This is a genomic window from Streptomyces sp. Mut1 (genome assembly GCF_030719295.1).
Lineage (GTDB): Bacteria > Actinomycetota > Actinomycetes > Streptomycetales > Streptomycetaceae > Streptomyces > Streptomyces castrisilvae.
The window spans coordinates 3694846-3752516 of record NZ_CP120997.1 but is presented as its reverse complement, the minus strand read 5'-3'; the positions used below and the strand labels follow the sequence as shown (position 1 = coordinate 3752516).

The following is a 57671-nucleotide window of genomic DNA, read 5'->3' as shown; positions in this document are numbered from 1 at the left end:
GAATGGCCTGAATCCGGGTCAGTACCAGCTCGCGCAGCGTCCGGTTGTCCGGTGTGTGCACCAGGAGCAGGACGTCGAAATCGCCGCTGACGAGCGCGATGTGGGTGGCTCCCGGCAGTGCCTGGAGCTGTTCGCGGACGGTGCGCCAGGAGTTCTGGACGATCTTGAGCGTGATGTACGCGGAGGCGCCTTGCCCCGCCCGCTCGTGGTTCACACGCGCGCTGAACCCCTGGATCACGCCATCCTCGATGAGCCGGTTGATCCGCGCGTAGGCGTTGGCGCGCGATACGTGGACGCGGTCGGCCACCGACCGTATCGAGGCGCGGCCGTCCGTCTGGAGCAGCCGCAGGATGTCGCGGTCGATGGCGTCGAGCGGGCGCGCCGGGGGAAGGCGGCCGGGTTCCTCGCTCCCGTCGGCCATTTGTTCAGCTGCCATGTTCCCGTGCCTCCCGGTCCTGGACGACCTGTTCCCATCCCAGGCTGTGGAGAACCGTTTGTCCACAGGCTGGCGGTGCCTGTAGCCAAAATGCCCTCGCGACCGAACAATCGGTAGGTGAGACGCGCCACACTCGCGCCTTGCGCCCTTTTCGATATATCGCCATATTTCGATACAGCCCGATGCTCGGAGGTGCCTGTCATGACGGTCCAAGAGCTGCCCGGCGCGGCCGCCTACCGGCCCACGCCGCCCCCGGCCTGGAAGCCGCTCACCGATCCCGCGCCGCTGCTCCCGGACCCCGAGCCGTACCGGGTGCTGGGTACGGACGCCGTGGCCGAAGCCGACCCCGAGCTGCTGCGGCGTCTCTACGCCGAGCTGGTGCGCGGCCGGCGGTACAACACCCAGGCGACGGCCCTCACCAAGCAGGGCAGGCTGGCGGTCTATCCGTCGAGCACGGGCCAGGAGGCGTGCGAGATCGCGGCGGCCCTGGTGCTGGAGGAGCGGGACTGGCTCTTCCCCAGCTACCGCGACACGCTCGCGGCCGTGGCGCGGGGGCTGGATCCGGTCGAGGCGCTGACGCTGCTGCGGGGCGACCGGCACACCGGCTACGACCCGCGCGAGCACCGCATCGCCCCGCTCTGCACCCCGCTCGCCACCCAGTTGCCGCACGCGGTGGGTCTGGCCCACGCGGCGCGGCTCAAGGGTGACGACGTGGTCGCGCTCGCCATGGTCGGTGACGGCGGCACCAGCGAGGGCGATTTCCACGAGGCGCTGAATTTCGCGGCCGTCTGGCGGGCCCCGGTCGTCTTCCTCGTACAGAACAACGGCTTCGCCATCTCCGTACCCCTGGCCAAGCAGACCGCGGCCCCGTCTTTGGCGCACAAGGCCGTGGGGTACGGAATGCCCGGACGGCTCGTCGACGGGAACGACGCGGCCGCCATGCACCAGGTGCTCTCCGAGGCGGTCGAGCGGGCCAGGGCCGGTGGCGGACCGACGCTGGTCGAGGCCGTGACGTACCGCATGGACGCCCATACGAACGCCGACGACGCGACCCGCTACCGCGGTGACAGCGAGGTCGAGACCTGGCGGGCCCACGATCCGGTGCGGCTGTTGGAGCGTGAGCTGACCGGGCGCGGGCTGCTCGACGACGACGGCATCGAGGAGGAGCGGGTGGCCGCTGAGCGGATGGCCGCGGGGCTGCGCGAGCGGATGAACGCGGATCCTGTGCTCGACCCGATGGACCTCTTCACCCATGTGTACGCGGAGCAGACGGCTCAGTTGCGCGAGCAGGCCGACCGCCTGCGCGGTGAGCTGGACGCGGAGCACGACCAGCACGGTACGGACGACGGGGGAGCGGCCCGATGACCACGGCAGCGGCGACGGCCGGGGAGCGGACGGCGAAGGCCAAGCCCGCCACGATGGCGCAGGCCCTGGGACGCGCGCTGCGCGACTCGATGGCCGATGACCCCTCGGTGCACGTCCTGGGTGAGGACGTCGGGACGCTCGGCGGGGTCTTCCGGATCACCGACGGTCTGGCGAAGGAGTTCGGCGACGAGCGCTGCACGGACACTCCGCTGGCCGAGGCGGGCATCCTCGGGGCGGCGGTCGGCATGGCGATGTACGGGCTGCGGCCCGTGGTCGAGATGCAGTTCGACGCGTTCGCCTATCCGGCGTTCGAGCAGCTCATCAGCCATGTCGCCAAGATGCGGAACCGGACCGGGGGCGCGATGCCGCTGCCGATCACCGTCCGGGTGCCCTACGGCGGCGGCATCGGGGGCGTCGAGCACCACAGCGATTCCTCGGAGGCGTACTACATGGCGACCCCCGGTCTCCATGTCGTGACGCCGGCCACGGTCGGGGACGCGTACGGGCTGCTGCGGGCCTCGATCGCCTCGGACGACCCGGTGGTCTTCCTGGAGCCGAAGCGTCTGTACTGGTCGAAGGCCGACTGGTCGCCGCAGGAGCCCGCCGCCGTGGAGCCCATCGGCCGGGCCGTCGTGCGCCGCCCCGGCCGCAGCGCCACGCTGATCACGTACGGGCCGTCCCTGCCGGTCTGCATGGAGGCGGCCGAGGGCGCCGTCGAGGAAGGCTGGGACCTCGAAGTCGTGGATCTGCGGTCGCTGGTGCCGTTCGACGACGAGACCGTCGCGGCTTCGGTGCGCCGTACGGGGCGCGCGGTCGTCGTCCACGAGTCCACCGGCTTCGGGGGCCCCGGCGGCGAGATCGCGGCCCGGATCACCGAACGGTGTTTCCACCACCTGGAGGCGCCGGTGCTGCGCGTCGCCGGATTCGACATCCCGTATCCGCCGCCGATGCAGGAGCGCCACCACCTCCCCGGTGTGGACCGGGTTCTCGACGCCGTCGCACGGCTCCAGTGGGAGGCGAGCAACTGATGGCTCAGGTCCTTGAGTTCAAATTGCCGGACCTCGGTGAGGGGCTGACCGAGGCCGAGATCGTGCGCTGGCTGGTGGAGGTCGGGGACGTCGTCGACATCGACCAGCCGGTGGTCGAGGTCGAGACGGCCAAGGCGATGGTGGAGGTGCCGTGCCCGTACGGGGGCGTGGTGACCGCCCGGTTCGGCGACGAGGGCACGGAGCTTCCGGTCGGGGCGCCGCTGCTCACCGTGGCGGTCGGGTCGTCCGCGGAGGCTTCCGGCAAGAGCGATTCCGGGGCCGGGACGGCTGAGGCGGAGCCCGCTGCGGCGGATTCCGGATCCGGGAATGTGCTGGTGGGATACGGGACCGGGGCGCCGCCCGTACGTCGTCGGCGGGTGCGGCCGGATGGGCTGAAGGCAACCGGGGCGGCGCCTGCCGCGCGGGTGGTCGCGGTCCCCGCCTCCCCTGTCTCCCCCGCCGCCTCGGCCGCTGCCTCCGGACGGGGGACGGGGCCGGTCGCGGTCGTGTCGCCGCTGGTGCGCAGGCTCGCGCGCCAGCACGACCTGGATCTGCGCCGGCTTGCCGGCTCGGGCCCAGACGGACTGATCCTGCGGGCCGACGTCGAGTCCGCCATCCGGTCCGCCGCCGAGGCACCGGCCGCGGCACCCGCGGTGCCGGACGAGGCGCCCGTACGTGCCGCCGGCGAGCGGATTCCACTGCGCGGGGTGCGTGGCGCGGTCGCCGACAAGCTGAGCCGCAGCCGGCGGGAGATCCCCGACGCCACATGCTGGGTCGATGCCGACGCGACCGAGCTGATGGCCGCACGGGCCGCGATGAACAGCGCCGACGGGCCCAAGGTGTCGGTGCTCGCGCTGCTCGCCCGGATCTGCACGGCGGCTTTGGCCCGGTACCCCGAGCTCAACTCCACGGTGGACCAGGAGGCGCGCGAGATCGTCCGGCTGCCGCAGGTGCACCTCGGGTTCGCGGCCCAGACCGAGCGGGGCCTGGTCGTCCCGGTCGTCCGCGACGCCCACGCGCGCAGCACGGAATCGATCGGTGCGGAGATCGCCCGGCTGACCGAAGCGGCCAGGACGGGGACGCTGAAGCCGGCGGAGCTGACCGGTGGCACGTTCACGCTGAACAACTACGGGGTGTTCGGGGTCGACGGATCGACGCCGATCATCAACCACCCGGAGGCGGCGATGCTGGGCGTCGGCCGCATCGTCCCCAAGCCGTGGGTGTACGAGGGGCAGCTCGCGGTGCGTCAGGTCGTGCAGCTGTCACTGACCTTCGACCACCGGGTCTGCGACGGCGGCACCGCCGGGGGCTTCCTGCGTCATGTGGCCGACTGCGTGGAACAGCCCGCGTTGCTCCTGCGCAGTCTGTAGACGCGGGGCCGACGGGGCCGACGGGAGTGGTGGTGCGGTGAGGCCGCGGTCCCGGCACCTGCCGGGGCCCCGGTGCGGCAGGGCCCGCATACTCGGGGCATGACCGCCTACGACGCCATCGTTCTCGCCGGAGGAGCCGCCAAGCGGCTGGGCGGCGCCGACAAACCGGGGTTGCGGGTCGGTGGCCGGGCGCTGCTCGACCGTGTGCTCGCCGCCTGTGCCGACGCCGGGTCCACCGTGGTGGTGGGGGGCCGGCGGCCCACGGTGCGCGCGGTGACCTGGGCGCGCGAAGAACCGCACGGCGGAGGGCCGTTGGCGGCGCTCGGTGCCGGGGCGCGGCATACGTCGGCACAGCACGTTGTCGTGCTCTCCGCCGATCTGCCGTTCCTGGGCGCCGATACGGTCCGTGCGCTGCTGGCGGCGGCCTCCGCTCCGGGGATCGGTGTGGACGGCGCCCTCTGCACCGACGAGGACGGGCGCGACCAGCCGCTGGTCGCCGTCTACCGGGCGGAGCCGTTGCGCCGCGAACTGGCGCTGCTCGCCGCCGAGCACGGTGGTCTGGCGGGGCTGCCGCTGCGCCTGCTCACGCATGAGCTGACGCTCTGCCGGGTGCCCGCGGGGCCGCTCGCCTCGTTCGACTGCGACACCTGGGAGGACATCGCTTCGGCACGGGCCCGGATCAGAGAACATGGGACCGTGCTGGATGAATGGATCACCGCAGTCAAGGATGAACTCGGCATCGACCTCGACGTCGACACCGGCCTTCTGCTCGACCTCGCCCGTGACGCCGCGCATGGCGTCGCCCGGCCTGCCGCGCCCCTGACGACCTTCCTCGTCGGCTACGCGGCAGGGAAGGCGAGCGGCGACGGCGGCGGGCCCGAGGCGGTGGCGGAGGCCGCGCGCAAGGCGGCGGCGCTGGCACTTCGGTGGGCGGACGAGACCGGGTCGCCGTGACGGGCCGCAGCGGCGGTTCGGGGGGCGCGGGGGGCGCCGGAGGCGCCGGTGCTTCCGGGGGGCCGGGTCCGGTGGGGAGCCCCGCAGCCGCGGGCCCCGGTGCTTCCGGTGCTTCCGGTGCTTCCGGTGCTTCCGGTGCTTCCGGTGCTTCCGGGGCCTCCGGGGCCGCTGGGGCCGCTGGGGGTGAACCCGTCTCCGGTGGGCGTGCCGCCGCTGCTGGGCGCCGTACCGCCGGCGACGAGCGGCGTGCCGCTGCGGAGAGGCGTGCCGCGGCCGAGGCCGAGGCGAGGGCCGACGAGGAGTGGGCCGTCGCCCAGGCCCTGGCCCTCGTGGGCCGGCAGACGCCGCCTCGGGAAACCGAGCCCGTCGAGCGGCCGGAGCGGGCCGTTGGGCAGCGGGAATGGCCTGTCGGCCGGCCGGATCGGGGCGTGGGGGAGCCGGGTCTGCCTGTTGGGCGGACGGGTGGTCCGGGTGCTGGGGAGTCGGATCGGCTCGTTGGACGGCCGGGTGGGCGGGGTGTCGGGGAGCCGGGCCTGCCTGTTGGGCGGACGGGTGACGGGGGCTTGGAGGAGCCGGACGATTGGCTCTCCGGGTTGCAAAGTGACTGGCCGAGCGGACCGCCCGCCGGGCAGCCGAGCGGACCGCCCGCCGGGCAGCTGAACGATTCGGCCTCCGTGCTGTCGGACGGCCGGTCCGCTCTCGGTGAGGCAGGTGGTCGGGCGGACGGGCAGTCCAGCGACCGGCCCGACACCGACGCATGGGACGGGTCTGCCGGAGAGCCTGGGGGCTTGCCTGGCGTGGGGGCGGCTGACGCGGCGAGGGAGCGGCCGGAGCGGCCGAGCGATCTGCCCATTGGGTTGTCCAGCGGTCGAGCCGTTGACCGAGCCGTTGACCGAGCCGTTGACCAGTCCATTGACCGAGCCGTTGGCCGGTCGTCCGTCGGCCGGTCGTCCGTCGGTCGGGGCGTCGCGCAGTCGTGGGACGGGGCTGCCGGGGAGCCTGGGGGCTCGTCTGATGTGGGCGTCGCCAACGAGGCGAGTGGCCTGCCCGTTGACCGGTCCGCCGCGCAGGCTGGGGGCTTGCCCGGCATGAGTGGCGCCGCCTTGGCGGGTGACCGGTCGAGTGACCTGTCCGGCGGGCTGCCCGGCGATCGGTCCGCCGGCCGCCCTGCCGATCGGCCCGCCGCACAGCCCGGGGCCTCGTCCGGCGTCGGCGGCGTTGCCAGGCCGAGCGAGCCGTCGGGTGCTCGTCCGGGTGACCCGTCCGCCGGGCAGTCCGGCAGCCGGGACGCTGGGACGTCCGCAGGGTCGTCCGCCGGGCGGGTGAGTCACCGGCCCGTCGCCGCTCCCGCTCCCCATAGCAACCAGCGCCCCGACCCCGCCCCCGATCACCGTTCCGCCCCCCGAGACCCCGACCCGGCGGGGGCCGGGTCGCGTGCTGGTTCGCAGAGTGCCCCATCAGGCAGGGGGCTCTCCTGGGGGGAGGCGCGGGTTGTCGCCGGGCGGGTGGGGAGGGTGGGGCGGGGGCGCACCGAGTGGGTGGGGCTTGATCGCGCCCTCGGGTACGTGCTGGCCGAGCCGCTCGTGGCGCTCACCGATCTGCCGTCGTTCGACACCTCGGCCATGGACGGCTGGGCCGTCGCCGGGCCGGGGCCGTGGAGCATCCGGGCGGACGACGGCATCCTCGCCGGGCACACCGCCCGCGACCCGCTGCCCGACGGGGACGCCGTGCGCATCGCCACGGGTGCCCGTATCCCGGCGGAGGCGACCGCCGTCGTCCGCAGCGAGCACGCCCACGCCGACGAGGCCAAGGGGCTGCTGTACGCGCAGCGCCCCGTGAGCCAGGGGCAGGACATCCGGCCGCGCGGTCAGGAGTGCCGGTCGGGCGAGCATCTGCTCCCCGTCGCGACGGTGGTGACCCCCGCCGTCCTCGGGCTGGCCGCGGCCGCCGGGTACGACGAGCTGCCCGTCCGCCCCCGGCCGCGCGTCGACGTTCTGGTCCTCGGCGATGAGCTGCTGACCGAGGGGCTTCCCCACGACGGGCTGATCCGCGACGCGCTCGGACCCATGATCGGCCCCTGGGTGCGCGCGCTGGGGGCCCAGGTCTCCGCACCGCGCCGCCTCGGCGACGACGCGGAGGCCCTGCGGCAGGCGCTCACCGACTCCGGGGCGGACCTGATCATCACGACGGGCGGCACCGCTGCCGGCCCCGTCGACCACGTCCACCGCGTCCTCGCCCGGATCGGCGCCGAACTGCTGGTCGACGGGGTCGCCGTGCGCCCCGGCCACCCCATGCTGCTGGCCAGGCTCTCCCCCGGCGGGCCCTGTCTCGTCGGGCTGCCCGGCAACCCCCTGGCCGCCGTCTCCGGGCTGCTCACCCTGGCCGGGCCGCTTCTTGCCGGACTGGCCGGGCGTACCCCCGACGAGCCCTACCGGGTGGCCGTACGAGACGATGTGCACGGGCATCCACACGACACCCGGCTGGTGCCCGTGGTCCATCGGGCGGCCGGAGAACCCGGAACCGCAGGCGGGCAGGAGCACGTCGTACCACTGCATTACAACGGTCCCGCCATGCTGCGCGGGATTGCCGCCGCGGACGGGTTGGCCGTCGTGGAGCCGGGCGGGGTACGGTCCGGCACCGAGGTGGAGATCCTCGACCTACCGTGGGCCTCGGCGGTGCCGTGGACTGAAGGGTGTTTCACGTGAAACTTCCCGGCCATGACGCGATGGCCAGGCGGGCCGACGAACAGGTCGTCCCCACTCGGGTGATGCTTCCGCGCCGGGTCGTGGACGGACCGGCGCGCCAGGTGGCCAAGCGGCTGATGATGGCTCTGGTCGTGCTGGCCGTCACCGTGTTCATCGTCTGGGTCGACCGCAGCGGCTACCACGACGCGGCCGACGGCAAGGTCGATCTGCTGGACGCGGTGTACTACGCGACCGTCACCCTCTCCACCACCGGGTACGGCGACATCACTCCGTACAGCGACGGCGCACGGCTCACCAATGTGGTGCTCGTGACACCGCTGCGCGTGCTCTTCCTCATCATCCTGGTCGGCACCACTCTTGAGGTCCTCACGGAGCGGACCCGGGAGGACTTCCGGCTGAAGCGTTGGAGAACCAACTTGCGTGACCACACTGTCGTTGTCGGCTTCGGCACGAAGGGTCGCTCGGCCATCCAGACCCTGTGCGCCACCGGGCTGAGCAAGGAACAGATCGTCGTAGTCGACCCGGCGTCCAAGGTGATCGAGATCGCCAACGCCGAGGGGTTCACCGGCGTTCTCGGGGACGCGACGCGCAGCGATGTGCTGCGCCGTGCCGAGCTCCAGAAGGCGCGTCAGATCATCATCGCCACCCAGCGCGACGACACCGCCGTCCTGGTCGCGCTGACCGCCCGCCAGCTCAACCGCGGAGCGAAGATCGTGGCCGCGGTGCGCGAGGAGGAGAACGCGCCGCTGCTGCGGCAGTCCGGTGCGGACGCCGTCATCACCAGTGCCAGTGCGGCGGGCCGGCTACTCGGGCTCTCGGTGCTCAGCCCCAGTGCGGGCACGGTGATGGAGGACCTCATCCAGCAGGGCAGCGGGCTCGACCTCGTGGAACGCCCGGTCATAAAGGCCGAGGTGGGCAAGAACGTGCGGGAGACCGACGACCTCGTGGTCAACGTCCTGCGCGGGCACCGGCTGCTCGGTTACGACGATCCGGCGGCCAGCCCCTTGCAGCTGACGGACCGGCTGATCACCATCGTCCGTGCGTCGAACGAGCCGCCGCCCAACCCGCTGCACCAGCCCCTCCCGCGCCCCTGAGCCCCCCGGGGGCCGGGCCGCCGCTGAGCCCGAGCCCCGGCTCGACCCTGGCCCCGCCCGGCCCCGCGGGCGTCTCACCCATTCCCCGCACCCCGGCTCGCCCCTGACCCCGGGCAACGCCCCAGGCCCGCCGCACCTCACCCGGTCCCCGCCGCGCCGCGCTCAGCCCCCGCGCCCCCCGCTCCCGCGCCGCGCCACCACCCCGCGCCGCGCCCCGTGCGTCGGCGTGGGCGGGGTGTCACGGAGTAGCCTCGCGGCCATGCATGCGATCACGATCCCCGAACCCGGTGGCCCCGAGGCGCTCGTGTGGGCCGAGGTGCCCGATCCCGTTCCCGGCGACGGCGAGGTCCTCGTCGATGTCGTGTCCAGCGCGGTCAACCGGGCCGACGTGCTCCAGCGGCAGGGCTTCTACAACCCGCCGCCCGGCGCCTCCCCCTACCCGGGCCTGGAGTGCGCCGGCCGGGTGTCGGCCCTCGGGCCGGGCGTCACCGGCTGGGCCGTCGGCGACGAGGTGTGCGCGCTCCTGGCGGGCGGCGGTTACGCGGAGAAGGTCGCCGTTCCGGCGGGGCAGCTGCTCCCCGTACCCGAAGGGCTGGACCTCGCATCGGCGGCGGCGCTGCCCGAGGTGACGGCGACGGTCTGGTCCAACGTGTTCATGGTGGCCCATCTGCGGCCTGCCGAGACCCTGTTGGTGCACGGCGGCTCCAGCGGCATCGGCACGATGGCGATCCAGCTCGCCAAGGCGGTCGGCGCACGGGTCGCGGTGACGGCCGGCGGGCCCGAGAAGCTGGCACGCTGCGCGGAGCTGGGCGCGGACATCCTGATCGACTACCGCGAACAGGACTTCGTCGAGGAGATCCGCAAGGCCACGGACGGGGCCGGCGCGGACGTCATCCTCGACATCATCGGCGCGAAGTACCTCGACCGGAACGTGCAGGCGCTCGCCGTCAACGGCCGGCTGGCGATCATCGGGCTCCAGGGCGGCGCCAAGGGCGAGCTGAACCTCGGCGCGCTGCTGACCAAGCGGGCGGCCGTCACCGCGACCTCGCTGCGCGGGCGCCCGCTCGCCGAGAAGGCGGCGATCGTCGCGGCGGTGCGCGAGCACGTCTGGCCGCTCATCGCCGAGGGCGTCGTGAAGCCGGTGATCGACCGCACGGTGCCGATGCGGGACGCGGCGGAAGGGCACCGGGTCATGGAGTCCAGCGCGCACATCGGCAAGGTCCTGCTCAAGCCGCCCACCGCCGCCTGATCCGAGAAGGCCAGAGGCCCGGCACACGGTGTGTGCCGGGCCTCTCGCATGGTCGATCGGACAGTGCGCGGCTACAGGTACGGCCCCGAGCGGAGCGGGCCGTGGGGGTCGGCGCCGCCGTCCTCCTCCTCGTGCCCGCTGCCCGGCGGCAGGGCACGGCGCATCTGCTCCAGCTGGGCGCGGGCCGCCATCTGCTGGGCGAACAAGGCGGTCTGGATGCCGTGGAACAGGCCCTCCAGCCAGCCCACCAGCTGGGCCTGGGCGATCCGCAGCTCCGCCTCGGAGGGGACCGAGTCCTCGGTGAACGGAAGCGAAAGCCGCTCCAGTTCCTCCACCAGCTCCGGCGCGAGGCCGTCCTCCAGCTCCTTGACCGAACCGGCGTGGATCTCCTTGAGACGGACTCGGCTCGCCTCGTCGAGAGGAGCCGCCCTGACCTCCTCCAGGAGCTGCTTGATCATGCTGCCGATGCGCATGACCTTCGCGGGCTGTTCGACCATCTCCGTCACCGGGACCTCCCGCGACTCGTCGTCAGTGCCACCGCCGCCGATCGCCATTCCGTCCTGGCCCACCACGAGGACCTGGGGGTGCTCCTGCGACCGTTCATTCCTCGGCATCTCCATGTCGCCCATTGTCGCGCACACACGGCGTTCACCACTGTGGTGCCCCCGGGAACGGAAGATCCACCCTTCCCAGGGGCACCGGAACAGTCCAGCGGTTCAGCCGGCCCGCCGTGCCAGGGTCAGCCGCGAGCGGGTGAGCGCCGCCGCGAGTACGCCCGCGAGCAGCGGGACCGCCACGGCCAGCAGGCCGATGGTCGCCCAGGGCAGCACGATCGGCGTGTACGCGGACTCCATGGGCTGGAGCCGCATCTGCTCCATCGCCTGGCGCAGGTCGACCAGGCGCAGCGCCACCGCGGGCACCAGACCCGCGGCCGTCCCGAGCAGCACCCCGGTGAGCGCCACCACCAGGCACTGGAAGCCGGAGAGGGCCCGTCGCACCCGCGGGGGCGCGCCCACCGCGCTGAGCGTGGTCAGGTCGGCTTCGGCGTCGGCCTTGGCGAGACCCGTGGTGATCGCGGCCGCGCCCACCGTCACCACTCCGGCGAACAGGGTGAGGATCAGCAGGATGATGCTGTCCCGGTCTCGGGACTCCTGGTCGGACTGCACCCAGACCCCGCCGCCGGCCTGGTCGATGGCGGCCGAGACGCGCTGGTCCTCGGCGTCCGTGGGCGTGTGGCTGACGGCGTACACCGTGCCCGCCTGCTGGGTGTGCAGGCCGAGGCGCTCCGCGGTCCGCTGCGGGAGGATCATGCGGATGCCGGGCGTGGCGGCGTACTCGGCCTCTGCCACGTACACCTTCAGCCGGTCCGTGGACTTGCGGGCCGGGCCGGGGTGCAGCTTGCGGTTCTTCTTGTCCTTGTCGTGGTACGTGTGGACGGACTTGAGGGTGACCTCGCCGTTCTCCGCGTACGCCTCGTTGAGCAGGACGGGCGTGCCGGCCTTCAGGGCAGCGGCGGCGGCCGGGTCGTCGAGCTTCACGTACGTGGCGAGCAGGGACGCGTCGCCCACGACGATGTTGTTGGAGTCCGCGCTGAAGGACCCCGTGGAGATGTACTCGTCCATACAGGCGGGGGACCGCATCATCGAGCGGTGCTCCTCGGCGGACAGCCGGGCGGCGAGCTCCTTGGCGCCCTTGGTGTTGAGCGGGCAGGTGTGGCCCTTGCCGGAGGGCTTGACCAGCTCGATGGTGCCGCAGCCGCCCCCGTCGTCGTCGTAGTAGACGTTGCAGTCGCTGCCCGCCCAGACGCGGGAGATGTCGGCACGGCCGCCGGTCACCGCCATGTTCTGCTCGACGGCGGCACGGGCGACGGGCAGCTGCTCCGCGGACTCGTCGTCCCACGCCGAGAGGACGACCGTGCCCTCGGTCAGCATCGGAATGTGGTCGTAGTCGGACTCGGCCACGCTGCTGGACATGTAGGTGGCGATGGCCACCGAGCCTGCGACGGCCGCCATCACGGCGGCGACCGCCGGAGCGGTGCGGCCGCGGTTGCGGGCCGCGTCGCGCAGCGCCATCCGGGGCGAGAGCGGGAGCCTGCGGCCGAGCCGGCCCAGCAGCCCGACGATCACCGGAATGCAGGCCAGCAGGCCCAGCTCCGCGACGACCGAGCCGCCGGAGACCAGCGTGGAACTGCCGCTGGTGCCTCCGTAGACGGCGACGGCGACGCCGACAGCGAGCACGCAGGCGCCCGTGATCGGCAGCACGCGGGAGCTGCGGCGCACCCCGCGCCGGCCGGTGAGCGATTCCAGTACGGACTGCCGGCCGGCCACGATCGCCGGGGCGAGCGCCGCCAGCAGGCCGGTGACCAGGCCCAGCACGGCGATGATCAGCAGTTCGGTGGGCCGCATCGACAGGGAGCCGAAGCGGTGCCCGGCCCAGTTCTCGATCGTCGGCCGGAACGCCACCGTCAGCAGCAGCCCGGCCGCGACACCGGCGACCGCTCCGACACCACCGAGGACGAGACCGCCACCGAGGACGACGGCACGGACCTGACCCCGGTCGCCGCCGCACGTGCCGAGCAGGCCCAGCTGGCGCCGGGAGCGGCGCGCACCGACAGCGAACGCCGGTCCGGCCAGGAGCACGATCTCAAGGATCGCCATCGCGACGACGGTGATGAGGGCGGCGCTGGTCTCGGCGGACTCGGAGTAGCCGGAGCCGTACTGCGGGTTCGTCCGGAGGAGTGGGATCTCGGAGTCCTGCGGCGGATTCTCGAAGACCTGCCGGGAGACGACGACAGCGCCGGCCTTGTTGGCCGCCATCACGTCGTTCCAGACGATTCCGGCCTCCCCCGCACCTTCGACGAGCCACTGCGACGGGCCCGGATGGGGCGCCGGCACCTTCTTGTCGCGGTCGGACATGGCCTTCCAGGGGGCGATCACCGCGCCCGGGTCGGCGTACAGCTGCTTCGCCTTCAGGTCGGCGGGCAGTTCGATCGCACCGGTGATCGTGTACTTCTTGCCGGAGGCCGTCACCGTGATGTCGGAGCCGACGTGCAGGCCCGCCGACTTCAGGAACGGCTTCGTGGCCACCATCTCGCCCGTGCCGCGCGGGAACGCGCCCTCGACGAGCTCGATCCTGCCCCGGGCCATCCGGTCCGAGGTCTTGAGCTCCACGATCTCGGTGCCGGCCAGCCCGTACGCGGTCCTGACGCTCGCGGGCACGGACTGCTCGCTGATCGCCCGCGCGCCCTTGGGGAACACCGCCCGCATGTCGATCGGCGGTACTTCCTCGCCGATCATCTCGCTGTCGCCGGCGGCCTCGTTGCTGTACATGTCGCCGTCGGGCATCTGCTGGATCGGCCCCATGCCCGCGTCGCTGAACATCGCGTCGGCCGCGCCGATCCGGGCCGTCAGCTGCTCCGCCGCGCTCAGATCCGAACTGCGGTACGTGATGTCGGCGGCCGTCACCCCGAGGACCGGCAGCGCGATCATCGCGACCACCAGGGCGCTGCGGCCCTTGGCCCGCAGGGCGTCGCGGCGGGCTATCCGGAGGGCGGCACGCCACCCCGTGAAGACGCTCACTCGGCTCCTCCGGCGGCCAGCAGCGAGTCGGCCCCTGCGGTCAGTGTCTGGTCGACGATCGAACCGTCCCGGAGGAAGACGACCCGGTCGGCCCAGGCCGCGTAGCGCGGTTCGTGCGTGACCATCACCCCGGCCGCGCCCTGGTCGCAGCGGTTGCGCAGCAGGGCGAGGACGGCCTCGCCGGTCTCGGAGTCCAGGGCCCCGGTCGGCTCGTCGGCGAGCACCAGGCGCCGGTCCCCCACCAGCGCGCGGGCGATGGCGACGCGCTGCTGCTGGCCGCCGGACATCTCGTCGGGGAAGCGGTCCGCGATCTCCAGGAGGTTCATCTCCTCCAGGGCGGCCCGTGCCTCCTTACGGGCCTTGCGCACGGAGACCCCGTCGAGTTCGCGCGGCAGGGCGATGTTCTCGGCGGCGGTCAGGGCGGGGATCAGGTTGTAGTCCTGGAAGACGTAGCCGACGCTGCGGCGGCGCAGGGCGGCGATGCCCTTGCGGCCGAGCGTGGAGATGTCCTGGCCCTCGATGATCACCTGGCCGCCGCTCGCGGTGTCGAGCCCGCCGGCGAGGGTCAGCAGAGTCGACTTGCCCGAGCCGGACGGGCCCATCACGGCGACGAGTTCACCGGCGTGCACCGAGAGGCTGATGCCGCGCAGCGCGTGCACCTCGGCGATGCCGGTGCCGTGCGTGCGGATGAGGGAGCGGAGTTCGAGGACCGGTGTGTCCACCGTCAAAGGCGGTGCGGATGGCGACGGAACGTGCAGGGACATGCGGGTGGTTCCCCCCTTGGAACGGATCTGTGGGCGGTGCCGGACGCGTGCGGCACCGCGTGGAGCCTCGGTGTGGTGTGACGGGCCCGCGGCCGCCGTGCGGGCGGACCCGGGCGCGCGGGCTCAGCGGCGCGCGCGGGTCCGGCCGGCGGGACGGGAAGCGGTGGCCGGGGCCGTGCGCTGCTCCGGCTCCCTGGCGGCGGCCTCGGCGAGGCGGATCAGCCGGGCCTCGCAGTGGTCCAGCCACCGGGCCTCGGCCTCGGCCTGGAATATCAGCTGCTCCACGACGAGCAGCCAGGCGACCTCGTCCCGGTTGGCGGGGGCCTGGGCCAGGGACTGCGCCTTGAGGCGGGTGTAGTCCTGCATGGCCTTGACGGTGTGGTGGCGCTGGGCCTGGATGACGGCCCTGATGTCCACGCCGGGCGCGCCGACCGCCATGGCGAGCTTGATGGCCAGCTCGTCCCGGGGCGGGCTGCTGCGGTCGACCGGCGTCTCGAACCAGGAGCGCAGCTCGGTGCGCCCGGCGTCGCTGATCGAGTAGAGGGCGTGACCCTGGTCGTCCTCCGCGTCCTGGACGACCAGGCCGTCGCGCTCCAGTCTGCTCAGCGTCGTGTACACCTGCCCGACGTTGAGCGGCCAGGTGGAGCCGGTGCGCGATTCGAATTCGGTGCGGAGCTGGGAGCCGTAGCGCGGCCCTCGCTCCAGGAGGGCGAGAAGCCCGTGGCGGATCGACATACTGAGTATGTATACCGAGTATGTTGGCGAGCGCAAGTTTCCCCCGGGCCGTGCACAGGGGTTCGGCCCGGGTCTCAGCCGGCGCGGCGCATACGGAGGGCGAGGAAGCCGATACCCAGTCCCACCAGGGCGATTCCCGCGCCGAGCGACACCTGCTGCACCCGGTGGACGGTCGCCTCGTCGAGAGCCTGCCGCCCCGCCGGAGCGTCCTCGGGGAAGTCGCGCGGGTCGGGCGTGAAGGCAGGGACGGAGGCGGGCTCCGTCGTCGCCGGCTGCTCCTCGCGCTCGGCCCGCTCGTCCAGCGCGTCCTGCCGGGCCAGCTCGGCGGGCGACCGGCCGGGCCGCTGCCGCCCGGCCCCGGCGGACCAACCGGCGAGCGGCGGCGACTGCATGCTCTCGGGGGGCGCCGTTCCAGCGGTGGGTGACGGCGAGGGGGAGGAGGAGGGGAAGGCCGGCGTCACGCCTCCCAGGGCCGCGGCCGCCGTCAACGCCAGGCAGGCCACGCCCCGCGAGGAGCGTGCGGAGAGTCGTCCCGAAGCCATGCGGCCACCGTCACATGTGACCGTACGACCGGCACCTCAGGTGGTACGTACGGATGACGCCGCGGACCGCCGCACGGAGATCCGCCGGACAGACCCTACGCGGGGTCCCCCGTGGCGATGCGCAGTTCGAAGTGGGCGCCGGTCTCCGGCACCGCCGTCCCGGGCGTGGGGAACTGGTCGATGATCTGGTCCTCCGCGTACGCGTTCCCGGGGACCTTGATCTGCTTGATCGTCCAGCCCGCCGCGTCCGCGCAGGCGCGTGCCGAGAGGATGTCCTTGTAGAGGAAGCTCGGGGCGCTGACCTTGTTCGGGTCGTCCGAGTCCTCTATGGCGTCCGTGCACTTCTCGGTCTTCATCGTGCGGTTGCGTTCCGGATCGCGGTGCTCGCCGGCGGGGGACTCGCTCGCCGAAGCCTCGGTTCCGCCCTTGTCGTCGTTGCCGGTTACCGCGATGACCGTGATCAGGCCGCCGATGGCGACCAGCGCGACGACGATCGAGCCGATGATCACCGGCATGTTCCGCTTGGAGCCGCCCCCCGCAGGGGTGGCCGTCGTCTGCGGGGAGATCGTGTACGGCGGGGGCGTCTGGTGCTGCATCGGCACCATGGGCGCGCCGGTCCGGTAGGCGGGCGCCGGCGTCTGCGGGTAGCCGTACGACGGTCCCGGGGCGGGGGCCGGCGTCGTGGGCCCGTACGGTCCTGGCTGCTGCTGGGACTGGTAGGGGCCCGGCTGGTAGGGCGTCTGGACGCTCTGCGGGGCGGGCGCGGACTGGTCGACCGGCGGGAAGACCGCCGAGCCGACGCCCGAGCCGCTGTTCGCCGGGACGCTGCCGTCCCCGACGATCACCGGAGCGGTGGTCTGCACACCCGCGCTCAGCACGCGCGCGATCTCGTCCTGCATCGCCGCCGCGCTCGGGAAGCGCTCGTTCGGGTTCTTCTTGAGCGCGCGGGCGACGAGGGCGTCCATCGCCGGGGTCAGCGCGCGGTTGACCGTGGACGGGGGGACGGGCTCCTCCTGCACATGCGCGTACGCGATGGCGAGCGGGGAGTCCGCGTCGAAGGGGAGGCGGCCGGTCAGCAGCTGGAAGAGCATGATGCCGACCGAGTAGAGGTCGGAGCGCGCGTCCACCCCGCGGCCGAGGGCCTGTTCGGGGGAGAGGTACTGCGGGGTGCCGACGACCATGCCGGTCTGCGTCATCGACGTGACGCCCGACTGCATGGCGCGGGCGATACCGAAGTCCATGACCTTCACGACGCCGCGCTTGGTCACCATCACGTTGCCCGGCTTGATGTCGCGGTGGACCAGGCCCATTTCGTGGCTGGTGTCCAGAGCGGCCAGCACATCGGCCGTGACCTTGAGCGCCTTGTCGGCCGGCATCGCGCCCTGGGAGCGGATGTCCGCCGCCAGGACGGAGCCGAGCGGCTGTCCCTCGACGTACTCCATCACGATGTACGGCATCAGCGCGCCGCCGAGCTCGTCCTCGCCGGTGTCGAACACCGAGACGATGTTGGTGTGCTGGAGCTTGGCGACGGCCTGGGCCTCGCGGCGGAAGCGCTCCCGGAAGGACTGCTCGCGGCCCAGCTCGGTGTGGAGGGTCTTGATCGCGACCTGGCGGTCGAGCGCGGAGTCGTACGCCAGGTATACGGACGCCATCCCGCCTTCGCCGAGCAGGTCACGCAGCTGGTAGCGGCCGCCGGCAACCGAACCGCCCGCGTAGCGGCCCTGCGAACCGTGTGCGCCGTCGTGGCTCATGACTTGCTTCCCCCTCGGCGCGCGATCCACGCGAAACTCGGCGCGCGACTCACGCGATGATCCGTATTACTGGCCAAGTCTGCCCGAGGGGTACGACACGTCAAGCCAGGTGCCCGTTCCGTGACCCTACGCACAAGAAGCGTCTCGGAAGCGTTACAGGAACCGCATGGAATTTGCGCGGGCGGCGCGCCAGCCGATTGGATGGCCGGTCCGGCTCGGAATCGGCGGGTCCGACGGAGGCTGTAGCGTGACGGGGCAATGCGGCCGGCAGCGCAGCCGGGAACGCAGCAAGACACCGTGAGACCCCGCGGACGCGCGGACGGACGCGGACAGATACGACGGCGAGGACTGATGGCACCCGAACCCGAAGCAAACGGCGGCGGAGTTCCGGATGGCACCGAATCCTGGGGCATCGGAGGGGTCGTCGGCGACGGGCGCTACCGGCTGACCCACCGGCTCGGCCGGGGCGGCATGGCCGAGGTGTTCGCGGCGGAGGACGTCCGGCTCGGACGTACGGTCGCGGTGAAACTGCTGCGCTCCGATCTCGCCGAGGACCCGGTCTCCAAGGCGCGGTTCACGCGCGAGGCGCAGTCGGTCGCCGGGCTCAACCACCATGCGGTCGTGGCGGTGTACGACTCCGGTGAGGACACGGTCAACGGGCAGACCGTCCCGTACATCGTGATGGAGCTGGTCGAGGGCCGCACGATCCGGGACCTGCTGCTCAACGCCGAGGCCCCGCCCCCGGAGCAGGCGCTGATCATCGTGTCCGGGGTGCTGGAGGCGCTCGCCTACTCGCACCAGCACGGCATCGTGCACCGCGACATCAAGCCGGCCAACGTGATCATCACGCACTCCGGCGCGGTCAAGGTGATGGACTTCGGCATCGCCCGCGCGCTGCACGGCGCGCAGTCCACGATGACGCAGACCGGCATGGTCATGGGCACGCCGCAGTACCTCTCCCCCGAGCAGGCCCTCGGCAAGGCCGTCGACCACCGCTCCGACCTGTACGCCACCGGCTGCCTGCTGTACGAACTGCTCGCGCTGCGGCCCCCTTTCACGGGTGAGACCCCGCTCTCCGTGGTGTACCAGCACGTCCAGGACACCCCGGTCCCGCCGTCGCGGATCTCCGACGTGGTGCCGCCCGAGCTCGACGGGCTCGTCATGCGTTCGCTGGCGAAGGACCCGGACGACCGGTTCCAGAGCGCCGAGGAGATGCGCGGGCTCGTCCAGTACGGCTTGCAGATGCTCCAGGTGCAGGGGGGCCACACCGGTACGTGGAACACCGGCCCGGTCGTCCTCAACGACGGCTCCGGCACCCCGCCCCGGGGCATGACCGGCGCGACCCGCGCCATGGGCTACCCGCAGCACGGCGACACCTCGCAGGCCCCGATCCTGCCGCCGATGAACCCGGACGACGGCGGTTACGACGGCGGCAGCACCCGGCAGGGCGGCGGCGGACGCGGCAAGGTGCTGCTGTTCGTCGTGCTCGCCCTGATCGCGATCGGCGCGGGCGTGGCCATCGCGCTGAACGCGGCGAACAGCGGCGGCGACAACCACGAGAAGCAGCCGACCGAGACCTCCAGTTCGCCGAGCCCGACGGAGGAATCCCCCACGCCGACGCCCGAACAGACCGAGGACACCGAGCTGCCCGGCACCAGCACCGGCAACACCTGGGACAACACGCGGCAGCCCTCGTACACGCCGAGCCAGACGTCCGAGGCGCCTGAGACCCCCTCGACCGAGCCGGACACGGGCGGCACGGAGGACGGCGGCACGGGCACCACCAACGGCGGTTCGGCGACGAGCGGCAACAGCAGTAACGGTTCCAGCAACGGCAGTAACGGGACCAGTAACGGCAACAGCAACGGTTCCGGCAACGGCGGTACGGGGACCGACGGCGGCGACACCGGTTCCAGCGACGGCGGTACGGGTACGAGCGAGGGCGCGTCCGAGGGCGCCGACGGTGCCGCGGGCGGCGCCGCCGAAGGCGCCACCGCCGGGACGCCGACCGGGGGCGCCGGCTCGGCCACCGGCTGAGCGCGCCGCGCGGCCCTCACTCCGTGAAGGCCGCGCGCACCGCCTCGTACTCCCGGGTCCACCAGACCGCCAGGGCCGACACCGCGGGAAACTGCGGGTCGGCCCTCCGGTCGTTGAGGCAGTAGCGCCAGCGGAGTATCCAGAAGTCGTTGAGCCGCTCCCACCACACCCGGTGCACGGCCGCGGCCAGTTCCGACGCGTCGGCCCCGGCCGCCCGCCGGTAGGCCCGCGCGTAGACCCGCACCTTCGCCAGGTCCAGCGCGCCGGCGGGCTGGACGAAGAAGATCGCCGCCGCCCGGACCGCCTCCTCCGCGCGCGGCTGGACGGCCAGCCGGTCCCAGTCGAGGATCGCCACCGGGTCGGCGCCCCGGTAGAGCACGTTCAGCGGGTGGAAGTCGCCGTGCACCCAGCCGGTCGCCGGGATGCCGGGGGCGGGCGGGCGGCGGTCCGCGTGCCGTTCCAGCAGGACGCGCCGCTCCCGCAGCCGGTGCTCGGCCAACTCGTCGAAGGAGTCCCGGGTGCCGCTCCCGCGGGCGGCGGCCAGCAGATCGCCGATCAGCGCGAAGGTGTCGGCGGCCTCGGGACTCGCGTACCCGGCCGGACTCCCGCCGGCACCACCCGCAGCCGCGTCCGCGCCCCGCTCGCCCCCCATGACCTGCTCAAGACCCGTGTGTACGGCTCCGAGGAGCGTCCCGAGACGCATCGACTGGGCGAGGGTGAGCTGTGCGCCGCCGCGGTGCAGGCCGTCGACCCAGGGGTGCAGGGCGTAGCAGCGGCCGGCGATCTCGGTGACGGTCTCGCCGTCACCGGCCTCGATGGGCGGGGCGACGGGCACGCCGAGTGACTGGAGGCGCCGGGTGGCGCGGTGCTGGCGGACGATGGTGGCCCGGTCCCGGGTGGCGTCGTCCAGGTGGTGCTTGAGGAAGTACGAGCCCCGGGTGGTGGACACCCGGTAACCGTGGTTGAGCAGCCCCTGGGACAGCGGGGTACAGGTGAGCGGCTCACCGGCGTGCGGGTAACGGCGAAGCACCTCACCGACCGGGGGAACAGGCGGCAGGGCGACAGATGAGCGCGACACGCGTCAGATGTTAGATCACGCTGCGTTGCGGATCTGCTGACTTGCGTCGAAGCCCAGAGTGTGCACGGTGACGAAGTGCGGTTCGAGCCGGAGATACGACGGTACGAACGGCTCGCCGTTGACCTCGACGGGGAGGGGCCCGAAGCGCTCGCGCTGGGCGCGGGTGGGCTCGACGATCCGTGCGGGACCGGTGAACTGCACGGACCACAGGTCGTCGCTGCCGGCGGTGGTGGCCGCGTTGAAGTTGTCCGCCCCGTAGGCCACGACCGTGCCGTCGCAGGCGTCGTGGTAGCCGAGACCGCTGTGCATGCGCAGCACGACGCGGCCGTCGATGACGATGTGCCGGGCCACCGTCAGGAACGGGAGGGCCCGCATGCTGGTCGCCAGCCGGCCGTAGGGGACCCGGCCGAGCAGGTCGATCGCGTGGAGTTCCTCAAGGGACATGCCCTCCACTGTCGGCCACTTGTGTGGTCGGAATAAGAGGCCGGGGCCCCGGGGTGGCAGGGACCAAAGTCCTTCCCCTCCCGCCTCAGCGCTTCTCGGCCTGGAGCCGGGCGACGTACGCGGCGGCCTGCGAGCGGCGCTCCATGCCCAGCTTGGACAGCAGGCTGGAGACGTAGTTCTTGATCGTCTTCTCGGCGAGGTGCAGCCGCTCGCCGATGACCCGGTTGGTCAGCCCCTCGCCGATCAGGTCGAGGATCTTGCGCTCCTGGTCCGTGAGGCTCGCGAGCTTCTCGTCGCCCTGCCCCTTCTTGCCGTCCCGCAGCCGCTCCAGGACGCGGGCGGTGGCGACGGGGTCCAGCAGCGACTTCCCGGCCGCCACGTCCCGTACGGCCGTCAGCAGCTCGTTGCCGCGGATCGCCTTGAGGACGTATCCGGCGGCGCCCGCCATGATCGCGTCGAACAGCGCCTCGTCATCGGCGTACGAGGTCAGCATCAGGCAGTTGATCGAGTCGTCCTGGGAGCGGATCTCGCGGCAGACCTCCACCCCGCTGCCGTCCGGAAGCCGTACGTCCAGCACGGCCACATCCGGGCGGACCGCCGGAATCCGCACCAGCGCGTCGGCCGCCGTACCGGCCTCGCCGACCACCTCGATGTCGTCCTCCATCGAGAGCAGTTCGTGGACTCCGCGGCGGACCACTTCGTGGTCATCGAGCAGAAAAACGGTGATTTTTCCTTCTACGCTCACAATCGCAGTCTCACACACTCCCCCCTTCCCTGCCGGTGTCGGGCGGGATAACGTGCCGTTGTTCCGGCGGCCTGCGAGGCTGTGATCAGTGCTGTGACCAGCGAGCCTTCCCGAATTCCTCGATTTACTTGGATATCCAAGCAAAAACGCAGGTCAGGAAGGGTTTCGCAGTTACGGGACCCACTGGGTAACGTGCCTTGGACAGGGCGCTCGCCGGGGCACCTGTCACGCCTGTTCCCGGACCGAGCGGCACCCACCCCGTGCACGGGTACGGACACAGGCGAGCCGCACTGGTCTCCCGGCAGACCCCGGGGGCCGGACCGACGGAGGAGCACGCACGTGACCGTGGAGAGCACTGCCGCGCGTAAACCGCGACGCAGCAGCAAGCGGACCAGCGCCGCGAAAACGCCCGCGAAGGATTCCGCACCCGAGCTCGTACAGCTGCTGACGCCCGAGGGCGAGCGCGTCGAGCACCCGGACTACTCGATCGACCTGACCGCGGAAGAGCTGCGCGGTCTGTACCGGGACATGGTCCTGACCCGCCGCTTCGACGCCGAGGCCACCGCCCTCCAGCGCCAGGGCGAGCTGGGCCTGTGGGCCTCCCTGCTGGGCCAGGAGGCCGCCCAGATCGGCTCCGGCCGGGCCCTGCACGACGACGACTACGTCTTCCCGACCTACCGTGAGCACGGTGTGGCCTGGTGCCGGGGCGTCGACCCGACCAATCTGCTCGGGATGTTCCGCGGTGTGAACCACGGCGGCTGGGACCCGAACACCAACAACTTCCACCTGTACACGATCGTCATCGGCTCGCAGACCCTGCACGCCACGGGTTACGCCATGGGCGTGGCCAAGGACGGCGCGGACTCGGCCGTGATCGCGTACTTCGGTGACGGCGCCTCCAGCCAGGGCGATGTCGCGGAGGCGTTCACCTTCTCGGCGGTGTACAACGCCCCGGTCGTCTTCTTCTGCCAGAACAACCAGTGGGCGATCTCCGAGCCCACCGAGAAGCAGACCCGCGTCCCGCTCTACCAGCGCGCCCAGGGCTTCGGCTTCCCGGGCGTCCGGGTCGACGGCAACGACGTCCTGGCCTGCCTGGCCGTCACCCGCTCCGCCCTGGAGCGGGCCCGGCGCGGCGAGGGCCCGACCCTGGTCGAGGCGTTCACGTACCGCATGGGCGCGCACACCACCTCCGACGACCCGACGAAGTACCGGGCCGACGAGGAGCGCGCGTCCTGGGAGGCGAAGGACCCGATCCTGCGCCTGCGCACGTACCTGGAGAAGGAGGGCGCGGCCGACGAGGCGTTCTTCACCGCCCTCGAAGAGGAGAGCGAGACCCTCGGCAAGCGGGTCCGCGAGGCGGTACGGGCCATGCCCGACCCGGACCGGATGGCGCTGTTCGACCACGCCTACGCCGACGGCAGCCCCCTCGTGGACGAGGAGCGCGCCGAGTTCGCCGCCTACCAGGCATCGTTCGCCGAGGAGGGCAAGTAGCCATGGCCGTGGAAAAGATGTCCATCGCGAAGGCGCTCAACGAGTCGCTGCGCAAGGCCCTCGACACCGACCCCAAGGTCCTCATCATGGGCGAGGACGTCGGCAAGCTGGGCGGGGTCTTCCGGATCACCGACGGCCTCCAGAAGGACTTCGGCGAGGACCGGGTCATCGACACCCCGCTCGCCGAGTCCGGCATCGTCGGCACGGCGATCGGCCTGGCCCTGCGCGGCTACCGGCCCGTCGTGGAGATCCAGTTCGACGGCTTCGTCTTCCCCGCCTACGACCAGATCGTCACGCAGCTCGCGAAGATGCACGCCCGCGCGCTCGGCAAGATCAAGCTCCCGGTCGTCGTGCGCATCCCCTACGGCGGCGGCATCGGCGCGGTCGAGCACCACAGCGAGTCGCCCGAGGCGCTGTTCGCGCACGTCGCGGGCCTCAAGGTGGTCTCCCCGTCCAACGCATCGGACGCGTACTGGATGATGCAGCAGGCCGTCCAGAGCGACGACCCGGTCATCTTCTTCGAGCCGAAGCGCCGCTACTGGGACAAGGGCGAGGTCGACACCGACTCCATCCCCGGCCGGCTGCACGCCGCGTCCGTCGCCCGCACCGGCACGGACCTCACGCTCGCCGCGTACGGCCCGATGGTGAAGGTCTGCCTGGAGGCCGCCGCGGCCGCCCAGGAGGAGGGCAAGTCGATCGAGGTCGTGGACCTGCGCTCGATGTCCCCCATCGACTTCGACACCATCCAGACCTCCGTCGAGAAGACCCGCCGCCTGGTCGTGGTCCACGAGGCGCCGGTCTTCTACGGCTCCGGTGCCGAGATCGCCGCCCGCATCACGGAGCGGTGCTTCTACCACCTGGAGGCGCCCGTGCTGAGGGTCGGCGGCTACCACGTCCCGTACCCGCCGGCGCGGCTGGAGGACGAGTACCTGCCGGGCCTCGACCGCGTGCTCGACGCCGTCGACCGCTCGCTGGCGTACTGAGGACAGGGGCGTGACTACGATGACCGACACTTCCAACGCTGCTCGCTTCCGTGAGTTCAAGATGCCCGACGTGGGCGAGGGACTGACCGAGGCCGAGATCCTCAAGTGGTTCGTCCAGCCCGGCGACACCGTCACCGACGGCCAGGTCGTCTGCGAGGTCGAGACGGCGAAGGCGGCCGTGGAGCTGCCGATCCCGTTCGACGGGGTCGTCCACGAGCTGCGCTTCCCCGAGGGCACCACGGTCGATGTGGGCCAGGTGATCATCGCGGTGGACGTGGCCCCGGGCTCCGCGCCCGAGGCCCCCGCCGCGACGCCCGAGCCGGCTCCGGAACCCGAGGCCGAGGAGGCGCCGAAGGGCCGCCAGCCGGTCCTGGTGGGTTACGGCGTGGCCGAGTCCTCCACGAAGCGGCGGGCCCGCAAGGGCGCCGAGACCGCACCCCCGGCCGCCGCGCCCGCCGCGGTCCAGGGCGAGCTGAACGGCCGGGGCCCCGCCGCCCCGGTCCCGGAGGCCCGCCCGCTGGCCAAGCCGCCGGTCCGCAAGCTCGCGAAGGACCTGGGCATCGACCTGGCGACGGTCACCCCGACCGGCGAGGGCGGTGTCATCACCCGCGACGACGTGCACGCGGCGGCGAAGCCGGTGGCGCCGGTGGCGCCTTCGGTTCCGGAGCCGTCCGCCGAGCCCGCGGTGCCCGTGGAGGCTCCGGTCCCGGCCGGCGCCCGCGAGACCCGTATCCCGGTCAAGGGCGTGCGCAAGGCCATCGCCCAGGCGATGGTCGGCAGCGCGTTCACCGCTCCGCACGTCACCGAGTTCGTGACCGTCGATGTGACGCGCACGATGAAGCTGGTGGCGGAGCTGAAGGAGGACAAGGACATGGCGGGGGTGCGGGTCAACCCGCTCCTCGTCATCGCCAAGGCCCTCCTGGTCGCGATCAAGCGGAACCCCGGGGTCAACGCGGTCTGGGACGAGGCGAACCAGGAGATCGTCCAGAAGCACTACGTCAACCTGGGCATCGCCGCCGCGACTCCGCGCGGTCTGATCGTCCCGAACATCAAGGACGCCCACGACCGGACGCTCCCGGAACTGGCCGCGTCCCTGGGTGAGCTGGTCGCCACGGCCCGGGACGGCAAGACGTCCCCGGCCGCGATGGCGGACGGCACGGTGACCATCACCAACGTGGGCGTCTTCGGCGTCGACACCGGTACGCCGATCCTCAACCCGGGCGAGTCCGCGATCCTCGCGGTCGGCGCGATCAAGCTCCAGCCCTGGGTCCACAAGGGCAAGGTGAAGCCGCGTCAGGTGACGACGCTGGCCCTGTCGTTCGACCACCGTCTGATCGACGGCGAGCTGGGCTCCAGGTTCCTGGCGGACATCGCCGCGATCCTGGAACAGCCGAAGCGGCTGATCACCTGGGCGTAGGCGCCTTGGCGGTACGTGTGTGAGGTGGGCCCGCGCTGTGCTTGCGCGGGCCCATCGGCATGTCCGGAGGCGGGGGCGCGTGCGGTACGTGAGTGAAGCGGTTCCTGCGAATTCTGCGCGGGCGCACACCCCCGCCCCGTAGACTGACTACCGTACGGACGCGCCGAATCACTCACCGCAGTCGACCGAGGGGAACCGCCGTGCCTTCGAATTGCGACCCCCGGAACGCTCCCGCCGGCGACGTGGACGCGGCGCTCATGATGATCGACTCCCGGCTCAAGAGCGTCTACGAGGACAGATCCGAGAGCCATTCCGAACAACAGGAGCTGCTCAAGCAGTACGTCGCCTCCCTGGGCCCCGGCGGAATCGATGACCTGCTGGACGGCACGTGCACGATCATCTACATGCTCATGACCTGGCTGCGGAAGGCTCACGAAGAGCACGACAAGGACGTCATCGAGTACGTGGTGCCCGTCTTCGTCGCCTCGATGCTCAGGATGCCGCGGAGCGTTCCGCCCGAGGTCATTCCCACCATGGCCGGCATGGTCGTCGCCGCGGGCACCGGACTGAGCCCCAACCTGTGGCGCATGCAGTACGGGGACTGGACGGAGGCGGAGATGACGCCTCTGGAAGCGACCGCGTTCCTCCTCGCGGAGCAGATCAACCGCATCGCGGACGACCGTGAGTTCGCCGTCCGCATGATCGCCCAGGCTCTCAACCGCGCGGACGCCGACAAGGACTGACGCGGATCTCACCCCGCGTGCGGTGCGGAGCGCACGATCAGCATGTCCGGGTGCCGAAGGGCGAGTTCGGCGAACACGGTCTTCCCGATGGTGCGCGGCTCAACCCCCCAACGGTCGGCGATCGCGTCCACGATGAGCAGCCCGCGCCCGTAGCACTCATCGCTGTCGGCCGAGCGGATCCCGGGCAGACGCTCGCCCCGGGGATCGGTGACCTCGATACGGAGCGCGTCGGCGGTGAGGGTGAGACGCACCCGGAAGAGCCGCCCGCGCAGGCTGCCGTGCAGCAGGGCGTTGGTGGCCAACTCGCTGACCAGGAGGGCGACTTCTCCGGCCCGCCGCGGGTGCCCCCACGCGGTGACGAGTCGCGCGGCGCGCCGGCGGGCGAGGGAGACGCTGCGGGCGGTGGGCGTGTAGTCGAGCCGGTCCTCCTGGAGCGGGGTCTCGGGAACGGGCGCCTCTTCGGGGGCTGCGGTCATGGTCGCGCGCCTTTCTGGGGTCGGGTGCGGTGGGTGGTGGGGTGCGGTGGGCGGTGGGCGGCGGTGGCAGTGCCGGGCCTGCGCGCGGGTGGGGGTGCGGGTGGGCAGGGCGGTGCACTTCCGCCGGATGCTAGCGCTGCGCCAGCGGATCTGTACTGAACGTAGCGACCCTCTAGCGTTGGGGGCAAGTGAAACGGAGACAATTGTCCCCAACGGGTGAGGGGAGGTCGACGGTCGAGCCCCTGGCGCGAGAGACTGAGCCGGTGAATCGAGCGACTCAGCAAGGCAATCGGTCGTCAACTGTCCTGGGCCGCAGGCTCGGTAGCGAGCTGCTGCGTTTGCGGGACGCCTCGGGCAAGACCCAGCAGCAGGCTGCTCAGGTGATCAGTGCGACCAACTCGAAGATCGTCAAGATGGAGCGAGGTTGGGTGCCGATGCGGGACCCGGACATCCGTACGCTCTGCGAGTTCTACGGCCTTGCTGACGCGAAGCTCGTCAACCGCTTGCTGGAGGTGGCCCGGTTGGACCGGGAGCGCCGCAAGGCGAAGGGCTGGTGGAATCAGTACCCGGAGCTGCGATCGCTCGTTGAGTACGTCGCGCTCGAAGACATCGCGACGCAGATCAGAACCTGGCAAGGCGCCTTCGTACCGGGGCTGCTCCAGACACCCGACTACGCCAGGGCGCTCGCCGTCGGCAACGCGGACTGGGATGACCCGGAGGAGATCGAGCGCTTTGTCGAGGCCAAGATCGCCCGTCAGGAACGGCTGGCGGACAGCAACCCGCTTGCCTTGTGGGCGATCGTCTCGGAAGGAGCCCTTCGTCAGCTGGTCGGTGGCCGCGATGTGATGCGCGCACAGTTGGAGCGCCTGTCAGAGGCAGCGAACGAGCCAAATGTCACGGTGCAAGTTGTTCCGTTTCTCGCCGGCTCGCACCCAGGTATGACGGGCGCTTTCAGCGTCGTATCCTTCGCTGAACCAGGGGCGATGGACGTGGTTTACATGGACACCACGTCGTCTACGCTGTGGTTGGAGAGCGAGACGGACGCCGAGCGCCACAACGTCACGTTCGGTCGTATCGCCAGAAACGGACTCGCTCCTCGCGACTCCATCGCTCTGATGGGGCGTATCCGCAAGGAGTTGTAGCCGTGCCGCACTTCGAGTTCGTCAAGTCCAGCTACAGCAGTGGAAACGGCGAGTGCGTCGAAGTTGCGCGCAACGTCCCCGGCATGGTCGCCGTGCGGGACTCCAAGCGGACAGCCGGTGGTGTACTGGTGGTCGCCCCCACCGCGTGGGACGCGTTCCAGGGGATCCTGCTCCAGCCGTAGGGGCGGTCACCGCCCCGCCCGCAAAGGGTCACCGCGTAAAGGTCAGCGCACGCAGGTCCGTGTCCAGTGCGCGGATCAGTTCGCCGACGCGCCCGCCGCCCGCCGGCGCCGCCGGGAAGCGTTTGAGTACGTCGACGGCGGTCGGCGTCGCGCGTCGCACCACGTGCTCAAGGTGCCGGGCGCCCACGCTCCGGTCGTCCTCGGCGACGAGTTCCGCTGCTCGGGCCGCATGCGCACCGGCTCCGAGGATGTGCTTGACCTGGGTGGCTTTGGCCAAGGGGTGCAGATACGCGGCGGCTGCCGCAGACATCGCCGCCCAAGCCGCCTCATGGGCAGCCGCGGTGTTCGTGCCCTTCGCCGCCTTGAGGGCCGCCGACGCCGTATCGCGCAGGGCCTTTCCTCGTTCACCGCCCCGGGCGAACGCCCACGCGGTTTCGACGGCGTCGCGAGGCCGTGAATCGTCCGGCTGATCCGCCTCGAACGTCCCCAGCGCCGCTTCGGCGCACATCGCGGCGAACGCGGTGACCTCACGTAGGTCCTGCCTGCTCAGAACGATTGCGCTCGCTTCACCCGTCATCGCTTCATTTTCCATGGCGCTGCGTCCCGGGGCGTCGCCGTGACGGCTCCGTCCGTGTTTCGTCAGGGCCCTGCCGCGGAGGGCGCTTGTGTCAGACCCGGCTGAAATGCTCCACGCATGGAGATGACCGTGCAGCTGACGATCGACTGCGCCGACCCGCAGCGGATGGTGGCCTTCTGGGCCGAGGCACTGGGCTATGTGCCCGAGCCCGCGCCGGACGGGTATGCCACGTGGCGGGCCTACTGGGCGGCGATGGGGGTGCCCGACGAGGAGTTGCCGGCCGGGGCCGGGGACGTACCGGAGTCGATCATCGATCCGGCGGGGCGTGGGCCGAGGGTGTGGTTCCAGCAGGTTCCGGAGCAGAAGGCCGCCAAGAACCGGTGGCACTTCGACCTGAAGGTCGGCGGGGGCCGTGACGTTCCGCTGGATGTCCGCACGCAGCGGGTCGACGGTGCGGTGGAACGGCTGGTGACGGCGGGCGCGACCGTGCTGCGGATCAAGGACGAGCCGGCCATGGGGCTCTACGCCGCCGCCATGCAGGACCCCGAGGGCAACGAGTTCGACGTCGTGTGAGGGGGTGGGGCGGTGCCGTACCGGCGGTCGCGCCCGCCGCGTCGGGGGCGTTGCCCCTCACGCCGTGGCGGGCAGCCGTTTCTCGAACCAGTGGTGGGCGTACGGCTCGTCGTTGAAGGCCGGGATCTCGGTGTAGCCGTTGGTGCGGTAGAGGTGGATGGCGGCTGCCAGGGCCTTGTTGGTGTCGAGCCGGACCAGGTCCCGGCCGTGGCTGACGGCCTGCTGTTCGAGGGTGGTCAGGATCCGCTTGGCCAGGCCCAGACCCCGGGCGCGGGGCGAGACCCACAGGCGCTTGACCTCCGCCGGGGCGTCGGCCGGGAGCTTGAGCCCGGCGGCGCCGACCGGTTCGCCGTGCAGGCGGGCCACGAGGAAGAGGCCGCGTGGCGTGCGGAGTTCGCCCGGGTCGGGGAGCAGGCTGTTCGCGGGGTCGAAGCCGAAGAGGGCACCCAGTTCGTCGGTGAAGCCGCGCAGGCAGTGGACCGCGTCCGGGTGGTCCGGGTCGAGGACGTCCAGGGAGACCGTGGAGGCGGTCAGCAGCCGCTCGACCTCCTCCATCGCCGCGAGGAGCCGGTCCCGCTGCTTGGCGTCGAGCGGGTCGAGCAGGGACGCGGCGAGCGCGTCGCTACGGGCGTCGAGCTGGGTCCGCTCCCGCCATCCGGCCTCGGTCAGCCGCACCGTACGCACGCGCCGGTCCTCGGCGTGGGTCTCCACGGTGACGAGGCCGTCGCGCTCCAGGGCGCGCAGGAGGCGGCTCGCGTATCCGGAGTCGAGCCCGAGCCGGGCCCGTACGCTCCGGACGTCATGCGTCTCGCCGTCCCCGATCTGCCAGAGCAGCCGCGCCTGCCCGTAGGGGCGCGTGCCGTCCAGGTAGTGATCCTGTAGTACGCCTACGCGCTCCGCGACCGTCCGGTTGAAGCGTCGCACTTGCTTGATCTGGTCCGCTGCCACTCTCTGACCTTAGTCAGGTAATTACGGCGGGGGCAACGCTTCGCGACGGGATGAGCCGCCTGCCCCCGCCCTGTAGCTGGCCGCACTCCTCGCGGCGGCCGGGCACGAGGCGGTGCAGGCGCTCAGTGGGCCGGGCGGGGGCTACCGGCGGCGCAGCGCCTCCGCCCCCGCGTACCGGGCGCCGGCGCCCAACTCCTCCTCGATGCGGATCAGCTGGTTGTACTTGGCGGTGCGGTCGGAGCGGGACAGTGAGCCCGTCTTGATCTGGCCGCAGCCCGTGGCCACCGCCAGGTCCGCGATCGTGGTGTCCTCCGTCTCGCCGGAGCGGTGGGACATGACCACCGTGTAGCCCGCGCGGTGGGCCGTGGCGACCGTGGTCATCGCCTCCGTCAGGGTGCCGATCTGGTTGACCTTCACGAGGACGGAGTTGGCGACCCCGGTGGCGATGCCCTCGCGCAGGAGCGTGTCGTTCGTGCAGAACACGTCGTCCCCGGTGAGCTGGCAGCGGTCTTTGACGCGGGCGGTCAGCTCGCGCCAGCCGTTCAGGTCGTCCTCGGCCATCGCGTCCTCGATCGACACGATGGGGTAGGCGTCGATCAGCCCGACCAGGTAGTCCGCGTGCTCGGCCGGGGTGCGGCGTACGCCCTCGCCCGCGTAGTCGTAGACGCCGTCGTGGAAGAACTCCGACGTCGCGGGGTCCATGACCAGGCCGATGTCCGTGCCCGGCCGGTATCCCGTGCGTTCGACGGCGGCCACGACGAAGTCCAGCGCCTCCTCGGCGGTACGCAGGGCCGGCGCGAAGCCGCCCTCGTCGCCGACGCCCGTGGAGTGGCCGGCGGCGAGCAGGTCACGGCGCAGGGTGTGGAAGATCTCCGAGCCCATCCGGACGGCCTCGGCGAACGTCTCGGCGCCGATCGGGGCGATCATGAACTCCTGGAAGTCCAGCGGATTGTCCGCGTGCGCGCCCCCGTTGACGATGTTCATCATCGGTACGGGCAGCAGCCGGGCGTCCGACCCGCCCAGGTACCGGTACAGCGGCAGGCGATGCGCGGCCGCCGCGGCCTTGGCGGCCGCCAGGGAGACGCCCAGGATCGCGTTGGCGCCGAGCCTGGCCTTGGTGGCGGTGCCGTCCGCGGCGACGAGGGCGGCGTCGAGCCCGGCCTGATCCTCCGCTTCCCGGCCGATGACGGCTTCGGTCAGCTCCGTGTTGACGTGGTGAACGGCCTGGTCGACGCCCTTGCCGTGCCAGCGGGCCGGGTCGCCGTCGCGGAGTTCGACGGCCTCGCGGGCGCCGGTGGAGGCGCCGGAGGGGACCGCGGCCCGGCCGAGCGAGCCGTCCGCCAGCTCCACGTCCACCTCGACGGTGGGGTTGCCCCTGCTGTCGAGGACGCGGCGGCCGGTGACTGAGGTGATGGCGGTCATGGGAGTCCTTCCCGTTGTCGCGTGCCGCGGTCCGGCTGCGACGACGGTGGCGCGGGACCCGGCGGGACAACTCTACAGCAATGCTGTTCAGTAAGGCTGTTTAGTTGTGCTGAACAGCTCTGCTGCGCAGTCTGCTGTTCCGTTTCCGCCCCGGGATAAAGTGCGGTATGCCCCTCCCGGAATCCGCCTCCATCGCCGCCGAACTGCGCACAGCGATGGGCAAGCTCACCCGCCGCGTGAAGCTTGAGGACCAGATGCCGCTCGGCCAGGTGGCCGTCCTCGGCGAGCTGGACCGCAACGGCGCCATGACGACCAGCGAACTCGCCGCAGGTCAGCGGGTCCGTCCGCAGTCCATGGCGCGTGCCGTCGGGCTGCTCATGGAGCAGGGGCTCATCACGCGCCGCGCTCACCCGACCGACGGGCGCAAGAGCCTGGTCGAGCTGTCGGACGCCGGGCGCGCGCTCCTGGAGGAGGAGCGGGAGCGGCGGGCCGACTGGCTCGCCCGCGCCATCGACGCGGAATTGAGCGACGAGGAACGGGAGTTGCTGGCGGCCGCGATCGGGCTCGTCGTGCGGGTCGCCGCGCACTGAGCGCTGAGCCGGCCGGGGACGGGCGCGCCGTTCACCCCCCGCCTCCGGCCGCCCCTCACCGCTTCAGCAGGAAGCCGAAGTCGCCCGTGAGTTTGCCGGTCAGGCGGGCGGGGGAGACGAGTTTGCCCTCCGACAGCAGGCGTTCCGTCTCCGCCCGGGAGAGGCCGCAGCCGTCCGCGATCAGGCGCAGCGGCCGTACCGGTATCCGCGCCCCGAAGGTGACCGATACGTCGATCACCTCGCGGTCCGAGTGGTCCTGGCCCCGGGTGTCCAGGCGCCAGGCGCCGGTCCAGTCGAGGGCCACGCGGTTGCGCCGCCGCACGACCGGGTCCTGAAGCAGCTCGGCCGCCAGGGCCGGATCGTTGGCGTGCATACGGTCCAGCAGCTCAGGCCGTACGGAGCGGACGTGCGCCCGCTCCAGGACCGTGAGCCTCGTGGTGTCCCCGCACCCCGTGCAGAGCGCGAGGAGCCAGGCGTCGAGCAGCTTGTGGTGGGCGTTGACGCGGAATTTGCCGTTCGCGCGGAAGCTTCCGGACGCGCACGTGTGGCAGCGGCGCAGGACGACGGGCAGGCGTGTGGGCATGACGGCCCAATGGATGAGCACAGGAGTACACCGGTTTCAGTGTGAGAAATCCGCAGCGGGAAGCAGCGCGGCGCACAACAGGCGCGACGCGCGACAGATCAGCAGTGGGGAGGTCTCACGCGATGTACAACGGACGCCCTTTCATGGACGGCGGGGGCGGCGGGCCCGCATGCCACGGATGGCCGGCCCGGCAGCAAGGTAGCCGGGGGCCGCGGGGCTGTTCCACCGGTTTTTCCCCTGCCTCCGACGCGCCCGGCCGAGGAGGTCGTGGTGATCGCCAGGACTGCGAAGAGGACTGGGGTGTGGGGGAACGACGGACGGGAAGGGCGGGGCGGCTTCGGGACCGAACGGGCCCCGCACGCCGTCGCGTGCGGGGCCCGTTCTTCGTACGGCCTGGCTTGTCGGCCTACTTCTTGAAGCCGTAGTCCATCAGCTTCTTCGCGTCCGCCGTGCGGTTCGCCTCGGACGACGAGGTCAGGACCGTACCGATCACCGTCTTGCCCTTGCGGGTCGCGGCGAAGACCAGGCAGTACTTGGCCGCCGGGCCCGAACCCGTCTTCACGCCGATCGTGCCGCTGTACGAGCCGAGCAGCTTGTTCGTGTTCGCCCACGACATGTAGCGGTAGCCGCCGCTCTTCGTCGTGACCTTCTGCTTCGTCGACTTGGTCTTCACGACCGTGCGGAACGTGGAGTACTTCATCGCACTGCTCGCGAGCTTCGTCAGGTCGCGCGGGGTCGAGTAGTTGGACCCGTTCCCTATGCCGTCGAACGAGTCGAAGTGCGTGTTCTTCAGGCCGAGCGTCTTCGCGGTGCTGTTCATCTTGCCGATGAACGACTTCACCCGCGCCGCGCGCGTCTTGCCGGAGCCGAACTTGTCGGCCAGGGCGTACGCCGCGTCGCAGCCCGAGGGCAGCATCAGGCCGTACAGCAGCTGACGGACGGTGACCTTGTCGCCGACGATCAGACGGGCCGAGGACGCGCCCTTGGAGACGATGTAGTCGCTGTACGCCTTCTGGATCGTGACCTTGGAGTCCAGGTTCAGGCCCTTCTGGGCCAGCACCACACGGGCGGTCATGATCTTCGTGGTGGAACCGGTGGAGCGACGGGTGTCCGCGGCCTTGGTGAACAGGGTCTTTCCGGTGCCGTTGTTCATCACGAAGCCGCCCTTGGCGACGATCGAGGGCGCCTTCGGCGTGGCGGCCTGTGCGGTGGAGGCGAACGCGCCGCCCGCGAGGAGGGCGCCCGCCGTGAGGGCGACCGTGGCGGTCGCGGAAGCGCGCCTTATGCCCTTAATGCCGAGTTTCAACTTAAACGCTCCAAATGCCCCTGGAATGCGGCCACATGAGGGTGCCGCTGCGCTGGTAAGACGGATGACCGCACTCCTTGGTTGTGGCCCACGACGGGGTGATTTTTTACGACATCCGGACGCCGCGAGCAGGGCCGTGGCGGCCGAGCGGCGATCGGGCTCGGTGGCCAGGGGCTACCATCGGCCTCACATCCGAGGCCCTGTGCGGGAGGTCCGGCACGGGGATCGGCGAGCCGGCCCGACGCACCGCAGCGACAGGTGCGCCGAGCGCCCCAGAGGCCGGAGGTAACCGTGGACGATGTCGTGCGTGCGCAGGAGTCCGTCAGGGCGTACGGCGAGCTTCTCGCCGTCGCCGAGCGCCTGGAGGCGCTGCGGCAGCTGGGGGATGACGGGGTCGAGGCGCATACGACGGCCGCCCTGCACGCGGTGCGGTTCGCCGCGACGATCCTGTGGCGGACCGTGCCGGATGTGCCGCTGCCCGCCTACCAGCAGGACGACGAGCGCCTGCTCGAACTGGCCGCGCACTGGCGCGAGGCGGCGCTCGGACTGGGCGAGTTCGCGCCCCAGCGCCCCGTGCTCCGACTGGTGGGGGACGACACGCCGCCCGCGTAGCGGCGGGCGCCCGGGGGTCGCCCGGCCGGGGCGGCTCGGTCCGCGCCGGCTCCCGGGGTCGTACCTGCTCCCGGCTCCGCGCGGGCCCCTGAGCGGTCCCGGACCCCTGCTCGCGCGGGCCCCTGGGCGGTCCCCTGGCGGTCCCGATCCCCACCCCCGCGCCGGCTCACATCGTGGACGGGCGGACGGTTGCGTGCATGTTGTATCTATGCTGTGTGCATGCCTGCCCCCGCACCCTCCACGTCCCCCGCCCCCGCACGCCCGCCCGTGAAGCGGCCCCCGGCCGCCGAGCGCGTCTACACGCACGTCAAGGACGCGGTCCTGGACCGCCGTTACGAAGGCGGCACGCTGCTGACCGAAGGCAGTCTCGCGGAGGCCGTGGGGGTCTCGCGCACCCCGGTGCGCGAGGCGCTGCTGCGGCTGGAGGTCGAGGGGCTGATCAAGCTCTACCCCAAGAAGGGCGCCCTGGTCCTCGCCGTCTCGGCCCAGGAGATCGCGGACGTGGTGGAGACCCGGCTGCTCGTCGAGGAATTCGCCGCGCGCAAGGCCGTGCCCGCCTCCGCCCAGCTCATCAGCCGTCTGGAAGGGCTCCTGGAGGAGCAGCGGCAGCTCTCCGAGGCCGGTGATCTGGCCGCCGTCTCCGTGAAGGACCGCTGCTTCCACGCCGAGATCGTCCGCCACGCGGGCAACGAGATCCTGTCCCGCCTCTACGACCAGCTGCGCGACCGCCAGTTGCGGATGGGCGTCGCCGTCATGGAGGCCCACCCCGGCAGGATCGCCGCCAACATCGCGGAGCACAGCGAGCTGCTGGAGGCGATCAGGGCCGGTGACGCGGAAGGCGCCGCACAGGTCGTGCGCCGCCACGTCAGCCGGGTCAAGGTGCTGGTCAGGGGTGAGGACCGGTGAGTTCCGCCGCCGCGCCCACCCTGCCCGTGCCCGGCGACCCGCCCGGCGGCCGGCGTGCCGCCCGGGTCTGGGGCATCGGCGTCGCCGTCTACTTCGTCGCCATCATCTTCCGCACCAGCCTCGGCGTCGCCGGGCTCGACGCCGCCGACCGGTTCGACGTCAACGCCTCGGCGCTCTCCACCTTCTCCATCCTCCAGCTCCTGGTCTACGCGGGCATGCAGATACCCGTCGGCCTGATGGTCGACCGGCTCGGCACCAAGAAGGTCCTCGCGCTCGGGGCCGTCCTGTTCACGCTCGGCCAGCTCGGCTTCGCGCTCTCCCCCTCGTACGGCACCGCGCTCGCCTCGCGCGCGCTGCTGGGCTGCGGCGACGCGATGACGTTCATCAGCGTGCTGCGGTTGGGCACGCGCTGGTTCCCCGCCCGGCGCGGCCCCATGATCGGGCAGGTCGCCGCCCTCTTCGGCATGGCGGGCAACCTCGTCTCGACGCTGGTCATCGCCCGCGCCCTGCACGGCTTCGGCTGGACCACCACCTTCGTCGGCAGCTCGCTGGCCGGGGTCGTGGTGCTGGTGCTGCTCCTGCTCTTCCTGAAGGACCACCCCGAGGGCCACGAGCCGCCGCCGGTCCAGCACGCGGGCGGGGCGTACGTACGCAAGCAGATCGCCGCCGCCTGGCGGGAGCCCGGCACCCGGCTCGGGATGTGGGTGCACTTCACGACGCAGTTCCCGGCCATGGTGTTCCTGCTGCTGTGGGGCATGCCGTTCCTGGTCGAGGACCAGGGGCTGAGCCGGGGGACCGCCGGAGAGCTGCTGACCCTGGTGGTGCTCTCCAACATGGCGGTCGGGCTCGTCTACGGGCAGGTCATCGCCCGTCACCACGCGGCCCGCGTCCCCCTCGCGCTGGGCACGGTCGGCACGACGGCCACGCTGTGGGCGTCGGTCATCTTCCACCCGGGGCACCACGCGCCGATGTGGCTGCTGGTCGTGTTGTGCGTGGTGCTCGGCGCCTGCGGGCCCGCCTCGATGATCGGCTTCGACTTCTCCCGCCCGGCCAACCCGCCCGAGCGCCAGGGCACCGCGTCCGGCATCGTCAACATGGGCGGCTTCGTCGCCTCGATGACCACGCTGCTGGCCGTCGGCGTACTACTGGACGCGACCGGCGACAACTACCGCGTCGCGTTCGCCTCGGTCTTCGTCCTGGAGGCGCTGGGGGTCGCCCAGATCCTGCGGCTGCGCCTCAAGGCCGCGCACCGGGAGCGGGAGCACCACGTGATCAGCCGCGTGGAGGCCGTGCACGTCCCTGCCTGACCCGCCCGGATCACCCCGGACACGGCGGCGCGCCCGTCCCCCTCCGCGGGGGCGGGCGCCGCTGTTGCCGGGTACGGCTTCGTGCTACGGGGTGACCGCGAAGTGCTGGAGGATGGCGTCGGCCAGGTCCTGGTCGCCCTCGGTCTTGATCCGGTCCGCGACCGCGTTCGGCCGTACCCGCCCGCAGGCCAGCCGGACGTACGTCTCCCAGTCCATCGACAGCGTCGCGGCCGGGCCGAGCGACGGGGAGCCGTCCACCGAACCGCGGCCCTCGGCGTCGACCCGTACCGTGCGCAGGAACTCCACCGGACCGTGCACGTCCAGCACCACCGCCGAGTTGGGCGGAGCGCCGGCGCTCGCGGCCACCACCTTCGGCAGCCCCATCAGCAGGGAGTCCCGGGTGATGGCGGCACCGGGGGAGTCCAGGTTGCCGGGCTTGCCCAGCGTCGTGCGCAGGTCCTGCTCGTGCACCCAGACGTCGAACGCACGCATGCGCAGCGCCGTTTCCAGGGTCTGCTCGGCCCCCAGCGGGGCCCGCGTCATGGTCTCCGGGTCACGGGACTCGTTGCGCAGCTGCCGGGACCGGCGAATGATCGTGTACTCCAGCTCGGAGGTCATCTCCGGCGCGGTGTGGTGGCGCCTGACGTCGACCTGCATCTCCATGTAGCGGGCGAAGTCGCTCTGCACGTGGAAGAGGTCGCGCGGCAGGGTGTGGATCGGACGCGGGTCGCCGAGCTGCTCGCACTCCATACCGATGATGTGCGAGACGATGTCGCGCACCGACCAGTTGGGGCAGGGAGTACGGCCGTTCCACTCCGCCTCGGTGAGCGGGCTCACCAGCTCGGCTATCGACTCGATGGAATGGGTCCAGGCGTCGGCGTAGGTCTGGAGGCTGGGATGGACGGTCACGGGACCCCTCGTGCGGTTCTGCGGTGCATGGGCTGGAGAACTGGGCGCGGACGGTCGGGCTGCGGGCTGTGAGCGGCGATGAGCCTTGGTGGCTAAGTTACGCTGCGAGCAGGCACCCCGGCAGTGCTTTCGTGTGACGATCGTAGGCCCGTGTTGACAACTCGAATGCCAGGACGGTGGTAGTGTGCGCGCCTCCCTCATCCAGATCGCAGTAGACCCGGACGAACCCGTCGATTCCCGCCGGGAACGCGCCGCCTCCCTGGTCGCGGCGCAGCGGGGCGCGGATCTGGTGGTGCTTCCCGAGCTGTGGCCGGTGGGGGCGTTCGCCTACACGTCGTTCGAGGACCAGGCAGAACCCCTGACGGGCCCGACGCACACGGTCATGGCCGAGGCGGCCGCCGGCGCCGGGGTCTGGCTGCACGCCGGTTCCTTCGTGGAGCGGGCCGATGACGGCGTCCTCTACAACACCACGCTCGTCTTCACGCCCGAGGGCGAACGGGCCGCCGCCTACCGCAAGATCCACCGCTTCGGATTTGATCAGGGCGAGGCGGTCATGATGGGCGCCGGCGAGGACCTGGTGACCGTCGCCCTTCCACGGACCACCCTCGGCCTCGCCACCTGCTACGACCTCCGCTTCCCCGAGATGTTCCGGGGTCTGGTCGACGCGGGCGCCGAGACCCTGGTCGTCGCGGCCGGCTGGCCGGAGCGCCGCCGCGCCCACTGGAGCCTGCTCGCCCGCGCCCGCGCCGTCGAGAACCAGGCGTACGTCCTGGCCGTCGGCTCCGCCGGCACCCACGCCGGCGTCCAGCAGGCCGGGCACAGCGTCGTCGTCGACCCCTGGGGCGAGGTGCTCGCCGAGGCGGGCGCGGACGAGGAGGTGCTGACCGTGGAGTTCGACCCGGCCAAGGTCGCCGCGACCCGGGAGCAGTTCCCGGCCCTCAAGGACCGGCGCCTGGGACTGGCCGCGCCGAGGATCCAGCAGACCTGAAGGGCCGCTGTTTCACGTGAAACAGCGGCCCTTCAGGCGTGACTGCCCCGCGCGCTCAGTCGTCGTGCTCCTTCTCCGCGAGCACGATCACGCACACCGCCACCGCGATCAGCAGCGCCGGGTCGGCGTCCTCCCGCACGATGTCGATCCCGTAGGTGTCGCGGACGGTCAGCCAGCGACGGGAGATCTGGGCCAGCAGCTCCCCCTCGTAGTCCACCGCGAACTCGCGGTCCAGGATCTTGCCGCTGACGTCGAGCTCGGTGCCGTCCTTCAGGGTCACGCGGTAGTGGTTGCGCAGCAGCGACAGCCGCTTCCGCTTGATCTTGGCGAGGTGCTCGCCGTCCCGCTCGATCAGCATCGTGTCGCGCAGGCTGATCAGCTTCTGGCGGATCTCCACGACGACGCGGCCCTGCGCGTCCTTCAGCTCGAAGGTGTCGCGCAGCCGCATGGCCTTGCCGTCGACCAGGAAGACCTTGTGGCCGTCCGCGTCCTCGATCCAGTAGTCGTCGCCGATGCCGAAAATCCGCTCACGTACGAGAAGTCTCATGTCCCACAGGTTCCCCGAGGGGCCTGTGGAATGCGGGCACGCCACGGTGATGTTGACTGTTCACATGGCAACACGTGCGCGCGTCAGGGCCCCCGAACTCATCGGCAAGGGCGGCTGGCTCAATACAGGCGACCGGCAGTACACCCTCGCTGACCTGCGAGGACGCATTGTGATTTTGGATTTCGCATTGTGATTTTGGATTTCTGGATGTCCTGACCCATTGAGGGAACTCCAGATAGGGTGAACACGTGCATCACCACACCATCGCTGATCTGTATCTTCGCTTGTCGCTGGACCGGGAAGGCAAGACAGCGATCGACCGGCAAGAGGCCGACTGCCGTGCCTGGTGCGAACGGAACGGCATCACCGTTCGCAAGGTCCACATCGACCGGGGACGCTCCGGATACAAGACCGTCGCCCGCAAGGGGTTCGACGCCGCACTGACCGCTGTCACGTCTGGCATTGTCGGCGTGCTCGTGGTCTGGAAGCTCGACCGGCTCAGCAGGAAGGGCATCGGCGAAGTCGGTAAGGCGCTGGACGACATCGGCCGCGTCGGCGGGCGGCTCGTCAGCGTCATGGACGGGCTCGACACGAACAACGACAGCGCACGGGTGACTATCGCCCTGCTCGCTGAGCTTGCGCGAAACGAGTCACGGAACCTTGGTGTTCGGGTCAGCAGTGCGAAGCGGTATCTGCGGCAACGCGGACAGTGGATCGGGGGGCAGCCTCCTTACGGGCTCAAGGTGGACCCCAGCACGAAGAAGCTGACCCACGACCCTGAGACGGCTACGTACGCCCGTTTGATCGCGGATGAAGCGCTCAGCGGGAAGGCGCTTGTCCACGTCGCCCGGTTCCTGAACGAGCATGGCATCGAGTCGCCACGCGGTGGTGTCTGGAACTCATCCAGTGTTATGCAGTTGCTGCGCGCCCCTGCGTTTGCCGGCCTTATGCCGCAGACCGAATACAAGGAATCGGCGGACGGGACGCGGAAGTACAGCAGTAGGGTTGTGCCGTACCGCGACCCTGAAACGCTGGACACTGTGAGCATCGGCGAAGGGATCATCACAGTCGGGGAGCGGGAGCTGATTACCCGTCAGCTCGAATCGCGCACCTTCGCCGACGCCGGCAAGCGGCGCGGGCAAAAACAAGGCAACAACCTGCTCGTCGGTATTGCGCACTGTGGTCTGTGCGGGGCCCGCATGAGTCGGGCCGGTACCTCTTACGTTTGCAGTAACAATCGCATGGGGCGGGGCTGCGTAGGAGTTTCAGCGCGGGTGGAAGCCCTCGATGCATGGGTCGCTGGAGCGTTCCTGAGCCGGTTGCCCGCGCTTGAGCCGGAAGATCCGTTGCTGGCGGCCATTGCCGACCGATGGGTCAAGCGAGAGGACCCGGAAGTCTTCGCCAAGCGGGACGCCATGGAAGCGGAGATCAGTGACGAGGAAACCAGGCTCGCGGATCTAGAGGAAGCCCGCTACGTGCGCGGCGAGTTCAGTGGGCCGGGTGCTGTCGATCGGTACAACCGGCTGGCAGGGCGGCTTCAAGGGCGTATCGACGGCTTGCGCGGTGATCTGCGAAAGCTCCCCATGCCGGCCGTGGACATCAGCCCCCTGCTCGACGGGGGGCTACTGCGCGAAGCGTGGAGCAGCGGTGACGTGCCCGGTAGGCGCGAACGGCTCAAGCTTGCCATCGACAGCGTGACCGTCAGCAAAGGGAGGCGAGGGGTGCGCTTCGTCGGGCACGAACGATGCGTGATCAGGTGGGCGGACGCCGACAGGTCCTAGAGGCGGCAGCGCGTGAAGGCCACCGAGAGCAACCCGCACCGCCTTCTGGCCGCTGAGGTGCTCTACCTGACAGCCAGGCTCGAAGAGGCGTACGAAGCGCAGTACATGGGCGATGAGACCTTCCTGACGCGACAGCGCATCGCACGCCTGGAGGGTCTCCTTGCGGCGCTCCAGGGCTTCCCCGAGGTCATGAACAGTTAGCGGCGCCACACGGGCCCCCGGTCCAACTCGCGAACCAGTGGGAAGGGTCGGGGGACCCGACTCGACGCGGCACCGGCCGATGTGCGCCTTCTGTTACTACATGTTCGATCGGCTTGACCGCCGAGGTGTGACGGCGGCCGAGCACGAAGCAGCGATCCGGAAGGCGCAGAGACGCCGACCTTGACGCACTGATCGCCAAGGCGCTGGACGTGACCGACGACACGTAGCGGCCGCATGAAGTGGGCCGTGTGTGACGCCGCATCAGGACTTGCCGACCGGATCACCCGCAGCGGAGGGAACCCGGCCGCCCACCCGCTCTACCCGCTGTGGTGTGCCGCCTTCCGCCGCGACATCGGCTGTGCGCCGGGGGTGGACGAGACACCGTGGGGGGACATCCCTGACCTGCATCGCTGTACTCGCGCCCCGGACGCCTTCTGAGCGCCCCGCGGCACCCTCGAAGCCCTGTAGCTTCCCCGTGCTGGGGGCCAGTACGGGGCTTTTGCGCGCTGCCGGTTTCCCGTTCCCGAAAGTCAGGCCCCTTGCCTTGCCGGCACTCTCCCGGAACGATCGGGTGAACTGCCCGCTGACGAATGAGGGGAACACCTCGTGAAGGTAACCACACTCGCAACGACGTGCGACAAGAAGGATTGTCCCACGATCTACCAAACGGACCGTGGAACGATTCTCGTCCAGGGCGAGACGCCGGTCGATCACGGGCTCACGATCCCAGCGCACGAAACCCTTGTTGAAATCCCTGTCGAGCTGATCCGCGAAGCGTTCGGGGACAAGCTCAGTGGCTAAGACCCTGGGGGACATGTTCGACAACTTCCGGCGTGAGGCGTTCAGGCTGGAAACGCTCAGTGATTACAGCCGGTCGGGCAGTGTGGACGCGTACCGGATGTTCCTGGACGGGCGGCGGAAACCAGCGGACTACAACGCTGATTGGCTGGACGAGGTGCGAGGGCATGTCGCGGCCGGGCGCAGGGTTTACCGAGTGCATGTGCTTACGCGCCCGCTGACCCCGTATCTGCGGTTCGAGCTGGGGTGGGGGTACCAGACGAACGCGACAGCCGGCGAAGAGTTCTTCATTCTCGACACGACCGAACTGTGCAGCCCGGTAGCAGACGTTGGCGACTTCTGGTTGTTCGACTCAGTCGCGGCGGCGCCCATGTACTACAGCGATGATGGCAAGTTCCTCGGGGCTGATGTGCTACCGGATGAGCGGAGTGGGCAATACGTGACGCACAGAGACGTGGCGCTGTCCCGCGCTGTGCCGTTCGCGGACTGGTGGGCAAAGTACGCAGAGTGAACAGATCAGAGCTTGGGGCCGCGCTGCGGGTACTGCGGAACGCTTCCGGGAGGGAAGCCAAAGTGGTAGCCCGCAGCTCTGTTATGTCAGCAAGCAAGCTGAGCAAGATCGAGACGGGAAAGCTGCCCCCCAGCGCGGACGACGTCGACCGTATCCTGACCGCTATCGGCGTCTCGGACGACGTGAAAGCCGAATATCTGGATGCGGCCCGCGCGGTTGCGACGGAGACCACCGCATGGCGGCTGATTCAGCGTGCGGGACTCCACAAGGCTCAACAGCGTTTGCGAGGCGTAGAGGCACGCATGAGCCTCCTACGGCTGTTTCAGCCCGCGCTGGTTCCGGGTCTGCTTCAGACTCCGGAGTACACGCGTGCAATCCTGTCCCGTCACGATGATCTGTCGGAAGAAACCGTTCGCAGGACTGTGAGCGCGAGGCTCGAACGGCAGGAAGCCCTGTACGACGAGAACAAGCGCTTCTGCTTCGTGATCACAGAACCTGTCCTTCGGTGGCTCATCGTCCCGCCTATGGTCATGGTCGGTCAGCTTGACCGGATTGTCTCTGTATCCCGGCTGCCGAACATAGACGTTCGAGTGGTACCCCTGGCCGGGAGGAAGCACGACATTGCCAACCATGCGTTTGTGATCAGGGACGACCGAGCCGTCAGTGTTGAGACCGTGCATGCGGAAGTCGTGGTGACTGACCCCCGGGACGTCGCGCAGTACGTCACCAAGTTCGACGGATTTGCTCAAGCTGCCTTGGAGGGAGCTGCGTTGCGAAAGCTTCTGGTGTCCATCCGCGACGACCTGTTGCAGCAACGGGAAAGTGGCTAGGAAGCCCCCGGTTCGAGTCCCACGATGGCTCAAAAGACCACGAGTGGCGGGGAGTACCCATGGCGACCAACGCAACACAGGCACCCACAACGCACCCGAGTGCTCCCGCTGAGTTGCCGCTCGGCCCGCTGCCCGACCCCGCCCCAGTGGAAGGCTGTGCCCTGTGCGCCAACCAGGCGCACCAGCGGGAAGGGGCGCGAGCCAATGGGGATGCGAGCAAGGCGACGGACCTGAATGTCCGGATGTGGCGCCACCTGAAGGCGGACCACTCGTGAGGGCCGTGTTGCGTGATGTGCCCCACGCGATCCGCCATGCACCCGAGGGCGGAATGACGTTCGAGGTGTTCTGTACGGCCTACGGGTGTGGCGCTGAGTCCGGCCGCCAGGATCAGCAGGAAGCCGCGCAGGATTGGGCGCTGCGGCACACCGGGCGGACGGGGCACGATCTGTTCCGGCGCGTCGTCACCGACCATGCCCGGGTGACTTCGGCCGGCTGAGCGACAGCAGACAATGCGGCTCAGCCGACCGGGACCGGCCCCGCTTGTGTGTCGCGACGTGGCGCATGGACGGGGCCTTCTGCGTGCCTGGCACCATTGAAAGCATGACGAAGCGACCTCGCGTACGTGCCCCTGAGCTGCAAGGACGGGCGTGGCTCAACACGGGCGGCAAGCACCTGACCCTGGCGGACCTACGAGGTCGCGCATTGGTGCTGGATTTCTGGACCTTCTGCTGTGTGAACTGTCTGCATGTCCTGGACGAGCTGCGCGAGCTGGAGGAGAAGCACCGCGACACCGTCGTGATCATCGGCGTGCACTCCCCGAAGTTCGTCCACGAGGCGGAGCACCAGGCCGTCGTGGACGCCGTCGAGCGGTACGGGGTCCACCACCCGGTGCTCGACGACCCGGAGCTGGCCACCTGGAAGCAGTACGCCGTACGCGCCTGGCCCACGCTCGTCGTCATCGACCCCGAGGGCTATGTCGTCGCCCAGCACGCCGGTGAGGGCCACGCCCACGCCATCGAGAAGCTGGTCGAGGAGCTGGAGGCGGAGCACGCGGCCAAGGGGACCCTGCGGCGCGGCGACGGGCCGTACGTGGCGCCGGAGCCGGTGGCCACGCATCTGCGATTCCCCGGCAAGGCGCTGCTGCTGCCGGACGGCGGCTTCCTGGTCTCCGACACCACCCGGCACCGGCTGGTCGAGCTGGACGCGGACGGCGAGAGCGTGCGCCGGCACTTCGGGACCGGTGAGCGCGGATTCACCGACGGCGGGCCCGACGAGGTCGCCTTCAGCGAGCCGCAGGGGCTCGCCACGCTGCCCGACGGGCGGATCGCCGTCGCCGACACGGTCAACCACGCCATCCGCGCGCTCGACCTGACGACCGGGACGACCACCACCCTCGCCGGCACCGGCCGCCAGTGGTGGCAGGGGGCGGCCACCAGTGGCGCGGCCCGCGAGGTCGACCTGTCCTCGCCGTGGGACGTCGCCTGGTTCGACGGCCGGCTCTGGATCGCCATGGCCGGTGTCCACCAGCTGTGGACGTACGACCCCGAGGACGGCACCGTACGGGTCGCGGCCGGGACCACCAACGAGGGCCTGGTCGACGGGCCGGGCGCGGAGGCGTGGTTCGCCCAGCCGTCCGGGCTCGCGGCCACCGACGAGCGGCTGTGGGTCGCCGACTCGGAGACCTCCGCGCTGCGCTACGTCGACCGGGAGGGCGCCGTTCACACCGCCGTCGGCACCGGACTCTTCGACTTCGGCCACCGCGACGGCGCCGCCGCGCAGGCCCTGCTCCAGCACCCGCTGGGCGTCACCGCGCTGCCCGACGGGTCCGTCGCCGTCTGCGACACCTACAACCACGCCCTGCGCCGCTACGACCCGGCGAGCGGTGAGGTCAGCACGCTGGCCACGGATCTGCGGGAACCCAGCGACGCCGTGCTGGTCGACGGAGACCTGGTGGTCGTGGAATCGGCACGGCACCGGCTGACCCGGCTGCGGCTGCCCGAAGAGGCGGTACGCGTCGCCGAGCAGGCCCACCGCACCCAGCGTGCGGCCACCGAGATCGCCCCCGGCGCCCTCCGGCTCGACATCGTCTTCCAGGCGCCCGCAGGTCAGAAGCTCGACACCCGCTACGGGCCCTCGACCCGGCTGCTGGTCTCCTCGACCCCGCCCGAACTGCTGGCCGGCGGCGAGGGCGCGGGCACCGACCTCTTCCGCGACCTGGTCCTCGCCGACGGCGTCACCGAGGGCGTCCTGCACGTCTCCGCGATGGCCGCGTCCTGCGACGACGACCCGGCGAACGAATACCCGGCCTGCCATGTCCACCAGCAGGACTGGGGCGTCCCCGTCCGCGTCGCGCCCGGCGGGGCCGCCCGGCTGCCGCTGGTGCTCGCCGGTATGGACGACGAGGCCGCGCAGGGCTGAGGCACCGGGCGTGGGCGGGGCAGCGGCGCTTCCCTCCCGCAGGGCTGAGGCACCGGGCGCGGGCGGGGCAGCGGGGCTTCCCGCGCGCAGGGCTGAGACACCGGACGCGGGCGGGGCAGCGGCGCTCCCCTCCCGCGTCAGTCGTCGTCGGCGAGGCGGCGGACCGCCTCCTCGCGGCGCCGCACGTAGTCCGGGGCCGCCGTCACCCGCAGCAGTGCCTCCAGGGCCCGCACCGCGCCCTCGTCGTAACCCGCCTGCTCCGCCTCGGCGGCCGCCCGGTCCAGGAGCCGTATCCCCTCGTCCTCCGCGCCGAGGGCGAGGCGGGCCTCGCCGCTGACCGTCAGCAGCAGCACCCGGCGCGCCGCCTCCTCGTGCTCGGGCCCCAGATCGAAGGCGGTGCGGGCGGAGTCCAGGGCGTCCTGCGGGCGCCCGGCCGCGAGCTGCATCCGGGCCAGGTGCTGGAGGGCGAGCATCTCCGTATGGGCGTCGGCCTCCTCGCGGGCCAGCTCCAGGGCCTGGGCGCAGCCCTCCATCGCCAGATCCAGGCCGCCCTGTTCGGCGTGCACGATGGCCAGGTTGATCAGCGCGGTCGCCTCGCCGAGCCGGTCCGCCGCCTGCCGGGCCAGGCCGGGCGACGGCTCCAGGAGGGCGACGGCCTCGCCGGTGCGGCCCTCCTCCGACAGGACCCAGCCCAGCAGATTGCGGACCCGGGACTCGGCGTACGGGTCCGCGAGCGCGACGGCTGCCGCGAGGGCCAGTTCCAGCATCGGGGCCCAGCCGTCCCGCACCCGCCACACCACGTGCGGCCATTGCAGCAGGATGATCCGCCACACACGGTCGTCGAGACCGGCGGCCCGTCCGGCCGCGGCGGCCAGGGTCAGGTCCTCGCGCTCCGCCGCCAGCCAGCTCATGGCCGCGGCCCGGTCCGTGAAGTCCCGTGTCGCGGCCGGTCGGCGGTAGCCGTCGGGCAGCACGAAGCAGGGCTCGCCGCCCGGCTCGGCCGTGTCGGCGGCGGCGAGCGCGGTCGCGATGTAGTGGTCGAGCACACCGAGGAGCGCGTCCGGGCCGGCCGCCGGGTCGAGCCCGCGTGCGTAAAGCCGTACCAGGTCGTGCAGCATCCAGCGCCCGGGGCCCGCCTCCGTGACCAGATGGGCGGCGGCGAGCCGTTCCAGCGCGGCCCCCGCGGTCACCGGGTCGCTGCCGGCGAGCGCGGCCGCGGTGTACGGGTCGAAGTGGTTGCCCGGGTGGTGGCCCAGCCGGGTGAAGTGGTGGACGGCGTCCGGCGGGAGCTGCTGCACGGTGAGCCGCAGCGCCGCCGAGACACCGGTGTCCTCCACGTCCAGGAAGGAGAGCCGGCTGTGCTCGGCGTCGAGTTCGCCGGCCATGGCGGCCAGCGTCCACTGCGGGCGGCCCGCCAGCCGGGCCGCCGTGACCCGCAGGGCGAGCGGCAGTCCGCCGCAGAGTTCGGCGAGCCGGCGGGCGGCCACCGGTTCGGCGAGGACCCGTTCCTCACCGAGGACCCCGGCCAGCAGCGCGGTGCCGTCCGGCGGTTCGAGTATGTCCACCGGGACCGGGACGGCGGCGTCCGACGCGATGAGCCCTTCGAGCCGGTTCCTGCTGGTGATCAGCGTGACGCAGTCCGCGCCGCCCGGCAGCAGCGGCCTGACCTGGGCGGAGTCGCGGGCGTTGTCGAGGACGACGAGAAGGCTCAGCCGGTCGGTCAGCGAACGGAACAGGGCCGCCGCGCCCGTCACCGACTCCGGCACCCGGCGGGGCGCGACGCCGAGCGCGAGCAGGAACTCGCGCAGCACTTCGAGCGGGGTCGGCTCGGAGGTGTCGCCGAACCCGCGCAGATCGGCGAAGAGCCGCCCGTCCGGGAAGGCCGCCGGGGACCGCCGCGCCCAGTGCACGGCCAGCGCCGTCTTGCCCACCCCGGCCGGACCCGTGACCAGACACATGGGGGCCTCACCGGCCGCCGCCCGGGAGAGCGCGGTCAGCTCGGCCGCGCGCCCGTGGAAGCCGCGCGGGGCGCGGGGCAGCAGATCGGCGGGTTGCGGATCGCCTCCGGCGTAGGGGGAGGGCACGGCGTGCGCCCGCGCCGGCGGGACCACCGGCGCGGCGGCGCCGAAGCGTGCCGGGGCGGCGAACGCCCGCGGCCCGCCGGAGGCGGCGGCCACCGCCCCGAGCGCATCGGGTGCGTCGGGCGCCGTGCCGGGCGGCTCCGAACCGCCGGGGCCGGGCGCACCGGCCGGCACCCGGGCCGGTGACGCGCCGGTCCCGGCCCGCCCGCCGACGCCCGCGTACGGGCCGGGCGCCTGGGCGCCGCCGCCGGGTCGGCCGGGGCGCCCGTGCGCGTCCGGGACGTGGGCCGGTCCCCCGAGGTCCCCCCGCGCCCCCGGCGGGACCTCCGGCTCGCCGCGCAGGATCTGCGCGTACGCGTCGGCCAGTTCGCGGCCCGGGTCGATGCCCAGTTCGTCGGCGAGCAGCCGGCGGGTGCGGTGGAACCAGTCCAGCGCCTCCGACTGGCGCCCCGAGCGGTACAGCGCCGTCATCAGACCCGCCGCCAGGGACTCCCGCATCGGGTGGGCGACGGCCTCGGTGCGCAGCACGGCCGCCGCCCGGTGGTGTTCGCCCAGGAGGCCGTAGGCGCGCGCCAGGTGCTCGACCGTGGAGAGCCGGGACTCCTCCAGCGCGTGCGCGGCCGCCTGGAGCGGGGCGCTCGCGTAGGTGCCGGTGAGGGCGGGCCCCTGCCACAGCGACAGGGCCTCCTTCAGCATCAGCACCGTGTCGGCGGGGCTGCGCTGCTCCCGGGCCAGCATGAGCAGTTCCTCGAAGCGCTGGGAGTCCAGCAGCGTTTCCGGTGCCCGCAGCACGTACGCGTCCCCGAGCGTCGCCAGCTCGACCCCGTACGCCTGCGCGTCCGCGCCCATCAGCAGGGCGCGCAGCCGGGAGACATGGCCCTGGATGACCGTGCGGGCGTGCAGCGGTGGGGCGTCGTCCCACAGGCAGTCCGTCAGGCGTGCCATGGAGACCGGGGTGTTGGCGTGCAGCAGGAGCGCCGCGAGCAGGCTGCGGCGTTTGGCGGGGCCGAGGGGCAGCGGCCCGGTCAGCGTGTCGACGCAGACGGTGCCGAGCAGCCGGAACTCCACGAGCGGCTCCCCTTCCGGGTCTGACGCGCCCGGTGCCGGGTCACGGACAAGCGCCCAGAATATCGGGGATCCGGTGGGAGTGTCTCCGGGGTGCGGCCGGATCGTGCCCGGTCACAGGTGCCGTTCGTCGTCCGATACGACGGTGGTGGCCGGCGGTACGAGCATGCGGCGGCGCCGTATGACGCTCGCGTAGACGAAGACGCCGATGATGCCGACGATCATCATGATCCAGCCGACCAGGTCGACGTTGACACTGTCCAGTTCCCAGTCGGTCGCGAAAGCGAGGATCGCTCCCGCGCCGATGAGGATGATGCATCCTCCGAGTCCCATGAGTTCCGCCTCCTCGACGGCCCGGAGGCTCCGGGCCGTGTACGGAGCGCGTACCCGGCCCGGCAACGAGCATGCGCGGGCGGGAGGTTGGGCGAAGGCGCCCCCGGAGGCGTCAGCCCTCCCCGGAGGCACCCCACGAGGCGTCAGCCGGCCAGGAAGGCCACCAGAGCGTTCGCCAGCAGATACGGGTCGTCCGCGCCGCACAGCTCGCGCGCGCTGTGCATGGACAGGATGGCGACGCCGATGTCGACGGTCCGGATGCCGTGCCGGGCCGCGGTGATCGGGCCGATCGTCGTGCCGCAGGGCATCGCGTTGTTGGAGACGAACGTCTGCCACGGCACGCCCGCCTTGTCGCAGGCGGCCGCGAACACGGAACGGCCACTGCCGTCGGTCGCGTACCGCATGTTGACGTTGACCTTGAGGATGGGTCCGCCGTTGACGACCGGGTGGTGCGTGGGGTCGTGGCGCTCGGCGTAGTTGGGGTGGACCGCGTGGCCGGTGTCGGAGGAGAGGCAGACCGTGCCGGCGAAGGCGCGGGCGCGGTCCTCGTAACCGCCGCCGCGGGCGAAGACCGAGCGCTCCAGGACCGTGCCGAGCAGCGGTCCGTCCGCGCCGGTGTCGGACTGCGAGCCGTTCTCCTCGTGGTCGAAGGCGGCCATGACCGGGATGTACGGCAGCTCGGCGTCGGGCTGCCCGGCGACGGCGGCGAGCGCGGCGGTCGCCGCGTGCACCGAGAGCAGGTTGTCCATGCGCGGACCGGCCACGAGTTCGCGGTCGCGGCCCAGGTAGGACGGCGGTTCGACCGGGTGCGGCATCAGGTCCCAGCCGGTGATGTCCTCGGCGTCGACGCCCGCCTCGTCGGCGACGAACCGGATGAGGTCGCCCTCCTCGACGTCCCCGAGCCCCCAGATGGGCTGCATGTGCTTCTGCCGGTCCAGCTTCAGCCCGTCGGTGTTGGCCGACCGGTCCAGGTGCACGGCGAGCTGCGGGACGCGCAGCAGCGGGCGGTCGATCGAGACCAGCCGGTCGCTGCCATCGCGCAGCGAGATCCGGCCGGCGAGGCCGAGGTCGCGATCCAGCCAGGTGTTGAGCAGGGTGCCGCCGTAGACCTCCACGGCGATCTGCCGCCAGCCGTACGCGCCGGAGTCCGGCAGCGGCTTCACGCGGAGGTTGGGGGAGTCGGTGTGTGCGCCGACGATCCGGAACGGGGTGTGCGCCCCGGCGCCCTCCGGCACGTACCAGGCGACGATCGCGCCCCCGCGCAGGACGTACTTGCCGCCCGCGGTCCCGTCCCAGGCCGCGGTCTCCTCCACCTGCCGGAACCCGGCCTTCTCCAGCCGCGCCGCGGCGGCTGCCACGGCGTGGTACGGGGAGGGGGCGGCCATCAGGAAGGCCATCAGATCGTCGGTGTGGCCGCGGTCGAAGCGGGGGGAGGAACTCATGTTCTTCACTGTAGCCAGGCTTGGCCGAAAGGATTCACCGTCGCCCCCGGGCTCCTGCGGCCATTGTCCGGTGAGCCCGGAATTCCGGGGTCGACGGTGTCTGTCAGGACATGGACGCGGTCGGTTTCGCGCCACTCACAGCCGGTCGATGGCCGTCAGGCCGATGCCGATGCCGTACGGGCCGGAGAGCTCGGGCCGGTCGTGGGCGTAGGACCACACCACGGGCCGGCCGTACGACAGCGCCGCCCCCCGGAAGCGTGTCCGGGTGGCGGCGCCGTTGACGAGGGGGCTGCGGCGTCCTAGAACGCGGCCTCGTCCAGGTCCATCAGGGAGTTGTCGACGGACTCGGCGAGGGCGCGCTCGGCGCCGACGCCCGGGAGGATGTTCGCGGAGAAGAACTTCGCGGCGGCGATCTTGCCCTGGTAGAAGGCGACGTCCTTCGCGGAGGCCGTCGGCAGCTTCTCGGCGGCCACGGCCGCGCCCTTGAGCAGCAGGTAGCCGACGACGACATCGCCGGAGGCCAGCAGCAGGCGGGTGGTGTTCAGGCCCACCTTGTAGATGTTCTTGACGTCCTCGCCGGTGGCGGTGAGGTCGGTGATCATCGTGCCGACGATCGCCTCCAGGTCCACCGCGGCCTTCGCGAGGCTGTCCAGCGCACCGGCCAGCTCCTCGTTGCCCTGGGCGCCCGCGAGGAACTTCTTGATCTCCTCGGAGAGCGTGTTGAGCGAGGCGCCCTGGTCGCGGACGATCTTCCGGAAGAAGAAGTCCTGGCCCTGGATGGCCGTCGTGCCCTCGTACAGCGTGTCGATCTTGGCGTCACGGATGTACTGCTCGATCGGGTACTCCTGGAGGTACCCGGAGCCGCCGAACGTCTGGAGCGACTGCGCCAGCTGCTCGTAGGACTTCTCGGAGCCGTAGCCCTTCACGATCGGGAGCAGCAGGTCGTTCAGGCCGTGCAGGGCCTTCGCGTCCTCGCCCGCGGCCTCCTTCTCCTGGATCGCGTCCTGGACGGAGGCGGTGTAGAGGACGAGGGCGCGCATGCCCTCGGCGTACGCCTTCTGCGTCATGAGCGAGCGGCGCACGTCGGGGTGGTGCGTGATGGTGACCTTGGGCGCCGTCTTGTTCATGAACTCCGACAGGTCGGTGCCCTGGACGCGCTCCTTGGCGTACTCCAGCGCGTTGAGGTAGCCGGTGGAGAGCGTGGCGATGGCCTTCGTGCCGACCATCATGCGGGCGAACTCGATGATGCGGAACATCTGGCGGATGCCGTCGTGCTTGTCGCCGATGAGCCAGCCCTTGGCGGGGTGGCGGTCGCCGAACGTCATCTCGCAGGTGTTGGACGCCTTGAGGCCCATCTTGTGCTCGACGTTCGTCGCGTACACGCCGTTGCGCTCGCCCAGCTCGCCGGTGGTCCAGTCGAAGTGGTACTTCGGGACCAGGAAGAGGGAGAGGCCCTTCGTGCCGGGTCCCGCGCCCTCGGGGCGGGCCAGCACGTAGTGGAGGATGTTCTCGGACATGTCGTGCTCGCCCGAGGTGATGAAGCGCTTCACGCCCTCGATGTGCCAGGAGCCGTCCTCCTGCTCGACGGCCTTCGTGCGGCCCGCGCCGACGTCGGAGCCGGCGTCCGGCTCGGTCAGCACCATCGTCGAGCCCCACTGCTTCTCGACGGCGATCTCGGCGACCTTCTTCTGCGCCTCGTTGCCCTCCTCGAAGAGGATGCCGGCGAACGCCGGACCCGAGGAGTACATCCAGACGGCCGGGTTGGCGCCGAGCAGCAGCTCCGCGTAGCCCCAGATCAGGGAGCGGGGCGAGGTGGTGCCGCCGATCTCCTCGGGCAGGCCCAGGCGCCAGTACTCGGAGTCCATGAAGGCCTGGTACGACTTCTTGAACGTGTCGGGGACCGGTGCGGTGTTGGTCTCCGGGTCGAAGACCGGCGGGTTGCGGTCGGCGTCGGCGTAGGAGTCGGCGAGCTCGTTCTCCGCGAGGCGGGCGACCTCGTCGAGGATGCTCTTCGCCGTCTCGACGTCCATCTCCGCGAACGGTCCGGTGCCGTACAGCTTGTCGCGCCCGAGCACCTCGAAGAGGTTGAACTCGATGTCGCGGAGATTCGACTTGTAGTGCCCCATGGGAAGGCTCCGTAATCAATAGCAGTGGCGCGCAGCGCCCCGTGGAGGGGTGGCCCGGACGTATCAGCTGACCTCTACGATGATGCTACCCGTCAGTAATAAGGCGCAACCCCCCGAGTCGCAGATGTGGCCGATTACTCTTTGCACCATGTACGGCTACGACCAGAACCAGGGCGCGCAGCAGCCGATGGGGGGCGGCTACGGCGAGCAGCCGCTGTACCCCGAACCCTCGCCGCCCTCGCTGGGCGACGCGGTACGGGCGTTCACGACCGGCTCGCTGGCCGCCGAGGACTTCCAGCAGATCTTCGCGACGTCGAAGGTCTACTGCCCGCGCGGCGACAATCCCGGCTTCCTCGCGCTCCACAACACCCAGCAGCCCGTGATCCCGATGTTCACCACGCTCAAGGAGCTGCGGCTGTACGCGGGCAAGGAGTCCAAGTACTTCGTGATCACCGGCGCCGAGGTGATCGACCTGCTGCCCACCGGCTACGGCTTCGTCCTGGACATGGAGGGCGAGCACCGCATGGTCTTCGACGCCAAGGCCGTCGAGCAGATGGTCGACTTCGCGATGCGCCGTATGTACGGCTGACCGGCCCGGCCGAGGTCTTCCGGAAGGGGCCCGTACCGCTCTCGGTACGGGCCCCTTCCGGCTGCCGGGACACGGTGCGGGAATGGCCGGAGCCTTGCAGGATGTTCACCATTCAACTAAATTGGTTCCAGAACAGTCCCCCGGAGGTGGCTCCCATGCCCGCAGTGACCGTCGAGAATCCGCTGACCCTGCCCAAGGTGGCCGCTTCCGGTGACGCCGCGGCCCGTCCCGTGCTCGCCGTGACCACGGCGCCGAGCGGGTTCGAGGGCGAGGGCTTCCCGGTCCGCCGCGCCTTCGCGGGGATCAACTACAAGCACCTCGACCCGTTCATCATGATGGACCAGATGGGTGAGGTGGAGTACGCGGCGGGCGAGCCCAAGGGCACCCCCTGGCACCCGCACCGCGGCTTCGAGACCGTGACGTACCTGATCGACGGCTCCTTCATCCACCAGGACTCCAACGGCGGCGGCGGCACCATCGGCAACGGCGACACCCAGTGGATGACCGCCGGCTCCGGGCTGCTGCACATCGAGGCACCGCCGGAGTCGCTCGTCATGTCGGGCGGCCTCTTCCACGGCCTCCAGCTCTGGGTGAACCTGCCCAAGGCCGACAAGATGATGGCCCCGCGCTACCAGGACATCCGCGGCGGCCAGGTCCAGCTGCTCGCCTCCCCGGACGGCGGCGCGCTGCTCCGGGTCATCGCCGGTGAGCTCGACGGCCACGAGGGCCCCGGCATCACCCACACCCCGATCACGATGATCCACGCCACCGTGCGCCCCGGCGCCGAGGTGACGCTCCCCTGGCGCGAGGACTTCAACGGCCTCGCGTACGTCCTCGCCGGGCGCGGCACCGCCGGGGCCGAGCGCCGGCCCGTCCACCTGGGCCAGACCGCCGTCTTCGGCGCAGGTTCCTCGCTGACCGTGCGCGCGGACGAGAAGCAGGACGGGAACACCCCCGACCTGGAGGTCGTCCTGCTCGGCGGGCGCCCCATCCGGGAGCCGATGGCGCACTACGGGCCGTTCGTGATGAACAGCCAGGCCGAACTGAAGCAGGCCTTCGAGGACTTCCAGGCCGGCCGCCTCGGCACCGTGCCCGCCGTCCACGGCATGTGACCGCCTCCCGCCCCGCCGCCGTCGCGCGACACCCCGTCGCTCGTACGGCGGCACGGGCGGGACAGCGCTCCCCGGGCGTGATCGGCTGAGAGGGTGCAGACCCCGAAGCCCCTCCTGCCCGACGGCGCCCGGCGGACGGCCGCCTGGTGCGGCGTCCTCCTGCTGGTCGCCGGTGTCGCCGCCGTCGCCGTCTGGGTGTGCATCGCCCTCAAGACCGCGGTCACACCCGTACTGCTCGCGCTGCTCGGTACGGCGCTGCTCGGCCCGGTCCACCGCCGGATGACCACCCACGGCGTGAACCGCTCGCTGGCCGCCTTCGTCACCTGCGCGCTGCTCGTCGCCGTCGTCGGCGGCGCGGGCTACATCGTCGTCTCCGCGCTCGTGGAGACCGGTGACCAGATCGTCCGGTCGCTGAAGGACGCCGGGCAGTGGGTCGTCGACCACTTCGACGTCGCGGACGGCACCAACGTGGACGACCTGGAGGCGAACGCCCGCCAGCTGGTCTCGAAGTTCGGCGCGAGCGCCGCGGGCGGGCTCCTCACCGGCATCAGCCTGATCGGCTCCCTCATCGCCACCAGCGTCCTCGCCCTGCTTCTGACCTTCTTCTTCCTCCGCGACTCCGACCGGGCGGCACGTCTCGCCCACGCCGTCGCCCCGCGCGGCACCGGGGCCATGGTCGAGGCGATGGGCCGGCGCGCCTTCGAAGCCGTCGAGGGCTTCATGCGCGGAACGACACTCATCGCCCTGATCGACGCCGTCTGCATCACGGTCGGGCTGCTGATCCTGCGGGTGCCCGGCGCGGTGGGGCTCGGCGCGCTGGTGCTCGTCGGCGCCTACATCCCGTACCTCGGCGCTTTCATCTCCGGAACGGTCGCGGTCCTGGTGGCGCTCGCGGACCGGGGGTTCGTCATCGCGCTGTGGGCGCTCGGTGTCGTCCTCGCCGTGCAGGTGCTGGAGGGCCACATCCTTCAGCCGATGATCCAGAGCCGTACGGTCCAGATGCACCCCGCGATGATCCTCATCGCGCTGACGGCGGGCGCGAGCGTGGCGGGCATCCTCGGCATGCTGCTCGCCGTGCCGCTGTGCGCGGCGGCCTTCGGCATCCTGGGGGAGCTGCGCAAGGGCGGCGGCCACCCGGACGCCCCCGAAAGCTAGGCCCTGGCCGGCGGGTCAGAGATCGGGCAGGGCGTCCAGGTCCGGCAGGGCGGGCTCCTCCGCCTCGTCCAGCTCGAACCAGATCGACTTGCCCGCCCCGCGCGGGTCGACCCCCCACCGGTGGGCGAGCATCTCCATCAGCACCAGGCCCCGGCCGCTGGAGGCCATCTCCCCCGGGCTCCGCTTGTGCGGCAGCTCGTCGCTGCCGTCGGACATGTCCACGCGCAGACACCGCTCCCCCGGCACCCCGCCGGCCTGCGCGACCATCAGCGCGTCGCCGTCCGTGTGCACCAGGACATTCGTGGCCATCTCGGAGAGCAGCAGCACGGCCGCGTCGACCTGGTCCGGGTCCGCCCAGTCGTGCAGCAGCTCCCGCAGTTGCTGCCGGGCCACCGAGATCCGCTCCGGCTCGGCCTGGGCGATGGTCAGCGCGGTCCGCCGGGGCGCGGGCGGGTGCGTGACGGGCCCCTCGCGGCGCAGCAGCAGCACCGCGACGTCGTCCTCGCGCCGGTCGGGGAGCGGCCCGGTCGTGTAGTGCGAGCCGGGGCCGTGCACGGCCTGCACCAGCGCGTCCGCGAGCTTCTCCAGGTCGTCGGTGTGCCGCTCCAGGATGGGCCGCAGCCGCACCCAGCCGGTGACGAGGTCATGGCCGCCGGTCTCGATCAGCCCGTCCGTGCAGAGCATGATCGTCTGCCCGGCCTCCAGGACGACCTGCGTCGTCGGGTAGTCCGTGTCCGCCTCGATGCCGAGCGGCAGCCCGCCCTCGGTCTGCCGGATGACGGCGGTCCCGTCGGCCGTCATCACCACGGGGTCGGGGTGGCCGGCCCGTGCGATGTCCAGGACGCCGGTCTCCGGGTCGGCCTCCGCGTACAGGCAGGTCGCGAAGCGCGCAGCCGTGGCCTCGTCGCCCTCGTGGGGGTCGGTGAGCCCGCAGAGGAAACGGGAGGCGCGGGAGAGCACCGCGTCGGGGCGGTGCCCCTCGGAGGCGTACGCGCGCAGGGCGATCCGCAGCTGGCCCATGATCCCCGCCGCCCGTACGTCGTGCCCCTGGACGTCGCCGATGACGAGGGCGATGCGGCCGTTGGGGAGCGGGATCAGGTCGTACCAGTCGCCGCCGACCTGGAGACCGCCCCCGGTCGGGACGTAGCGCGCGGCCACGGTCATCCCCGGGATGCCGGGGCCCAGCGAGGGCATCATCGAGCGCTGGAGACCGAGTGACAGCTCCCGCTCGGTGTCGGCGACGCCGGCCCGGTCCAGCGCCTGGGCGAGCATCCGGGCCACGGTCGTCAGCACGGACCGCTCGTCCGGCGAGAAGGACACCGGGTGCCGGAAGCCCGCCATCCAGGTGCCCATCGTGCGCCCGGACACGATGAGCGGCAGGAACGCCCAGGAGCGGCGCCCGAACCGCCGGACCAGCGGCCAGGTGGCGGGGTAGCGGCTGCGGTAGTCGTCCGGGGTGGGCAGATAGATGGCCCGGCCGGTCCGGATGACCTCGGTGGCCGGGTAGTCCGTCTCCAGCGGCATGTCGGTGAACGGGCCCTCGTCGCCCAGGGTGTGCCCGTGCTGCCCGACGATGGTCAGCCGCTCGCCCTCGACGCCGAAGACCGCGAGACCGTCCGGCGAGAACCCGGGCATGGAGAGCGAGTAGGCGA

At 71.4% G+C, this 57671-nt stretch carries 53 protein-coding genes (2 of these 53 only partly in view); 30 read left to right on the top strand and 23 right to left on the bottom strand.

The genetic code is table 11. From position 1 onward, the window contains the following. Positions 1–421 carry the 5' portion of an Lrp/AsnC family transcriptional regulator gene (locus tag P8A18_RS16165; RefSeq protein ID WP_371933777.1) on the bottom strand. Its footprint begins 86 nt before the window's first position, so only the first 421 of its 507 coding nucleotides appear in the window; it begins with the start codon at positions 419–421; its stop codon lies beyond the left edge, outside the window. Positions 422–637: 216 nt separating this feature from the next. On the opposite strand from P8A18_RS16165, the gene pdhA (P8A18_RS16160) reads away from it, so the two are divergent. From pdhA (P8A18_RS16160) to P8A18_RS16130, 7 genes are all read left to right on the top strand, one after another. Then, positions 638–1801, top strand: coding sequence for a pyruvate dehydrogenase (acetyl-transferring) E1 component subunit alpha (gene pdhA, locus P8A18_RS16160; protein WP_306055375.1), 1164 nt, complete (start codon positions 638–640; stop codon positions 1799–1801). Further along, on the top strand, positions 1798–2829 hold the full coding sequence (locus P8A18_RS16155) for an alpha-ketoacid dehydrogenase subunit beta (RefSeq protein WP_306055373.1): 1032 nt from the start codon (positions 1798–1800) through the stop codon (positions 2827–2829). Before pdhA (P8A18_RS16160) ends, P8A18_RS16155 begins: the two co-directional genes overlap by 4 nt. Next, the gene (locus tag P8A18_RS16150; RefSeq protein ID WP_306055371.1) at positions 2829–4199 is read left to right on the top strand and encodes a dihydrolipoamide acetyltransferase family protein; all 1371 of its coding nucleotides are present in this window, start codon (positions 2829–2831) and stop codon (positions 4197–4199) included. The genes P8A18_RS16155 and P8A18_RS16150 overlap by 1 nt, the downstream gene beginning before the upstream one ends. A gap of 99 nt (positions 4200–4298) precedes the next feature. Next, entirely contained in the window at positions 4299–5153 is an 855-nt protein-coding gene (locus P8A18_RS16145; protein WP_306055369.1) for a DUF6457 domain-containing protein, read from the top strand. A 1088-nt stretch (positions 5154–6241) separates the two neighbouring features. Next, positions 6242–7858 (top strand): molybdopterin molybdotransferase MoeA, encoded by a 1617-nt coding sequence (locus P8A18_RS16140; protein WP_306060942.1) that lies wholly within the window; start codon positions 6242–6244, stop codon positions 7856–7858. 20 nt (positions 7859–7878) lie between these two features. Next, positions 7879–8952 (top strand): potassium channel family protein, encoded by a 1074-nt coding sequence (locus P8A18_RS16135; protein ID WP_306060940.1) that lies wholly within the window; start codon positions 7879–7881, stop codon positions 8950–8952. A gap of 259 nt (positions 8953–9211) precedes the next feature. Then, positions 9212–10201, top strand: a complete 990-nt coding sequence (locus P8A18_RS16130) for an NAD(P)H-quinone oxidoreductase (protein WP_018553828.1) — start codon at positions 9212–9214, stop codon at positions 10199–10201. A 71-nt stretch (positions 10202–10272) separates the two neighbouring features. Here the strand turns inward: P8A18_RS16130 and P8A18_RS16125 are convergent, their stop codons facing one another. The 6 genes from P8A18_RS16125 to P8A18_RS16100 all read right to left on the bottom strand — a co-directional run bounded on the left by P8A18_RS16125 (position 10273) and on the right by P8A18_RS16100 (position 17571). After that, the gene (locus tag P8A18_RS16125) at positions 10273–10821 is read right to left on the bottom strand and encodes a bacterial proteasome activator family protein (RefSeq protein ID WP_026250024.1); all 549 of its coding nucleotides are present in this window, start codon (positions 10819–10821) and stop codon (positions 10273–10275) included. Between the two features lie 96 nt (positions 10822–10917). Beyond that, complete coding sequence (locus tag P8A18_RS16120) at positions 10918–13779, bottom strand: FtsX-like permease family protein (RefSeq protein WP_306055365.1); 2862 nt, start codon at positions 13777–13779, stop codon at positions 10918–10920. Then, the gene (locus P8A18_RS16115; protein ID WP_306055363.1) at positions 13776–14543 is read right to left on the bottom strand and encodes an ABC transporter ATP-binding protein; all 768 of its coding nucleotides are present in this window, start codon (positions 14541–14543) and stop codon (positions 13776–13778) included. Before P8A18_RS16115 ends, P8A18_RS16120 begins: the two co-directional genes overlap by 4 nt. 123 nt (positions 14544–14666) lie before the next feature. Then, positions 14667–15278 (bottom strand): PadR family transcriptional regulator, encoded by a 612-nt coding sequence (locus P8A18_RS16110; protein ID WP_306055361.1) that lies wholly within the window; start codon positions 15276–15278, stop codon positions 14667–14669. A 74-nt stretch (positions 15279–15352) separates the two neighbouring features. Further along, on the bottom strand, positions 15353–15820 hold the full coding sequence (locus P8A18_RS16105) for a hypothetical protein (protein WP_306055359.1): 468 nt from the start codon (positions 15818–15820) through the stop codon (positions 15353–15355). Positions 15821–15915: 95 nt separating this feature from the next. Continuing rightward, positions 15916–17571: a protein kinase domain-containing protein gene (locus P8A18_RS16100; protein WP_306055357.1), complete on the bottom strand. Its 1656-nt coding sequence runs from the start codon at positions 17569–17571 to the stop codon at positions 15916–15918. Between the two features lie 351 nt (positions 17572–17922). On the opposite strand from P8A18_RS16100, the gene P8A18_RS16095 reads away from it, so the two are divergent. Beyond that, a complete protein-coding gene (locus P8A18_RS16095) occupies positions 17923–19608 on the top strand; it encodes a protein kinase domain-containing protein (RefSeq protein ID WP_306055355.1) in 1686 nt (561 codons plus the stop codon). A gap of 16 nt (positions 19609–19624) precedes the next feature. On the opposite strand, the gene P8A18_RS16090 is transcribed toward P8A18_RS16095, so the two are convergent. The 3 genes from P8A18_RS16090 to P8A18_RS16080 all read right to left on the bottom strand — a co-directional run bounded on the left by P8A18_RS16090 (position 19625) and on the right by P8A18_RS16080 (position 21875). After that, positions 19625–20638, bottom strand: coding sequence for a phosphotransferase (locus tag P8A18_RS16090; RefSeq protein ID WP_306060938.1), 1014 nt, complete (start codon positions 20636–20638; stop codon positions 19625–19627). A 63-nt stretch (positions 20639–20701) separates the two neighbouring features. Beyond that, complete coding sequence (locus tag P8A18_RS16085) at positions 20702–21130, bottom strand: pyridoxamine 5'-phosphate oxidase family protein (protein ID WP_306055353.1); 429 nt, start codon at positions 21128–21130, stop codon at positions 20702–20704. 85 nt (positions 21131–21215) lie between these two features. Then, complete coding sequence (locus P8A18_RS16080) at positions 21216–21875, bottom strand: response regulator (RefSeq protein ID WP_086023936.1); 660 nt, start codon at positions 21873–21875, stop codon at positions 21216–21218. A gap of 339 nt (positions 21876–22214) precedes the next feature. On the opposite strand from P8A18_RS16080, the gene pdhA (P8A18_RS16075) reads away from it, so the two are divergent. From pdhA (P8A18_RS16075) to P8A18_RS16060, 4 genes are all read left to right on the top strand, one after another. Beyond that, positions 22215–23366 (top strand): pyruvate dehydrogenase (acetyl-transferring) E1 component subunit alpha, encoded by a 1152-nt coding sequence (pdhA, locus tag P8A18_RS16075; RefSeq protein WP_018553817.1) that lies wholly within the window; start codon positions 22215–22217, stop codon positions 23364–23366. A gap of 2 nt (positions 23367–23368) precedes the next feature. After that, a complete protein-coding gene (locus P8A18_RS16070) occupies positions 23369–24349 on the top strand; it encodes an alpha-ketoacid dehydrogenase subunit beta (RefSeq protein ID WP_018553816.1) in 981 nt (326 codons plus the stop codon). Between the two features lie 10 nt (positions 24350–24359). Beyond that, the gene (locus P8A18_RS16065; RefSeq protein WP_306055350.1) at positions 24360–25766 is read left to right on the top strand and encodes a dihydrolipoamide acetyltransferase family protein; all 1407 of its coding nucleotides are present in this window, start codon (positions 24360–24362) and stop codon (positions 25764–25766) included. 200 nt (positions 25767–25966) lie between these two features. Further along, the gene (locus tag P8A18_RS16060) at positions 25967–26509 is read left to right on the top strand and encodes a hypothetical protein (protein WP_306055348.1); all 543 of its coding nucleotides are present in this window, start codon (positions 25967–25969) and stop codon (positions 26507–26509) included. A gap of 8 nt (positions 26510–26517) precedes the next feature. Here the strand turns inward: P8A18_RS16060 and P8A18_RS16055 are convergent, their stop codons facing one another. After that, the gene (locus tag P8A18_RS16055; RefSeq protein WP_306055346.1) at positions 26518–26985 is read right to left on the bottom strand and encodes an ATP-binding protein; all 468 of its coding nucleotides are present in this window, start codon (positions 26983–26985) and stop codon (positions 26518–26520) included. Between the two features lie 263 nt (positions 26986–27248). Here P8A18_RS16055 and P8A18_RS16050 point away from each other — a divergent pair, with 263 nt between their 5' ends. Together P8A18_RS16050 and P8A18_RS16045 are read left to right on the top strand one after the other, a co-directional pair. Continuing rightward, on the top strand, positions 27249–28127 hold the full coding sequence (locus P8A18_RS16050; RefSeq protein WP_306055344.1) for a helix-turn-helix domain-containing protein: 879 nt from the start codon (positions 27249–27251) through the stop codon (positions 28125–28127). Between the two features lie 2 nt (positions 28128–28129). Next, complete coding sequence (locus tag P8A18_RS16045) at positions 28130–28309, top strand: DUF397 domain-containing protein (protein ID WP_306055342.1); 180 nt, start codon at positions 28130–28132, stop codon at positions 28307–28309. Positions 28310–28337: 28 nt separating this feature from the next. On the opposite strand, the gene P8A18_RS16040 is transcribed toward P8A18_RS16045, so the two are convergent. Then, positions 28338–28901, bottom strand: a complete 564-nt coding sequence (locus tag P8A18_RS16040; RefSeq protein WP_306055340.1) for a putative immunity protein — start codon at positions 28899–28901, stop codon at positions 28338–28340. Positions 28902–29003: 102 nt separating this feature from the next. On the opposite strand from P8A18_RS16040, the gene P8A18_RS16035 reads away from it, so the two are divergent. Next, entirely contained in the window at positions 29004–29459 is a 456-nt protein-coding gene (locus P8A18_RS16035) for a VOC family protein (protein ID WP_306055338.1), read from the top strand. 57 nt (positions 29460–29516) lie between these two features. Here P8A18_RS16035 and P8A18_RS16030 read toward each other — a convergent pair whose 3' ends face one another. Further along, the gene (locus tag P8A18_RS16030) at positions 29517–30407 is read right to left on the bottom strand and encodes a bifunctional helix-turn-helix transcriptional regulator/GNAT family N-acetyltransferase (RefSeq protein ID WP_306055337.1); all 891 of its coding nucleotides are present in this window, start codon (positions 30405–30407) and stop codon (positions 29517–29519) included. 141 nt (positions 30408–30548) lie between these two features. After that, positions 30549–31829, bottom strand: a complete 1281-nt coding sequence (eno, locus tag P8A18_RS16025) for a phosphopyruvate hydratase (protein ID WP_306055336.1) — start codon at positions 31827–31829, stop codon at positions 30549–30551. Between the two features lie 167 nt (positions 31830–31996). On the opposite strand from eno, the gene P8A18_RS16020 reads away from it, so the two are divergent. Next, a complete protein-coding gene (locus P8A18_RS16020) occupies positions 31997–32419 on the top strand; it encodes a MarR family winged helix-turn-helix transcriptional regulator (RefSeq protein WP_018553806.1) in 423 nt (140 codons plus the stop codon). Positions 32420–32474: 55 nt separating this feature from the next. Here P8A18_RS16020 and P8A18_RS16015 read toward each other — a convergent pair whose 3' ends face one another. Together P8A18_RS16015 and P8A18_RS16010 are read right to left on the bottom strand one after the other, a co-directional pair. Continuing rightward, positions 32475–33023: a DUF1062 domain-containing protein gene (locus tag P8A18_RS16015; protein WP_306055335.1), complete on the bottom strand. Its 549-nt coding sequence runs from the start codon at positions 33021–33023 to the stop codon at positions 32475–32477. A 385-nt stretch (positions 33024–33408) separates the two neighbouring features. Further along, entirely contained in the window at positions 33409–34308 is a 900-nt protein-coding gene (locus tag P8A18_RS16010) for a D-alanyl-D-alanine carboxypeptidase family protein (protein WP_306055334.1), read from the bottom strand. Positions 34309–34599: 291 nt separating this feature from the next. Between P8A18_RS16010 and P8A18_RS16005 the strand changes: the two genes are divergently transcribed. The 3 genes from P8A18_RS16005 to P8A18_RS15995 all read left to right on the top strand — a co-directional run bounded on the left by P8A18_RS16005 (position 34600) and on the right by P8A18_RS15995 (position 37133). Further along, entirely contained in the window at positions 34600–34920 is a 321-nt protein-coding gene (locus P8A18_RS16005) for a hypothetical protein (protein ID WP_306055333.1), read from the top strand. A gap of 219 nt (positions 34921–35139) precedes the next feature. Next, entirely contained in the window at positions 35140–35826 is a 687-nt protein-coding gene (locus P8A18_RS16000) for a GntR family transcriptional regulator (protein WP_026250017.1), read from the top strand. Then, entirely contained in the window at positions 35823–37133 is a 1311-nt protein-coding gene (locus tag P8A18_RS15995) for an MFS transporter (RefSeq protein ID WP_306055331.1), read from the top strand. The genes P8A18_RS16000 and P8A18_RS15995 overlap by 4 nt, the downstream gene beginning before the upstream one ends. An 84-nt stretch (positions 37134–37217) precedes the next feature. Here P8A18_RS15995 and P8A18_RS15990 read toward each other — a convergent pair whose 3' ends face one another. Next, complete coding sequence (locus P8A18_RS15990; protein ID WP_306055330.1) at positions 37218–38042, bottom strand: maleylpyruvate isomerase family mycothiol-dependent enzyme; 825 nt, start codon at positions 38040–38042, stop codon at positions 37218–37220. 184 nt (positions 38043–38226) lie between these two features. On the opposite strand from P8A18_RS15990, the gene P8A18_RS15985 reads away from it, so the two are divergent. Further along, positions 38227–39030: a carbon-nitrogen family hydrolase gene (locus P8A18_RS15985; RefSeq protein ID WP_306055329.1), complete on the top strand. Its 804-nt coding sequence runs from the start codon at positions 38227–38229 to the stop codon at positions 39028–39030. Between the two features lie 55 nt (positions 39031–39085). Here the strand turns inward: P8A18_RS15985 and P8A18_RS15980 are convergent, their stop codons facing one another. After that, positions 39086–39577, bottom strand: a complete 492-nt coding sequence (locus P8A18_RS15980; protein WP_306055328.1) for an LURP-one-related/scramblase family protein — start codon at positions 39575–39577, stop codon at positions 39086–39088. 248 nt (positions 39578–39825) lie between these two features. On the opposite strand from P8A18_RS15980, the gene P8A18_RS15975 reads away from it, so the two are divergent. From P8A18_RS15975 to P8A18_RS15945, 7 genes are all read left to right on the top strand, one after another. Beyond that, complete coding sequence (locus P8A18_RS15975; protein ID WP_306055325.1) at positions 39826–41358, top strand: recombinase family protein; 1533 nt, start codon at positions 39826–39828, stop codon at positions 41356–41358. Positions 41359–41370: 12 nt separating this feature from the next. Continuing rightward, a complete protein-coding gene (locus P8A18_RS15970) occupies positions 41371–41559 on the top strand; it encodes a hypothetical protein (protein WP_306055324.1) in 189 nt (62 codons plus the stop codon). Positions 41560–42165: 606 nt separating this feature from the next. Beyond that, a complete protein-coding gene (locus P8A18_RS15965; RefSeq protein WP_306055323.1) occupies positions 42166–42360 on the top strand; it encodes a hypothetical protein in 195 nt (64 codons plus the stop codon). 13 nt (positions 42361–42373) lie between these two features. Next, complete coding sequence (locus tag P8A18_RS15960) at positions 42374–42868, top strand: DUF6879 family protein (RefSeq protein WP_306055321.1); 495 nt, start codon at positions 42374–42376, stop codon at positions 42866–42868. Then, the gene (locus P8A18_RS15955) at positions 42865–43698 is read left to right on the top strand and encodes a helix-turn-helix domain-containing protein (protein ID WP_306055319.1); all 834 of its coding nucleotides are present in this window, start codon (positions 42865–42867) and stop codon (positions 43696–43698) included. The genes P8A18_RS15960 and P8A18_RS15955 overlap by 4 nt, the downstream gene beginning before the upstream one ends. Before the next feature lie 271 nt (positions 43699–43969). Further along, the gene (locus tag P8A18_RS15950) at positions 43970–44194 is read left to right on the top strand and encodes a DUF7848 domain-containing protein (protein WP_306055318.1); all 225 of its coding nucleotides are present in this window, start codon (positions 43970–43972) and stop codon (positions 44192–44194) included. Positions 44195–44298: 104 nt separating this feature from the next. Then, positions 44299–46116, top strand: coding sequence for an NHL domain-containing thioredoxin family protein (locus P8A18_RS15945; protein WP_306055316.1), 1818 nt, complete (start codon positions 44299–44301; stop codon positions 46114–46116). A 137-nt stretch (positions 46117–46253) separates the two neighbouring features. Here the strand turns inward: P8A18_RS15945 and P8A18_RS15940 are convergent, their stop codons facing one another. From P8A18_RS15940 to P8A18_RS15925, 4 genes are all read right to left on the bottom strand, one after another. Then, positions 46254–49265, bottom strand: coding sequence for an AfsR/SARP family transcriptional regulator (locus tag P8A18_RS15940; RefSeq protein WP_306055314.1), 3012 nt, complete (start codon positions 49263–49265; stop codon positions 46254–46256). 111 nt (positions 49266–49376) lie between these two features. Next, on the bottom strand, positions 49377–49595 hold the full coding sequence (locus tag P8A18_RS15935) for a DUF6458 family protein (protein WP_306055312.1): 219 nt from the start codon (positions 49593–49595) through the stop codon (positions 49377–49379). Between the two features lie 143 nt (positions 49596–49738). Beyond that, a complete protein-coding gene (locus tag P8A18_RS15930) occupies positions 49739–51037 on the bottom strand; it encodes a M18 family aminopeptidase (protein WP_306055310.1) in 1299 nt (432 codons plus the stop codon). A gap of 299 nt (positions 51038–51336) precedes the next feature. Next, a complete protein-coding gene (locus P8A18_RS15925) occupies positions 51337–53163 on the bottom strand; it encodes an acyl-CoA dehydrogenase (RefSeq protein ID WP_306055309.1) in 1827 nt (608 codons plus the stop codon). Positions 53164–53311: 148 nt separating this feature from the next. Here P8A18_RS15925 and P8A18_RS15920 point away from each other — a divergent pair, with 148 nt between their 5' ends. The 3 genes from P8A18_RS15920 (at position 53312) to P8A18_RS15910 (ending at position 56019) form a co-directional block, all read left to right on the top strand. Beyond that, positions 53312–53752 (top strand): SseB family protein, encoded by a 441-nt coding sequence (locus P8A18_RS15920; protein ID WP_018522179.1) that lies wholly within the window; start codon positions 53312–53314, stop codon positions 53750–53752. 155 nt (positions 53753–53907) lie between these two features. Beyond that, positions 53908–54864 (top strand): pirin family protein, encoded by a 957-nt coding sequence (locus P8A18_RS15915; protein ID WP_306055308.1) that lies wholly within the window; start codon positions 53908–53910, stop codon positions 54862–54864. 93 nt (positions 54865–54957) lie between these two features. Then, a complete protein-coding gene (locus P8A18_RS15910; protein ID WP_306055307.1) occupies positions 54958–56019 on the top strand; it encodes an AI-2E family transporter in 1062 nt (353 codons plus the stop codon). Positions 56020–56034: 15 nt separating this feature from the next. On the opposite strand, the gene P8A18_RS15905 is transcribed toward P8A18_RS15910, so the two are convergent. Beyond that, positions 56035–57671 carry the 3' portion of an ATP-binding SpoIIE family protein phosphatase gene (locus tag P8A18_RS15905; protein ID WP_306055305.1) on the bottom strand. The gene runs 481 nt beyond the window's last position, so the window shows 1637 of its 2118 coding nt (coding positions 482–2118); the start codon falls outside the window, past its right edge — the gene reads right to left on this strand; its stop codon occupies positions 56035–56037.

Coding starts and splice junctions, on each gene's coding strand:
- P8A18_RS16035 (WP_306055338.1), top strand. CDS start 29,004: ATGGAGATGACCGTGCAGCTGACGATCGACTGCGCCGACCCGCAGCGG.
- P8A18_RS15915 (WP_306055308.1), top strand. CDS start 53,908: ATGCCCGCAGTGACCGTCGAGAATCCGCTGACCCTGCCCAAGGTGGCC.
- P8A18_RS16000 (WP_026250017.1), top strand. CDS start 35,140: ATGCCTGCCCCCGCACCCTCCACGTCCCCCGCCCCCGCACGCCCGCCC.
- P8A18_RS15925 (WP_306055309.1), bottom strand. CDS start 53,163: ATGGGGCACTACAAGTCGAATCTCCGCGACATCGAGTTCAACCTCTTC.
- P8A18_RS16100 (WP_306055357.1), bottom strand. CDS start 17,571: ATGAGCCACGACGGCGCACACGGTTCGCAGGGCCGCTACGCGGGCGGT.
- P8A18_RS16140 (WP_306060942.1), top strand. CDS start 6,242: ATGAGTGGCGCCGCCTTGGCGGGTGACCGGTCGAGTGACCTGTCCGGC.
- P8A18_RS16130 (WP_018553828.1), top strand. CDS start 9,212: ATGCATGCGATCACGATCCCCGAACCCGGTGGCCCCGAGGCGCTCGTG.
- P8A18_RS15980 (WP_306055328.1), bottom strand. CDS start 39,577: ATGAGACTTCTCGTACGTGAGCGGATTTTCGGCATCGGCGACGACTAC.
- pdhA (WP_306055375.1), top strand. CDS start 638: ATGACGGTCCAAGAGCTGCCCGGCGCGGCCGCCTACCGGCCCACGCCG.
- P8A18_RS15960 (WP_306055321.1), top strand. CDS start 42,374: ATGTTCGACAACTTCCGGCGTGAGGCGTTCAGGCTGGAAACGCTCAGT.
- P8A18_RS16055 (WP_306055346.1), bottom strand. CDS start 26,985: ATGACCGCAGCCCCCGAAGAGGCGCCCGTTCCCGAGACCCCGCTCCAG.
- P8A18_RS16125 (WP_026250024.1), bottom strand. CDS start 10,821: ATGGAGATGCCGAGGAATGAACGGTCGCAGGAGCACCCCCAGGTCCTC.
- P8A18_RS16070 (WP_018553816.1), top strand. CDS start 23,369: ATGGCCGTGGAAAAGATGTCCATCGCGAAGGCGCTCAACGAGTCGCTG.
- P8A18_RS16020 (WP_018553806.1), top strand. CDS start 31,997: ATGCCCCTCCCGGAATCCGCCTCCATCGCCGCCGAACTGCGCACAGCG.
- P8A18_RS16155 (WP_306055373.1), top strand. CDS start 1,798: ATGACCACGGCAGCGGCGACGGCCGGGGAGCGGACGGCGAAGGCCAAG.
- P8A18_RS16145 (WP_306055369.1), top strand. CDS start 4,299: ATGACCGCCTACGACGCCATCGTTCTCGCCGGAGGAGCCGCCAAGCGG.
- P8A18_RS16040 (WP_306055340.1), bottom strand. CDS start 28,901: ATGGAAAATGAAGCGATGACGGGTGAAGCGAGCGCAATCGTTCTGAGC.
- P8A18_RS16105 (WP_306055359.1), bottom strand. CDS start 15,820: ATGGCTTCGGGACGACTCTCCGCACGCTCCTCGCGGGGCGTGGCCTGC.
- P8A18_RS15920 (WP_018522179.1), top strand. CDS start 53,312: ATGTACGGCTACGACCAGAACCAGGGCGCGCAGCAGCCGATGGGGGGC.
- P8A18_RS16110 (WP_306055361.1), bottom strand. CDS start 15,278: ATGTCGATCCGCCACGGGCTTCTCGCCCTCCTGGAGCGAGGGCCGCGC.
- P8A18_RS15935 (WP_306055312.1), bottom strand. CDS start 49,595: ATGGGACTCGGAGGATGCATCATCCTCATCGGCGCGGGAGCGATCCTC.
- P8A18_RS15930 (WP_306055310.1), bottom strand. CDS start 51,037: ATGAGTTCCTCCCCCCGCTTCGACCGCGGCCACACCGACGATCTGATG.
- P8A18_RS16150 (WP_306055371.1), top strand. CDS start 2,829: ATGGCTCAGGTCCTTGAGTTCAAATTGCCGGACCTCGGTGAGGGGCTG.
- P8A18_RS15945 (WP_306055316.1), top strand. CDS start 44,299: ATGACGAAGCGACCTCGCGTACGTGCCCCTGAGCTGCAAGGACGGGCG.
- P8A18_RS16085 (WP_306055353.1), bottom strand. CDS start 21,130: ATGTCCCTTGAGGAACTCCACGCGATCGACCTGCTCGGCCGGGTCCCC.
- P8A18_RS16115 (WP_306055363.1), bottom strand. CDS start 14,543: ATGTCCCTGCACGTTCCGTCGCCATCCGCACCGCCTTTGACGGTGGAC.
- P8A18_RS16095 (WP_306055355.1), top strand. CDS start 17,923: ATGGCACCCGAACCCGAAGCAAACGGCGGCGGAGTTCCGGATGGCACC.
- P8A18_RS16135 (WP_306060940.1), top strand. CDS start 7,879: ATGGCCAGGCGGGCCGACGAACAGGTCGTCCCCACTCGGGTGATGCTT.
- eno (WP_306055336.1), bottom strand. CDS start 31,829: ATGACCGCCATCACCTCAGTCACCGGCCGCCGCGTCCTCGACAGCAGG.